Origin of the sequence: Pseudomonas sp. C 49-2 (genome assembly GCF_003970195.1) — a bacterium.
Lineage (GTDB): Bacteria > Pseudomonadota > Gammaproteobacteria > Pseudomonadales > Pseudomonadaceae > Aquipseudomonas > Aquipseudomonas canadensis.
On the sequence record NZ_RXYG01000009.1, the window covers coordinates 1 to 57671 of the forward strand.

General features: G+C 59.3%; 49 protein-coding genes, 4 tRNA genes and 1 pseudogene (1 of these 54 running past the window's edge). 27 read left to right on the forward strand and 27 right to left on the reverse strand.

Annotation, left to right across the window (positions count from 1 at the left end):
* From EJ576_RS29890 to EJ576_RS18295, 3 genes and pseudogenes are all read left to right on the forward strand, one after another.
* A pseudogene (locus EJ576_RS29890) lies at window positions 1-390 on the forward strand (hypothetical protein); the annotation flags it as partial.
* A gap of 140 nt (window positions 391-530) precedes the next feature.
* A complete protein-coding gene (locus EJ576_RS18290) occupies window positions 531-2177 on the forward strand; it encodes an MFS transporter (protein ID WP_028616961.1) in 1647 nt (548 codons plus the stop codon).
* Window positions 2174-3319 carry an HlyD family secretion protein gene (locus EJ576_RS18295; RefSeq protein WP_122729244.1) on the forward strand — a complete coding sequence of 382 codons (1146 nt, stop codon included), beginning with the start codon at window positions 2174-2176 and terminating at the stop codon, window positions 3317-3319. Before EJ576_RS18290 ends, EJ576_RS18295 begins: the two co-directional genes overlap by 4 nt.
* Here the strand turns inward: EJ576_RS18295 and EJ576_RS18300 are convergent.
* From EJ576_RS18300 to EJ576_RS18345, 10 genes are all read right to left on the reverse strand, one after another.
* Window positions 3299-4174, reverse strand: a complete 876-nt coding sequence (locus EJ576_RS18300; RefSeq protein ID WP_126570921.1) for an aldose 1-epimerase — start codon at window positions 4172-4174, stop codon at window positions 3299-3301. The genes EJ576_RS18295 and EJ576_RS18300 overlap by 21 nt on opposite strands.
* A gap of 2 nt (window positions 4175-4176) precedes the next feature.
* Window positions 4177-5457 (reverse strand): TRAP transporter large permease, encoded by a 1281-nt coding sequence (locus tag EJ576_RS18305; RefSeq protein WP_122729242.1) that lies wholly within the window; start codon window positions 5455-5457, stop codon window positions 4177-4179.
* 1 nt (window position 5458) lies between these two features.
* On the reverse strand, window positions 5459-5986 hold the full coding sequence (locus EJ576_RS18310; protein WP_028616957.1) for a TRAP transporter small permease: 528 nt from the start codon (window positions 5984-5986) through the stop codon (window positions 5459-5461).
* A gap of 64 nt (window positions 5987-6050) precedes the next feature.
* A complete protein-coding gene (locus EJ576_RS18315; protein WP_028616956.1) occupies window positions 6051-7013 on the reverse strand; it encodes a TRAP transporter substrate-binding protein in 963 nt (320 codons plus the stop codon).
* Window positions 7014-7064: 51 nt separating this feature from the next.
* Complete coding sequence (locus EJ576_RS18320) at window positions 7065-7940, reverse strand: SMP-30/gluconolactonase/LRE family protein (protein ID WP_123475487.1); 876 nt, start codon at window positions 7938-7940, stop codon at window positions 7065-7067.
* Between the two features lie 2 nt (window positions 7941-7942).
* Window positions 7943-8767, reverse strand: coding sequence for an NAD(P)-dependent oxidoreductase (locus tag EJ576_RS18325; protein ID WP_123475489.1), 825 nt, complete (start codon window positions 8765-8767; stop codon window positions 7943-7945).
* Window positions 8768-9035: 268 nt separating this feature from the next.
* Window positions 9036-10298 carry an OprD family porin gene (locus EJ576_RS18330; protein ID WP_126570821.1) on the reverse strand — a complete coding sequence of 421 codons (1263 nt, stop codon included), beginning with the start codon at window positions 10296-10298 and terminating at the stop codon, window positions 9036-9038.
* 141 nt (window positions 10299-10439) lie between these two features.
* Window positions 10440-11297: a copper homeostasis membrane protein CopD gene (gene copD / locus EJ576_RS18335; RefSeq protein ID WP_126570822.1), complete on the reverse strand. Its 858-nt coding sequence runs from the start codon at window positions 11295-11297 to the stop codon at window positions 10440-10442.
* 3 nt (window positions 11298-11300) lie between these two features.
* A complete protein-coding gene (copC, locus tag EJ576_RS18340; RefSeq protein WP_016977999.1) occupies window positions 11301-11666 on the reverse strand; it encodes a copper homeostasis periplasmic binding protein CopC in 366 nt (121 codons plus the stop codon).
* 18 nt (window positions 11667-11684) lie between these two features.
* A complete protein-coding gene (locus EJ576_RS18345; RefSeq protein WP_122729230.1) occupies window positions 11685-12128 on the reverse strand; it encodes a GNAT family N-acetyltransferase in 444 nt (147 codons plus the stop codon).
* A gap of 143 nt (window positions 12129-12271) precedes the next feature.
* Between EJ576_RS18345 and EJ576_RS18350 the strand changes: the two genes are divergently transcribed.
* Window positions 12272-12892 (forward strand): TetR/AcrR family transcriptional regulator, encoded by a 621-nt coding sequence (locus EJ576_RS18350; RefSeq protein ID WP_010209389.1) that lies wholly within the window; start codon window positions 12272-12274, stop codon window positions 12890-12892.
* Window positions 12893-13019: 127 nt separating this feature from the next.
* Complete coding sequence (locus EJ576_RS18355) at window positions 13020-14171, forward strand: DDE-type integrase/transposase/recombinase (protein WP_126570823.1); 1152 nt, start codon at window positions 13020-13022, stop codon at window positions 14169-14171.
* Window positions 14172-14254: 83 nt separating this feature from the next.
* Here the strand turns inward: EJ576_RS18355 and preA are convergent, their stop codons facing one another.
* The 3 genes from preA to hydA all read right to left on the reverse strand — a co-directional run bounded on the left by preA (window position 14255) and on the right by hydA (window position 18498).
* Window positions 14255-15529, reverse strand: coding sequence for an NAD-dependent dihydropyrimidine dehydrogenase subunit PreA (gene preA, locus EJ576_RS18360; protein WP_122729228.1), 1275 nt, complete (start codon window positions 15527-15529; stop codon window positions 14255-14257).
* The gene (locus EJ576_RS18365) at window positions 15529-16896 is read right to left on the reverse strand and encodes an NAD(P)-dependent oxidoreductase (protein WP_126570824.1); all 1368 of its coding nucleotides are present in this window, start codon (window positions 16894-16896) and stop codon (window positions 15529-15531) included. The genes preA and EJ576_RS18365 overlap by 1 nt, the downstream gene beginning before the upstream one ends.
* 162 nt (window positions 16897-17058) lie before the next feature.
* Window positions 17059-18498 (reverse strand): dihydropyrimidinase, encoded by a 1440-nt coding sequence (gene hydA / locus EJ576_RS18370; RefSeq protein ID WP_126570825.1) that lies wholly within the window; start codon window positions 18496-18498, stop codon window positions 17059-17061.
* 592 nt (window positions 18499-19090) lie between these two features.
* On the opposite strand from hydA, the gene EJ576_RS18375 reads away from it, so the two are divergent.
* Window positions 19091-20578, forward strand: a complete 1488-nt coding sequence (locus tag EJ576_RS18375) for an NCS1 family nucleobase:cation symporter-1 (protein ID WP_126570826.1) — start codon at window positions 19091-19093, stop codon at window positions 20576-20578.
* Between the two features lie 179 nt (window positions 20579-20757).
* Window positions 20758-22026 (forward strand): Zn-dependent hydrolase, encoded by a 1269-nt coding sequence (locus EJ576_RS18380; protein WP_126570827.1) that lies wholly within the window; start codon window positions 20758-20760, stop codon window positions 22024-22026.
* 74 nt (window positions 22027-22100) lie between these two features.
* On the opposite strand, the gene EJ576_RS18385 is transcribed toward EJ576_RS18380, so the two are convergent.
* Complete coding sequence (locus tag EJ576_RS18385; RefSeq protein WP_126570828.1) at window positions 22101-22322, reverse strand: DUF6124 family protein; 222 nt, start codon at window positions 22320-22322, stop codon at window positions 22101-22103.
* A gap of 360 nt (window positions 22323-22682) precedes the next feature.
* Here EJ576_RS18385 and EJ576_RS18390 point away from each other — a divergent pair, with 360 nt between their 5' ends.
* Window positions 22683-24467 (forward strand): P-loop ATPase, Sll1717 family, encoded by a 1785-nt coding sequence (locus EJ576_RS18390; protein ID WP_256656619.1) that lies wholly within the window; start codon window positions 22683-22685, stop codon window positions 24465-24467.
* 71 nt (window positions 24468-24538) lie between these two features.
* On the opposite strand, the gene EJ576_RS18395 is transcribed toward EJ576_RS18390, so the two are convergent.
* Genes EJ576_RS18395 through EJ576_RS18405 form a run of 3 tightly spaced genes read right to left on the reverse strand, consistent with a single transcriptional unit; the run spans window position 24539 to window position 30321 of the window.
* Window positions 24539-25957 (reverse strand): efflux transporter outer membrane subunit, encoded by a 1419-nt coding sequence (locus tag EJ576_RS18395; RefSeq protein ID WP_126570829.1) that lies wholly within the window; start codon window positions 25955-25957, stop codon window positions 24539-24541.
* Window positions 25941-27110, reverse strand: coding sequence for an efflux RND transporter periplasmic adaptor subunit (locus EJ576_RS18400; protein WP_122729218.1), 1170 nt, complete (start codon window positions 27108-27110; stop codon window positions 25941-25943). The genes EJ576_RS18395 and EJ576_RS18400 overlap by 17 nt, the downstream gene beginning before the upstream one ends.
* Window positions 27100-30321 (reverse strand): efflux RND transporter permease subunit, encoded by a 3222-nt coding sequence (locus EJ576_RS18405; RefSeq protein WP_126570830.1) that lies wholly within the window; start codon window positions 30319-30321, stop codon window positions 27100-27102. The genes EJ576_RS18400 and EJ576_RS18405 overlap by 11 nt, the downstream gene beginning before the upstream one ends.
* A gap of 198 nt (window positions 30322-30519) precedes the next feature.
* Here EJ576_RS18405 and EJ576_RS18410 point away from each other — a divergent pair, with 198 nt between their 5' ends.
* Window positions 30520-30930 (forward strand): hypothetical protein, encoded by a 411-nt coding sequence (locus tag EJ576_RS18410; protein WP_016978010.1) that lies wholly within the window; start codon window positions 30520-30522, stop codon window positions 30928-30930.
* Here the strand turns inward: EJ576_RS18410 and EJ576_RS29800 are convergent.
* On the reverse strand, window positions 30927-31088 hold the full coding sequence (locus EJ576_RS29800) for a hypothetical protein (RefSeq protein ID WP_016978011.1): 162 nt from the start codon (window positions 31086-31088) through the stop codon (window positions 30927-30929). The two genes, EJ576_RS18410 and EJ576_RS29800, sit on opposite strands and share 4 nt — an antisense overlap.
* Before the next feature lie 209 nt (window positions 31089-31297).
* On the opposite strand from EJ576_RS29800, the gene EJ576_RS18415 reads away from it, so the two are divergent.
* Window positions 31298-31960 (forward strand): C39 family peptidase, encoded by a 663-nt coding sequence (locus EJ576_RS18415; protein WP_126570831.1) that lies wholly within the window; start codon window positions 31298-31300, stop codon window positions 31958-31960.
* 36 nt (window positions 31961-31996) lie between these two features.
* Here EJ576_RS18415 and pbpG read toward each other — a convergent pair whose 3' ends face one another.
* The 3 genes from pbpG to folD form a co-directional block, all read right to left on the reverse strand.
* Window positions 31997-32920: a D-alanyl-D-alanine endopeptidase gene (pbpG, locus tag EJ576_RS18420; RefSeq protein ID WP_126570832.1), complete on the reverse strand. Its 924-nt coding sequence runs from the start codon at window positions 32918-32920 to the stop codon at window positions 31997-31999.
* Between the two features lie 131 nt (window positions 32921-33051).
* Entirely contained in the window at window positions 33052-35082 is a 2031-nt protein-coding gene (locus EJ576_RS18425; protein WP_126570833.1) for a hypothetical protein, read from the reverse strand.
* Window positions 35083-35175: 93 nt separating this feature from the next.
* Window positions 35176-36030: a bifunctional methylenetetrahydrofolate dehydrogenase/methenyltetrahydrofolate cyclohydrolase FolD gene (gene folD, locus EJ576_RS18430; RefSeq protein ID WP_028616937.1), complete on the reverse strand. Its 855-nt coding sequence runs from the start codon at window positions 36028-36030 to the stop codon at window positions 35176-35178.
* A gap of 279 nt (window positions 36031-36309) precedes the next feature.
* Here folD and EJ576_RS18435 point away from each other — a divergent pair.
* From EJ576_RS18435 to EJ576_RS18480, 10 genes are all read left to right on the forward strand, one after another.
* A tRNA-Arg gene (locus EJ576_RS18435) sits at window positions 36310-36386 on the forward strand.
* Between the two features lie 32 nt (window positions 36387-36418).
* Window positions 36419-36494: transfer RNA gene (locus EJ576_RS18440), tRNA-His, on the forward strand.
* A 56-nt stretch (window positions 36495-36550) separates the two neighbouring features.
* Window positions 36551-36635: transfer RNA gene (locus EJ576_RS18445), tRNA-Leu, on the forward strand.
* A 77-nt stretch (window positions 36636-36712) separates the two neighbouring features.
* Window positions 36713-36788, forward strand: a tRNA-His gene (locus EJ576_RS18450).
* A gap of 401 nt (window positions 36789-37189) precedes the next feature.
* A complete protein-coding gene (gene tig / locus EJ576_RS18455) occupies window positions 37190-38500 on the forward strand; it encodes a trigger factor (protein WP_058423916.1) in 1311 nt (436 codons plus the stop codon).
* 91 nt (window positions 38501-38591) lie between these two features.
* Window positions 38592-39227, forward strand: coding sequence for an ATP-dependent Clp endopeptidase proteolytic subunit ClpP (clpP, locus tag EJ576_RS18460; RefSeq protein ID WP_028616935.1), 636 nt, complete (start codon window positions 38592-38594; stop codon window positions 39225-39227).
* Between the two features lie 112 nt (window positions 39228-39339).
* Window positions 39340-40623, forward strand: a complete 1284-nt coding sequence (gene clpX / locus EJ576_RS18465; protein ID WP_010209414.1) for an ATP-dependent Clp protease ATP-binding subunit ClpX — start codon at window positions 39340-39342, stop codon at window positions 40621-40623.
* Between the two features lie 174 nt (window positions 40624-40797).
* Window positions 40798-43194, forward strand: coding sequence for an endopeptidase La (gene lon / locus EJ576_RS18470; protein ID WP_122729208.1), 2397 nt, complete (start codon window positions 40798-40800; stop codon window positions 43192-43194).
* Between the two features lie 148 nt (window positions 43195-43342).
* Entirely contained in the window at window positions 43343-43615 is a 273-nt protein-coding gene (locus EJ576_RS18475) for an HU family DNA-binding protein (protein ID WP_003174819.1), read from the forward strand.
* Window positions 43616-43845: 230 nt separating this feature from the next.
* Complete coding sequence (locus EJ576_RS18480) at window positions 43846-45720, forward strand: SurA N-terminal domain-containing protein (RefSeq protein ID WP_126570834.1); 1875 nt, start codon at window positions 43846-43848, stop codon at window positions 45718-45720.
* A 48-nt stretch (window positions 45721-45768) separates the two neighbouring features.
* Here the strand turns inward: EJ576_RS18480 and EJ576_RS18485 are convergent, their stop codons facing one another.
* Complete coding sequence (locus EJ576_RS18485) at window positions 45769-46209, reverse strand: helix-turn-helix domain-containing protein (protein ID WP_122729203.1); 441 nt, start codon at window positions 46207-46209, stop codon at window positions 45769-45771.
* A gap of 79 nt (window positions 46210-46288) precedes the next feature.
* Between EJ576_RS18485 and EJ576_RS18490 the strand changes: the two genes are divergently transcribed.
* Both EJ576_RS18490 and EJ576_RS18495 read left to right on the forward strand, forming a co-directional pair.
* Entirely contained in the window at window positions 46289-46783 is a 495-nt protein-coding gene (locus EJ576_RS18490; RefSeq protein WP_122729201.1) for a DUF2938 domain-containing protein, read from the forward strand.
* Window positions 46784-46872: 89 nt separating this feature from the next.
* Window positions 46873-47397, forward strand: coding sequence for a GNAT family N-acetyltransferase (locus EJ576_RS18495; protein WP_122729199.1), 525 nt, complete (start codon window positions 46873-46875; stop codon window positions 47395-47397).
* Here EJ576_RS18495 and EJ576_RS18500 read toward each other — a convergent pair.
* Entirely contained in the window at window positions 47377-48549 is a 1173-nt protein-coding gene (locus tag EJ576_RS18500) for an MFS transporter (RefSeq protein ID WP_122729197.1), read from the reverse strand. The genes EJ576_RS18495 and EJ576_RS18500 overlap by 21 nt on opposite strands.
* Before the next feature lie 119 nt (window positions 48550-48668).
* On the opposite strand from EJ576_RS18500, the gene EJ576_RS18505 reads away from it, so the two are divergent.
* Window positions 48669-49568: a LysR family transcriptional regulator gene (locus tag EJ576_RS18505; protein WP_126570923.1), complete on the forward strand. Its 900-nt coding sequence runs from the start codon at window positions 48669-48671 to the stop codon at window positions 49566-49568.
* Between the two features lie 89 nt (window positions 49569-49657).
* Window positions 49658-50443 carry a DUF2242 domain-containing protein gene (locus EJ576_RS18510; RefSeq protein ID WP_122729193.1) on the forward strand — a complete coding sequence of 262 codons (786 nt, stop codon included), beginning with the start codon at window positions 49658-49660 and terminating at the stop codon, window positions 50441-50443.
* Between the two features lies 1 nt (window position 50444).
* Here the strand turns inward: EJ576_RS18510 and aceE are convergent, their stop codons facing one another.
* Window positions 50445-53105, reverse strand: a complete 2661-nt coding sequence (gene aceE / locus EJ576_RS18515; protein ID WP_126570835.1) for a pyruvate dehydrogenase (acetyl-transferring), homodimeric type — start codon at window positions 53103-53105, stop codon at window positions 50445-50447.
* Between the two features lie 146 nt (window positions 53106-53251).
* On the opposite strand from aceE, the gene EJ576_RS18520 reads away from it, so the two are divergent.
* Entirely contained in the window at window positions 53252-53722 is a 471-nt protein-coding gene (locus tag EJ576_RS18520; RefSeq protein WP_122729189.1) for a MarR family winged helix-turn-helix transcriptional regulator, read from the forward strand.
* Between the two features lie 65 nt (window positions 53723-53787).
* Here EJ576_RS18520 and EJ576_RS18525 read toward each other — a convergent pair whose 3' ends face one another.
* A complete protein-coding gene (locus EJ576_RS18525) occupies window positions 53788-54792 on the reverse strand; it encodes a pyruvate dehydrogenase (RefSeq protein WP_126570836.1) in 1005 nt (334 codons plus the stop codon).
* Window positions 54793-54992: 200 nt separating this feature from the next.
* On the opposite strand from EJ576_RS18525, the gene EJ576_RS30030 reads away from it, so the two are divergent.
* Window positions 54993-55118: a hypothetical protein gene (locus EJ576_RS30030; RefSeq protein WP_256656620.1), complete on the forward strand. Its 126-nt coding sequence runs from the start codon at window positions 54993-54995 to the stop codon at window positions 55116-55118.
* A gap of 8 nt (window positions 55119-55126) precedes the next feature.
* On the opposite strand, the gene EJ576_RS18530 is transcribed toward EJ576_RS30030, so the two are convergent.
* Both EJ576_RS18530 and EJ576_RS18535 read right to left on the reverse strand, forming a co-directional pair.
* On the reverse strand, window positions 55127-56155 hold the full coding sequence (locus tag EJ576_RS18530) for an AraC family transcriptional regulator (protein WP_126570837.1): 1029 nt from the start codon (window positions 56153-56155) through the stop codon (window positions 55127-55129).
* Complete coding sequence (locus EJ576_RS18535) at window positions 56152-57282, reverse strand: carbon-nitrogen hydrolase family protein (protein ID WP_122729183.1); 1131 nt, start codon at window positions 57280-57282, stop codon at window positions 56152-56154. Before EJ576_RS18535 ends, EJ576_RS18530 begins: the two co-directional genes overlap by 4 nt.
* Before the next feature lie 211 nt (window positions 57283-57493).
* On the opposite strand from EJ576_RS18535, the gene EJ576_RS18540 reads away from it, so the two are divergent.
* A protein-coding gene (locus EJ576_RS18540; protein WP_122729181.1) for an NADPH-dependent 2,4-dienoyl-CoA reductase crosses the window boundary here: on the forward strand, window positions 57494-57671 show its beginning. Its footprint extends 1862 nt past the window's final position; 178 of the gene's 2040 nt are visible here — the first part of the coding sequence; it begins with the start codon at window positions 57494-57496; its stop codon lies off the right edge, out of view.

Genomic DNA, 57671 nt, shown 5'->3' on the forward strand with positions numbered 1-57671 from the left:
GATTCAAGCCTGCGTTCGGCCAGCGTGTTTGACGGGGCGCCTAAGATCAAGAGCGACTCGCTTCGCATCGTGGATACGCTTTTCGTTTTCTGTAGGAGCCGACTTGCCGGCGAAAAACGTGAGAGCGCCGCGTTCATTCTGGTTTCCCGCGTCATCGTTGAAGACCATCGCCGGCAAGCCGGCTCCTACAGTACCGCGTTTGCCTTTGCCTTTGCTTCACACCACTCAAGCCGGCTGTCAGGCCGCTGTGCTCTTGCTTTTGATTTTGATCTTAGGCGGCCCCCCAAATCACTGTCGGATTACGGGCACACCGAGCCTAGGCGAGGTGCCGAGTGTTGGGGCAAGAGCGTTTTGCTTACTTTTGCGCTTTTCAAAAGTGAGCCGCTGTAAGAGCGGAACCATAAGCGGCCGTGACCGCAGCAACGGATATGTACCCCCCCCCCACATGACAAGATGAACTCCCCTCAGGTTTACTACTCTCTGAGTAAGCTTTTACCGACTCCCCCGGGTCGGTCCATCTAGGTCACCGAATGAACAAATACACCCCCCACACCTGGGAACCCCACGAGCGCCCAAGCCTCCCAGGTTCACCGTCCACCCCGCTGCACCCCACGCACAAGCGTTGGCTGTTCGCGCTGGTCGGCGTGCTGGTGGCAATCACCGGGGGCCTGGGTAACGCGCTGGTCATCGCCAACCTGCAATACCTGCAAGGCGCCCTCGGCGCGACCACCGCCGAAATGGCCTGGCTCCCCGCCGCCTACGTCATGACCAACGTCTGCATGAACCTGCTGCTGGTGAAGTTCCGCCAACAGTTCGGCCTGCGCGCCTTCACCGAAGTGTTCCTGGTGCTGTACGCGCTGGTCACCTTCGGCCACTTGTTCGTCAACGACCTCAACTCGGCCATCGCCGTGCGCGCAGCCCATGGGATGGTCGGCGCGGCGCTGAGTTCGTTGGGCTTGTACTACATGATCCAGGCGTTCCCGGCCAAGTGGCGCTTAAAGGCGCTGGTGCTGGGCTTGGGCACCGCGCAGCTGGCTTTACCCTTGGCACGCCTGTTCTCCGAAGACCTGCTGCAAATCGCCGAATGGCGCGGCCTGTACCTGTTCGAGCTGGGCATGGCGCTGATCTGCCTCGGTTGCGTCTTCCTACTTAAACTCCCGCCCGGCGACCGCTTCAAGACCTTTGAAAAACTCGACTTCCTCACCTTCGCGATCCTCGCCACCGGCGTCGCCTTGCTTTGCGCGGTGCTGTCCCTGGGCCGCATCGACTGGTGGCTGGAAGCGCCCTGGATCGGCATTGCCTCGGCCTGTTCCCTGGTGCTGATCATGGCCGGCCTGGCCATCGAGCATAACCGTGCGAACCCGATGCTGATGACCCGCTGGCTGGGCAGTGGTGTGATGATCCGCCTGGCGCTGGCAGTGATCCTGATTCGCATGGTGCTGTCCGAGCAGTCCACCGGCGCGGTGGGGTTCATGCAGATGTTGAACATGAGCTACCAGCAGATGCACACCCTGTACGTGGTGATGCTCGCCGGGGCGATTGCCGGGCTTGTGGTCAGTGCGTTGACCATCAACCCGGCGCACCTGTTGATGCCGCTGGTGATTTCCCTGGCGCTGATGGCTACCGGCTCGGTGATGGACAGTTTTTCCAGTAATCTAACCCGCCCACAGAACCTGTACATCAGCCAGTTCCTGCTAGGCTTCGGCGGCACGTTCTTCCTCGGCCCGACCATGGTGTTGGGCACCAAGAACGTGCTGACCAACCCGCGCAACCTGGTGAGTTTTTCGGTGATGTTCGGCATCTGCCAGAACCTCGGCGGCCTGATTGGCGCGGCGTTGCTGGGGACGTTCCAGATCGTGCGCGAGAAGTATCACTCCAGCATGATCGTCGAACACCTGACCTTGCTCGACCCGCGTGTGGCCGCGCGGGTGCAGAGCGGCGGCTCGGCCTACGGCGGTATTGTCGCTGACCCCGAGCTGCGCAACCTGATGGGCATTCGCAGCCTGGCCACGGCGGCGACCCGTGAGGCGAACGTGATGGCCTACAACGATGTCTTCATGTTGATCGCGATCATCGCGATACTCACCATGATCTGGATCTTTATCCGCAGTCTGTGGCTGATGAGTACCACTCGAGCAGCAGCCACTCCCGTTCAACCCAGCGGCGCACCTTCATGACCGAACCTTCGACCACCACGACCACTGCCATCGCCTCCACCCCGGAGGGCAGCACCCCACCCGGCGCGGTGCCCACCGAGCTGCGCCCGTTACGGGTGCGGATCATCTCGTCCCTGGGCTTTGCCGCAATCGCCATCGTCGGCGTGCTGATTGTGCTGTACGCCTGGCAATTGCCGCCGTTCAGCAGCGCGGTGGAAACCACCGAGAACGCGCTGGTGCGCGGGCAGGTCACGATTATCGGGCCGCAGCTCAGCGGCTATGTGTTCGAGGTGCCGGTGCAGGATTTCCAGCACGTGAAGGCCGGCGACCTGCTGGTGCGCCTCGACGACCGCATCTACAAGCAGCGCCTGGACCAGGCGCTGGCGCAGTTGGCGGTGCAGCAGGCGTCGTTGGCGAATGTGGTGCAACAGCGCAACAGCGCCGAAGCCACCATCAAGTTGCGTCAGGCAGCCTTGGCGGACAGCCAGGCGCAGGCGCGCAAGAGCACGGCCGATTTGCGCCGCAACGAAGAGCTGATCAGCGATGGCTCGGTGTCCAAGCGCGAGCTGGACGTGACCCGCGCCGCCAACGCACAGACCATCGCCGCTGTGGCGCAAGCCCAGGCCAGCCTGGAAATCGCCCGGCAGGACCTCCAGACGGTGATCGTCAACCGTGGTTCCCTGGAAGCAGCCGTGGCCAGTGCCGAGGCGGCAGTGGAGTTGGCGCGCATTGACTTGTCCAACACCCGCATCACCGCGCCTCGCGACGGCCAGTTGGGGCAGATCGGCGTGCGGCTTGGGGCCTACGTCAACTCCGGCGCACAGTTGATGGCGCTGGTGCCGCCGCAGTTGTGGGTGATCGCCAACATGAAGGAAACCCAGATGGACAACGTGCAGGTCGGCCAGCCGGTGACTTTCACGGTGGATGCGCTGAACCACCGCAAATTCCGCGGCACGGTGCAGCATATTTCCCCGGCCACGGGCTCGGAGTTCAGCCTGTTGCAGGCGGACAATGCCACCGGCAACTTCGTCAAGATCGCCCAGCGCGTGCCGGTGCGGATCATGGTGGACCCGGACCAGGCCGAGAGTGAACGGTTGCGACCGGGGTTGTCGGTGGTCGTCAGTATTGATACGGCGGGGCGGTTAAACAACAGCCCGCCTTGAGAGGGGTTGATACTTGAGGGTAAAGGCCAGCTCCGCGGACTGGCCTTGCTCCAACAGCTTCAGCCCAGGCCGCCCTGGCAGGTGATGGGCATTCACCGGGTGACTCACCGGCTCAATGCAAAAAAATCCCAGCCCCGGCGGGCAGTAGAGGAGGAAGTAATCACTCCCCGTGGCCTGGCATTCCAGGGTGTAACCCAGCTCCGGTTGCTCGATCAGGCAATGGCCGTCCCAGTCGCCAAAACCGTTGTCGACCAGGCCGTCAGGCAGGCTTTTCAACTGCTGGAAATCCCAAGCGGTGGGCACCGGCGCCAGCTCTGTCGGTAACTTGGCGGCGTCGCTCATCCACACCTGTGACGCCTTGGCCTGCAACCGCGTACTCGCCGTGCGCGGCAGATACGGATGCAATCCCAGCCCATGCCACGCGGGCTTTTCCGCCAGATGCGTCACGCGCAAAGTGATGCTCAGCTCACCGTTCTCCAACCGAAACCGCTGCTCGGCGCGATAGGCAAACGGCACGTCGCACACCACTTCCAGCACAACTTCATCCGCTGCTTGGCTGACCACCTGCCATGCCTGTTGCCAGGCCGAACCGTGAATCGGCAGCGGGTCGGTCAAGCTATTGGGCGCCAGCGCCAGCCAGCCGTCGGGGTTGTCGAAGCCCCCTTCGGCAATCCGGTTGGACCAGGGCGCCAAGGGATAGCACCCCAGCTTGCCTGGCAACCCGGTGTTGATCGCGTGCGCATCGCTGGGCCGCAACAGCGGCTGGCCGGTGGCGAGCACCGTCCAGTTGACGATGCTGCCTCCCGTGGCCGGCGCGAGGGTAAGGTGGGTCTGGTTGTCTTGCAGTTCAATCAGCATCAGAGCACCACGCTTGGCAGCCACAACGACAGCGCAGGAACGTAAGTCACGGCCATCAGTACCAGAAACAGCACGGCATAAAACGGCAGCAGCGCCTTCACGGTTTTCTCGATACTGACCTTGCCCACCGCCGCGCCGACGAACAGCACCGCGCCCACCGGCGGCGTGATCAGGCCGATACCGAGGTTGACCAGCATGATCATGCCGAAGTGCACCGGATCGACGCCGATACCCAGCACCACCGGCAGCAGGATCGGCGTGAGGATCAAGATCAGCGGCGCCATGTCCATCACCGTGCCGAGCAACAGCAGCATGGCGTTGATGCACATCAGGATCACGTAGCGGTTGTCCGACAGGGTCAGGAACATCGTGGTGATTTTTGCCGGGATCTGCATCAGGGTCATGATGTAGCCGAAGCTGGCGGCGAAGGCGATCAGGATCATCACGATGGAAATGGTGCGCACCGTGCGGTGCATCAGCTTGGGCAACTCGCTCCATTTGTAGTCGCGGTAGATGAACATGGTCACGAAAAACGCCCACAGCACCGCAATCGCTGCGGATTCGGTGGCGGTGAAAATCCCCGAGAGGATGCCGCCCAGGATGATCACCATGGCCATCAGGCCCCAGAGCGCATCGGCGCAGATTTTCAGCGCCTGCTTGAGCGGAATGACTTCACCCTTGGGGTAGTTGCGCTTTTTCGCGAAGATCAGGCACAGCACCATCAGGCACGCGCTCATCAGCAAGCCAGGCACCACACCGGCCATGAACAACGAGGCAATCGACACCGTACCGCCGGCCGCCAGGGAGTAGAGCACCGAGTTATGGCTGGGCGGGGTTAAAAGAGCCTGCACCGAACCGCTGACGGTCACGGCCGTGGCGAATTCCCGGGGGTAGCCACGGCGTTCCATTTCCGGAATGAGCACCGAGCCGACCGAGGCGGTGTCCGCCACCGACGAGCCGGAAATTGCGCCAAAAAACGTCGAGGCCATGATGTTCACCAACGACAGGCCGCCGCGTACAAAACCCACCAGTACGCCGGCAAATGCCACCAACCGCCGCGACATGCCGCCCTCGGCCATGATCGCCCCGGCCAGCACAAAGAACGGAATCGCCATCAGCGAAAACTTGTTCACCCCGCCGGCCACCTGAATCATCAGGGCCTGGAACGGGATGTCGATCCACCACGCGCCGATCAGCGCCGACAACCCCAGGGCGTACGCCACAGGCATGCCGATCAGGATCAAGGCGATAAAGCTGCCCAACAGAATCAATGCGTCCATATCAAGCGGCCCCTTCGCTTTCTTCAACCAGGTCGAAGCGCACGACCCGACGGTTGCTCTGGTCACCGAGCAAGAGTTTTTCCACGACAAAGATCAGGGTCAGCAGCCCGCCGATCGGGATCGGCATATAGGTGATGCCCACACGCAGGGTAGGGATGGCACTCATGAACTGGTTCCAGGTGGACAGGCACAGTTTGGTGCCCCAAATGGCCATGAACAGGCAGATGGTGCCCATCAGCAATTGCGAGACGACGCCGATGATCTGGCGCTGACGGGGCGGCAGGCGGTCAGTGACCATGGCCACCGACATATGCGCGCCGGCGCGGTAACTGGCGGCGGCGCCGATAAAGGTGAACACCAGCATCAACAGGATGGCGGTGGGCTCCGGCCAACTGGAGCCGGTGCCGAGGACGTAGCGGGCGAAGATGCCCCAAGGGATGATCAGCGCGACCCCCAATACCGAGAGGCCGGCGACCCAGATGCAGGTCATGTAGATGCGGTCGTTGATGCGCAGCAGTAAATTCTTCATGGCGTTCACCGTAACCGGGCGCGTCGATGCCGACCGCGCCGGGCCTTGCTAGAGAAGGAGGGCGTTACTGAACGGCGTCGATACGCTTGATGATGTCGGCGTAGGCCGCGCCGTACTTGGCGCGAACCGGCGCGGTGGCGTCATAGAAGGGTTTTTTGTCGACGGTGATGAACTCGACACCGGCGGCCTTGAGCTTGGTTTCACTGCTGGCGGACTTGGCGTCCCACAACACGCGCTCGTCAGCCTGGGCGGCCTTGGCGGCTTTTTTCACCATGTCCTGCTGCGCGGGGGTGAGCTTGTTCCAGGTGATTTTCGACATCACGATGGGCTCGGGCAAAATCAGGTGCTCGGTGAGGGTGTAGTACTTGGCGTTCTGGAAATGGTTGTGTTCCAGCAGGGTCGGCGGGTTGTTTTCCGCGCCGTCGATTACGCCGGTCTGCAGGGCGCTGAAGATTTCGCCGGTGTCCATGGCGATGCCGTTGGCCCCCATTTCATTGAAGGCTTCGATGAACAAGGGGTTACCTTGTACGCGGATTTTCATGCCCTTGAGGTCTTCGATCTTGCGCACCGGTTTCTTGGTGTAGAGGTTGCGCGTGCCGCCGTCCATCCAGGCCAGGGCGACCAGGCCGAATTCGGAATCGGTGATCTTGGCGAGGATCTCGTCGCCGATCTCGCCGTCGATGACCTTGCGCATGTGCGCCTGGTCGCGGAACACGAACGGCAGGTTGAACACGTTCACGTCCGGCACCACCGGGCCGACAATGCCGAGGCTGACGCGCGTCATCTGGATAGCGCCGACCTGAGCCTGTTCGACCACTTCTTTTTCGGACCCGAGGACACCGCCCGGGAAATACTTGAAGGTCAGTTCGCCATTGCTTTCCTTGGTCAGGGCCTTGCCCATGTTCTCTTCGGCAACGACGGTGGGGTAGCCGGCGGGATGGATATCGGCGAATTTGATTTCCAGCGCGTGGGCGGCGCTGCTGAGGGTGAAGAATGCAGCGGCGAGCAAGGTGCGTTTGAAGTCCATGGGGGTTCATTCCTGTCTTGTTATTGTTGTATTCAAGGCACAGCGATGCAGCTAGAGGGTGAAGGTGGGCTCCGGCAATCCGACTACGCCGGGGTTAAGGGCGAACACGCCGCCGGACAGTGACTGTTCACTCTGGTCATCGCGGATCGAGGTGACAAACAGGGTGTCCAGGCGACTGCCGCCAAAGGCGCACATGGTGGGTTTTTTCACCGGTACGGTGAGGGAGCGATCGAGGCGACCCTCCGGGGTAAAACGGTGGATCAGCCCGGCGTCGTTGGCGCAGATCCAGTAGCAGCCATCGGCATCCACGGCTGCGCCGTCAGGGCGGCCGAGGTGCTTGTGCATGTCCACGAACACGCGGCGGTTGGACGGCGTGCCAGTGTCAATGTCGTAGTCGAACGCCCAGATTTGCTGCACCAGCGGGTGTGAGTCCGAGGCGTACATCGTGCGGCCGTCAGGGCTGAAGGCCAGTCCGTTCAACGTGATGAAACCGTTCAACTGCGCATGGGGCGCCGCACCTGCTGCGTAGCGATAGAGGGTGCCCTCGGCCGCATTCAAACCCATGTTCAACACCATGCTGCCGGCCCAGAAACGGCCCTGGCGATCACACCGGCCGTCGTTCAGGCGCATGTCCTGGCGTGGGTGCTCGACAGCCGCCAGAGGCGTTGTATCAAGGCTGCCGTCGTTGTGCGCGGTGAGCTGGAAGAACCCGGTTTCCATCCCGGCGACCCAGTTGCCCGCCTCGGTGCGGGCGATGCAGGCAAGCATCTGCGGGGCTGTCCAGGCGGCAACATGACCCGTGGCGGCGCTCCAGCGTTGCAGGCCGCCCTTGGGGATATCCACCCAGTAAAGGGCGTTTTCCTCGGGCACCCACACGGGGCATTCGCCTACGGCATTGCGGGCATCGACGATCAATTCAGCGGTCATGGTCAGTCCCCGAAAGGGCCGGCCGCGCAGAACGCGCCGCCCTGGTAGACCTTGGCCGGGTCATCGGCGGCCACTGGTGGCTGGGTTTCGACCTGGGCGCGAAACACTTCGGAGCTGTCTTTGGGGGCAAAGCCCAAGTGGGCGGCGTAGCGGTTGTCCCACCAGGTGTCGAGGTTATCCGACATACCGTAGACCACCGTGTGGCCGACGTTGGGGGTGTACAGCGCGCGCTCGAGCAATTGAGTCAGGTCATCGAAACTCAGCCAGGTGTGCATCATGCGGCGGTTCTGTGGTTCCGGGAACGACGAGCCGATACGGATGCTCACGGTCTCGATGCCGTAGCGGTCAAAGTAGAAACTGGCCATGTCTTCGCCGTAGGACTTGGACAGGCCGTAGTAGCTATCCGGGCGGCGCGGGGAGTGAGCGTCGAGTTTTTCACCTTGTTTATAGAAGCCGATCACGTGATTGGAACTGGCGAAAATCACGCGCTTCACACCGTGGCGGCGCGCAGCTTCATAGATATGGAAAATGCCGCTGATGTTCGCGCCGAGCACTTCTTCGAACGAGCGCTCCACCGAGACGCCGCCGAAGTGCAGGATCGCGTCGACGCCTTCCACCAAGTGGTGCACGGCTTGTTTGTCGGCGAGGTCACAGGGTTGCACCTCTTCGGACGCGTCGGCAGCCGGGGCCATGTTGGCGATGTCCGACAGGCGCAGTACCTGGGCGTAAGGGCGCAGGCGCTCGCGCAAGACTTTACCCAGGCCGCCAGCGGCCCCGGTGAGCAGCAGGCGATTGAATGGAACGGGCGTGGTTGTGGTGGTGGTCATGAGGGTTCCATTGTTGTTGTAGGTTGTCGTATGACTATGCCGAAGTATCGTTAGGGATTCTTGTGCTTGTCAACGCCCTTCTGTAGTGAACGGGTTTGTCTGTGGTGAGCGGGCTTGCCCCGCGCTGGGGGCGCAGCCGCCCCAATCCAGACAGCCCCTTCTGTCTGATACAACGAGGTGTTTTTTTGGGGGGCGGCTTCGCCCCCCAGCGCGGGGCAAGCCCGCTCACCACAACAAGCCCGCTCACCACAAAGTCATTCAGTGGCCTTTAGAGCAGTGAAATCGGATAGCTGATAAACAGCCGATTTTCATCAAACTCGTTATTGCTGAAATCCCGACGCATGGTCGAATTGCGCCAGCGCACATTCAGGTCCTTCAGCGCACCGCTTTGCACCGTGTAAGCCAGTTCCGACTCGCGCCCCCATTCCTTGCCATCGGTGATGGCCCCGGTGTGTACGTTACTGCCGCTGATATAGCGGTTCATCATGGTCAATCCCGGAATGCCCAGCACCACGAAGTTGAAATCATGACGCACCTGCCAGGACTTTTCCTTGGCGTTATCGTAGCTGGCGTTGTAGCTGTCGTTGGCCAGGGTGCCGCCACTGGTGCCGTTGACGCGCATCCACACGCTATCCCCGGTGAGTTTCTGCAGGCCCACATAGAAGGTGTTGCCGTTGTACTTGGCCGAGAGCAGGGCGAAGGCGGTCTTGTTGTCGAGGTCGCCGGCCAGGGCGCTGCCATCTTCCTTGCCGGTGAAAAACCCGAGGTTGGCGCCCAGGGTCCAGTCGCCCACGGGTTGGCTGTGGGTCAGGTTGAAATACTGCTGCTGGTAGATGTCGGTGAGTTCGGCGTACCACACACCCACTTGGGTACGTTTGTCGTTGAAGCTGTACTCGCCGCCGCCGAAGTTGAAGCGGTCAGAGGTGAACGCGGCTTTGCCGTTCATGAACATGTCTTCCATGCTCGCGTCGTTGCGCGGGCTGTTGCCGCGGAACTGGCCGCCGTAGAGGGTCAGGCCGGCGATTTCATTGGACGTGACCTGGCCGCCACGGAACGTTTGGGGCAGGGAGCGGCCGTCGTCGGAGCGCAGGATCGGCAGCACCGGCATCCATTCGCCGACCTTTAATTCGGTCTTCGATAACTTGGTTTTCAGTGCCACGCCGAGGCGGCCAAAGTTGTCGGCCGGGCGGCCGTCGCTGTGAATCGGCAGCAACTGCGTACCGCCAGTGCCTTTACCTCCATCAAGTTTTTGCGAATACAGGCCCAGCACGTCAATCCCAAAGCCCACGGTGCCTGTGGTGTAGCCGGACTTAGCGTCGAGAATGAAGTTCTGCGTCCACTCTTCGGCTTTGCCCTGGGGGTTTGTCGGGTTAGTGAAGTTGCGGTTGAAGTAGGCGTTGCGCAGGTTAAGCGTGGCCTTGGCGTCGTCGACGAAGCCTTCGGCCGAAGCGGCGAGGGGCAGGGTGAAAGCCAGGCTGCCGAGACCGATAAAACCGCGGCGAATGGAGGAATTGCGGGCGAGTGAACTCACAGTGAAGCTCCCTTTCTTTTGTTGTTTTTATTTTTTGTTATACGTTGTCGTACAACATTGGAGCGAATATTTGCGAGGTTTTCCGGGATTGTCAATCAGAAGTTATACGATGACCTGCTCGGGCCGGAGGCGGGAAGTTATTCAGCCCGCCATCACCATGGGAGGCAAGGTGCCAAGAAGGGAAACGGCGGCCACCGCTGCAACACCCAGCAGCCACTCCAGCATCACACTGGACTTCAAACTGCCCAGGCGTTGTTCACAGCGCTCGATACGCAGCCGGTTCAGCAGCGCCAACGCCAGCATGCCCAGCACCAGAAATACTTTGATCAACAGAATCAGCGCGAATCCGTTGAACAACGGCGTGGGCCAGAATTGCCCGGTGAGTACGCGCACGTTGATCAAGCCAGTCACCAGCAACCCGGCGACCAGCCCATAACCCACGCCGCTGAACCGCCTTAGGATCGGCTCCAGTACCAGGGTTGGCGATTGCCTGAGGATCAACACCAGCAACAGCAAGCCGCCGAGCCAGGCCCCGACGCACACCAGGTGCACCACCTGATTGAGGATCAGCAACTGGCCGCTGAGCCCATCGAGCATGGCGCCATGGCCCACCGGCGCCAAGGTCGCCAGCAGCAGCGCAATGACCGGCAGGCGCAGCATCCGCCAGGGTTTGGCCAGCACGATCACCAGCAACAGGTTCAGCAACAGGTGCCACACCCACACCTGGCCAAAAAAGGTCTTGCCCAGCACCAACTGCACGGTGGCCGGTTGCAGCGCCGCGTCCCAGCTGCCCGCCATGCTGGCGGTAATCAACAGCAGCCAGGTCACGCCAGAGAATAACGCCAGCCAGGCCAGCCCGCGGGTGATGCGCTCAAGTTGCCGGTCCAGCGCCGGTTGCGCTTCAGCGCCGAGCAGCCAGGGCCTGAATGCACAGGCCCCGAACATCAGCAGCACGACGATGAAATGCAGGAAACGGCACAGCACCAGCAGCGGTGCCATGGGTTATTGGCCGACCTTGAAGCTGTATTCACCGTTGCTCTTATGAGTGTCGACCGAGACCGCGTTCCACACCACTTTGTAGTTACCGGCCGCCAAGGGTGCGGCCGGAGTGACGACCAGGACTTTTTTGTCGGCGTCCGGTGTTTCCAGGCCCTTGATGGCGACTTCGGTGCCGTCCTTGCTCAGGGACACCTTGGTGAAGGTGGCCTCGACGCCTTCGCTGAAGGTCAGGCGCAGGTCTTTAGGCGCGGTGACGCTGCTGTCGGCCGCCGGTTCAGCGCTCTTGAGGTGCGCGTGGGCAAATGCAGCGGAGGCGCCCAGCAGGGAGGCGAGCAGGGCGACGGTGGTGAGGCTTTTCTTGATCAACATTGTTCAATACCTTCAGGGTCAGGGAGTCGGTAGAGCCATGTGCAGCAAGGGAAAGGGCTTGCCTTCGCCATCCAGCGGCGAGCGCGCAACCTGGATAAAACCATAATGCAGGTAGAAACCCACGGCCTGGGGGTTTTGTTCGTTCACGTCCACCGTGAGGGCGTCGTGACGGGCGCGGGCGTGGTCCAGCAATTGGCGGCCGATGCCCTGGCCACGGCGGTCGGGCTCGATAAACAGCATTTCCACGTTGTGCCCGCCAGTGCCGATGAAGCCGGCGATGCCGTTCTGGTCTTCATACACCCACACATCGAGTGCGGGCATGGGCAGGTAGGTGTCGCGCACCAGGGGTAGCAGACGTTGAATGTCATCCTCGGGGAGGAAGTCATGGGTGGCCCGCACCGAGCGCTCCCAGAGTGCGCCCAGCACGGGGTCGTCGGTGGCCACGCGAGGTCGAATAGTCATTGCAATGATCCTTCATGGGGACCGCGATCCTAACCAATCCGATTTCCAGGGGAAAGGTTCGCGTCAGAAGTTTCATTATGGCCTGTCGCCGCGATCTAGAGCCGATGGTAGTCTTTAAGCCAAGTTGTTGTCAGGGAGCCCTTATGGGCAATCACAAGATCGGAATTCGTCGGGTCAACGTCGAGAAAATCCTGCTGGCGGCGGAGAAAATCTTCGCCGAAAAAGGCTACGGCAGCACTGCCATGGCGGATATCGCCGAAGAAGTGCAATTGCCGCGCTCCAACCTGCATTACTACTTCACCACCAAGAGCGAGCTGTACAGCGCGGTACTGTTCGACCTGCTGGAAGTGTGGAAGCAGGATGCCCTGAGTTTCGAGACCTTCGACGATCCACGGGTGGTGCTCAGCAGCTACATCCGCGCCAAGATGCAGCGCTCGCGCACGCGGCCATATGGTTCAAAAGTCTGGGCCAATGAAATCATCCACGGCGCGCCGACGCTCGGTGAGGCGCTGGATGAGAGTCTGTACGACTGGGCCAAGATGAAGGAAGCGAAAATTCGCCAGTGGGTGGAAGACAAACGCATCCTGCCGGTGGAGCCGTCGAGCCTGCTATACATGATCTGGGCCTCGACCCAGCACTATGCCGACTTTGATCATCAGGTGAAGATCTTGAATGAGCACCAGCCGTTGTCGGATATGCAGTTCGAGAAGGCGATTCAGACGGTGACGAGTGTGATTTTGCGGGGGATTGGGTTGGAGCCTTGATATCGGTGAGCTGATCCCATTTTTGTGGTGAGCGGGCTTGCCCCGGTACAAACCGGGGACATCGTTTACATATCTAACCGGGGACATGGTTTACAGGTTAATACGCATGATCAGGAGGTAACTGATCATGCCCTGGAACCAAGAGTCTCCTATGGATCAACGAATCAAGCTGGTCATCGACTGGCTGTCTGGCGATTTCACCAAGAGCCAGTTAGCTCGGCGTTTTGGCGTCAGTCGACCGACTGTAGATAAATGGATCTCCCGTCACGTTGAAGGCGATTTAAAGTCGTTGGCAGAGGTGTCTCGACGGCCTCACACCAGCCCAAATAAGACTGATGATGAGATTTTGGCTCGCATAGTGGCGATGAAAGAAGCCCACAATAAATGGGGGCCGAAGAAGCTTGTCGAGCTATTACGAATCGATGACCCGTCTGTCGCCTGGCCATCGCCAAGCACGGCTGGCCAATGGCTTGACAGGCTTGGGCTGGTCAATAAACGGCGTTTCAAGCGACGGCACAGTAGCGTTCACAGGGTAATGCGAGAAGCCAACGAACCCAACAAGACGTGGTGCGCTGACTACAAGGGGCAGTTCAAGATGCTCAATGCCCAGATGTGCTATCCCCTGACCGTTACGGACCATGCTTCACGGTTGATTTTGGCATGTAGAGCCCACTCCAAAATCATGACCCAGCCTGTCAAACAAGCATTCGAGAGGCTTTTTCAGGAGTACGGGATGCCGGAAGTCATTCGCTCTGACAACGGCGTTCCCTTTGCTTCTCCAGGCCTGGCAAGAATGTCCACGCTGGCAGTTTGGTGGATCCGCCTGGGTATATATCCCGAACGAACCATGCCGGGACGACCTGCCCAAAATGGCCGCCATGAAAGGATGCATCGCAGTTTGAAGCTTGAACTGCCACTGGGGGAAAACCTGATCGAGCAGCAGCTTTTACTGGAGCACTTTCGACATGAATTCAATTACATACGCCCCCACGAGGCGCTCGGTATGAAACGTCCAGGAGATCTGTACGTACCGTCTACTCGAGCTTATCCAGGATGCCTGCCGGATGTGGAATATGCAGCGGAAATGGAAGTACGAAGCGTCAGACAGAACGGCTCGATCATGTGGAAAGGAAAGTTGGTGTTTGTTAGCGAAGCGCTGTCAGGAGAACGGATCGGGCTCAAAGAGGTTGAAGATGATGTTTGGGATCTGTACCTGTGTGACTATCCCCTGGGGAGGCTTGGACGAGGCATGAATCGCGTCCAAGCTTCAAATGTGTAAACGATGTCCCCGGTTTCAGATGTAAAGGATGTCTACGGTTCTACACCCGCGCGAGGCAAGCTCGCTCACCACAATATTTCGGGTTACACAGCCTCCCTGTATGGATTCCTCGGATCCTGCGTCCAATTCAAAAACGGCTTGCCCGTGTCCATCGGCACCATCTCGATACAGTCCGCCACCGGGCAGGTGATCTGGCACAGGTTGCAGCCCACGCACTCGTCATCGATCACTTCGTATTTATGCGTGCCATCCGTCTGTTTCAAACTGGAGATGGCCTGGTGCGAGGTGTCCTCACAGGCAATATGGCAACGCCCACAGCCAATGCACGCCTCCTGATCGATCTTCGCAATCACCTGATAGTTGATGTCCAGGTATTTCCAATCCGTCGTATTTCCCACCGCCCGCCCGGAAAAATCCTGCAGGCTTTTGTATCCTTGACTGTCCATCCATCGTGACAGCCCGTCCTTCATCTCCTCCACAATCCGAAACCCATGCAGCATCGCCGCCGTGCACACCTGCACCGCACCGCAGCCCAGGGCGACAAACTCCGCCGCGTCACGCCAATTGCCGATGCCGCCAATGCCGCAGATCGGCAGGCCCTGGGTCTGCGGGTCGCGGGCGATTTCGGCGACCATGTTCAGCGCGATCGGCTTGACCGCCGAGCCGCAATAACCGCCGTGGGTGCTTTGCGTGCCGACGACGGGCAGCGCGACCATGCGTTCCAGGTCGACGCTGGTGATGGAGTTGATGGTGTTGATCAGCGACACCGCATCCGCGCCGCCGCGATACGCTGCCCGCGCCGCCACGCGGATGTCGGTGATATTCGGCGTGAGCTTGACGATCACCGGCAGCGAGCAATACGTCTTGCACCAGCGCGTCACCTGTTCCACGTATTCCGGTACCTGGCCCACCGCCGCGCCCATGCCGCGCTCCGGCATGCCGTGGGGGCAACCGAAGTTCAGTTCGATGCCATCGCAACCTGTGGCTTCCACCAGCGGCAGGATGTTTTTCCAGGATTCCTCGACGCACGGCACCATCAGCGACACGATCAGCGCGCGGTCGGGCCAATCCTTTTTCACCTGGGTGATTTCCCGCAGGTTGATCTCCAGCGAGCGGTCGGTGATCAGCTCGATATTGTTGATGCCCAGCACTTCACGGTTGGCGCCGTAGTGCGCCGAGTAGCGCGACGACACGTTGACCGCCGCCGGGTCCTCGCCCAGGGTTTTCCACACCACGCCGCCCCAGCCGGCTTCGAAGGCGCGCACCACGTTGTAGGCCTTGTCGGTGGGCGGCGCGGAGGCCAGCCAGAATGGATTGGGGGCTTTGATACCGGCAAATACAATCGAGAGATCGGCCATTACGCAGCCTCCACATTCAGCATGAGTTGGGCATGGATGGCCTCGGCGGCCAGCTTGCCGTGTTGCACGGCTTGCACGGTGAGGTCCTGGCCGAGGCTGACGCAATCGCCGCCCGCGTACACCCCGGGAATGCTGGTGCGCAACTGTTCATCGACAAAGATCCGTTCACCGACACGCTGCAGTTGCTGGGCCAGCGGATCGTGCAGTGCCTCGCTGTCGAAGCCCTGGCCGATGGCCTTGAAGATCGCATCGGCCGCCAGTTCGAAGGTTTCGCCGGTCGAGTGCAAACGGCCGTTTTCCATGCGTGTGCGCAGGAAGCGCATGCCACGCACACGGCCCTGATCGTCCAACAGCACTGCCTCCGGCTGGGCCCAGGTCAGCAGGCGGACCTGGTTGGCCTTGGCGATGTCCTGTTCGTGATGAGTGGCGCCCATGTCCGTCAAGCCACGCCGGTAAACGAGGTTCACATCGCGGGCACCGAGACGGGCCATCTGCACGGCCATGTCGATGGCGGTATTGCCGGCGCCAAGCACGATGCAGCGGTCGGCCAGGGGCAGTTGGGTGAGGTCATCGGCCTGGCGCAGCTCACGGATGTAGTCGGTGGCGGCGAGCAGGCCGGGGGCGTCCTCGTGGGGCAGGCCGAGTTGTTTGCTGGCGGCGAGCCCGAGGCCGAGGAACACTGAGTCGAATTGCTGGTGCAGTTCACTGAGCGTGAGGTTGTCGCCCAGGCGCTGGCCGTGGCGAATCTCGATGCCACCTATCTGCAGCAGGAAATCCAGCTCCTTCTGCGCGAAGTCATCCACCAGCTTGTACTTGGCGATCCCGTATTCATTCAGGCCGCCGGCCTTTTCCCGGGCTTCGAAGATCACCACGTCATGGCCGTGCAAGGCGCTGCGGTGAGCGCAGGCCAAACCAGCGGGCCCGGCGCCGACCACGGCGATGCGCTTGCCGGTAGAGGCGGCGCGGTGGAAGGGGTGTTCGGTGAACTGTGCATTGTCGACGGCATAGCGTTGCAACAAACCAATCAACACCGGGGCGCATTCTTCAGCGTTGTTACGCACGCAAGCTTGCTGGCAGAGGATCTCGGTGGGGCAGACCCGGGCGCAACTGCCGCCGAGGATGTTGGCCGAGAGGATTTTCTGCGCGGCGCCTTGTACGTTTTCGGTGTGGATATTGCGGATGAACGATGGGATGTCGATTTCGCTGGGGCATGCGTTTACGCACGGCGCGTCGTAGCAATACAGGCAGCGCGAGGCTTCAAGCTGGGCTTGCCGGGCGTTGAGCGGTGGCGCCAGGTCGGTGAAATGGCTGGCGAGCGTCGGTCCATCCTCGGCGGGATGGGGGAGGTGGGTCAGGGTCTGGATCACGGTGTTGGCCTCACGGTTATTGAGGTACTGCCTCTGATGGGCATTGGTTTTTGTGTTGCCTTTGCTGGCCTTTTCGCAGGCAAGCCAGCTCCCACATGGGATCGGGTTCACATCGTTCAAATGTGGGAGCTGGCTTGCCTGCGAAAAGGCCGAAGGCCGCTTTTAGCGTTTCACAGCAGTAGGCCTGGAACGCTCCGCCCGCTTGCTCAACTGCTCGAACACCGGCGGATAGGTCGGCCGCTCCACATATCGCCCGGCACCCCGCTCGGCGCGCAGGTCGCCATCGGCCCACACAAGCTTGCCCTGGCTGATGGTGTGGCTCGGCACGCCGCGCACGGTCTTGCCTTCGAAGATGTTGAAGTCGACCTGCTGATGGTGGGTCTTGGCGGAAATGGTTCGCGTACCTTCGGGGTCCCACAACACCAGGTCGGCATCCGCACCCACGCGGATCGCGCCCTTGCGCGGGTAAAGGTTGAAGATCTTCGCGGTGTTGGTGGAGGTCAGCGCGACAAACTCCTGCATCGACAGGCGCCCAGTGTTGACCCCTTCATCCCACAGCAGCGCCATGCGGTCTTCGATCCCGGCGGTACCGTTGGGGATCTTGCTGAAGTCGTCCCGGCCAGCGGCTTTTTGCTCGGCGCAGAAGCAGCAGTGGTCGGTGGCGGTGGTGTGCAGGTTGCCGGATTGCAGGCCATGCCACAGCGCTTCCTGATGCCCGCGTGGACGGAAAGGCGGGCTCATCACGTAGCCAGCGGCGGTTTGCCAGTCCGGATGCTGGTAGACGCTGTCGTCCAGCAACAAGTGGCCGGCCAGCACTTCGCCGTAGACCGGCTGGCCTTTGCTACGGGCGTAGGTGATTTCATCCAACGCTTCCTTGGTGGACACATGGACCAGGTAAAGCGGCGTGCCGATGGTCTCGGCGATGCGGATGGCGCGGCTGGCCGCTTCGCCCTCCACCTGGGACGGACGCGACAGCGGGTGCGCTTCCGGCCCGGTGATGCCCTGGGCCATCAGCTTGCGTTGCAGGTGGTACACCAGCTCGCCGTTTTCCGCGTGCACGGTGGGCACCGCGCCCAGTTCCAGGCAGCGTTCGAAACTGGCGACGAGGGTGTCGTCCGCCGCCATGATCGCGTTCTTGTAGGCCATGAAGTGCTTGAAGCTGTTGATGCCGTGGTGGCTGACTAACTCGGCCATTTCCTCGCGCACCTGTTCGCTCCACCAGGTGATCGCCACGTGGAAGCCGTAGTCCGCAGCGGATTTCTCCGCCCAGCCGCGCCACTGGTGAAACGCTTCCAGCAGTGATTGCTGCGGGTTGGGAATCACAAAGTCGATGATCGACGTGGTGCCGCCCGCCAGGCCTGCCGCGGTGCCACTGAAAAAGTCTTCACTGGCCACGGTGCCCATGAAGGGCAGTTGCATATGGGTATGGGGATCGATGCCGCCGGGCATCAGGTATTGGCCGCTGCCATCGAGTATCTCAGTGCCGGCGGGAATATCCAGATTCGTACCAATAGCCCGGATTAGACCGCCTGCGCATAACACATCGGCGCGGTAACTTTCATCATGGGTAATAACGGTGGCGCCACGGATCAACAGCGACATGTCGAATTCCTCACAGGCTTGACCGGCTTGTGCCAGTTCTAAGTGTTGTAATGCTGCTTGCCGATGGCGTGATTAATTCCTGTCATCGGTGACAGGAATAGAAACTAGCCCGAGTTTTTAGATTGGGCAAGAAGATTTTTCATAAGCTTATATTTATATTAACTAGTTGATTAATAAGGGTAAAAATAGAAAATCACCAAAATGTAGCGCGCGCTCACCATTTTGACGCACTTGACAGGTTCTTAAATTGAGCAACATTTCTTATTGCAAATCAGACGCTTGAGACTTGCCTCTTGACGGGGCAGGGAAATAAAAATAATTGTGTTGCACCAGATTGAGTCCTGACAGTTCGGGCAACTTTCACGTTATCTAGCCTGAGTAACGTGGCAAGTACCGAAGGCTCACTCGGAAAGCTGATAAACATCAGCGAGTTATATAAGCGGTGCGGGTGTGGTAACGGTTGTCGGCACGGATATTGAGTGCAGTGGCGGCTGGCCGGGCCCGTGATGTCATGTTGTTTACGAGGTACTCCGGCCACCGGCACACACCGTGCAGGTGAGCAAAAATAATTCGAAAAAACCGTGGAGCGGCCATGCAACAGAACAGATCGCAAGTCATTGAACGCAACGGCCTGTACGAACTCGACGCCGGCCCCGACGTCCTCGACAGCCCGCGCTACAACCACGACATGGCACCGACCAAGGTGCACGAACGCACCTGGAACAAGTGGCACATCACCGCGCTGTGGGTCGGCATGTCGATCTGCGTGCCGACTTACACCTTGGGCGGGGTGCTCACCGCGTATTTCGGCTTATCGGTGGGCGAGGCGCTGATAGCGATCCTGCTGGCGAACATCGTGGTGCTGATCCCGCTCACGCTTAACGCCTTCCCCGGCACCAAGTACGGCATTCCGTTTCCGGTGCTGCTGCGCTCGTCGTTCGGCATCCTGGGTTCCAACGTGCCGTGCCTGATCCGCGCGCTGGTGGCCTGTGGTTGGTTTGGTATCCAGACGATGTTTGGTGGGCTGGCGATCCACCTGTTCCTCGGCTCGATTTTCGAGGGTTGGAAGTCCCTCGGCGGCACTGGTGAAGTGATCGGCTTCATGATTTTCTGGTGCCTGAACCTGTGGGTGGTGCTGCGTGGCGCCGAGTCGATCAAGCGCCTGGAAACCCTGTCGGCGCCGTTGCTGGTGGCGGTGGGCATTGGCTTGCTGGTGTGGGCGATGCCCAATGTGTCGATCAGTGAGTTGATGGCGATCCCACCGAAACGCCCGGAAGGCGCGAGCCTCACCGGTTACTTCATGGCCGGCCTCACCGCGATGGTGGGCTTCTGGGCCACCCTATCGCTGAATATCCCGGACTTCAGCCGCTACGCCAAAAGCCAGAAGGACCAGATCCTCGGGCAGATCTTCGGCCTGCCGCTGACCATGTTCCTGTTCGCCGCCCTCGGCGTGATCATGACCGCCGCCTCGGTGAAACTGGTGGGCGTCAGCGTGTCAGACCCGGTGACCCTGATCGGGCATATCCAGAGCCCGGTGTGGGTGGCTGTGGCGATGGCATTGATCATCGTCGCGACCTTGTCTACCAACACGGCGGCGAACATTGTGTCGCCCACCAATGACTTCCAGAACATCGCGCCCAAGCTGATCAACCGCACCACGGCAGTGATCCTGACCGGCCTGGTGGGGCTGGCGCTGATGGGCCATGAGCTGCTGAAAAAGCTCGGCCTGATCGTGTCCGACGTGAGCCTGGAAACTGTGTATTCGAACTGGTTGCTGGGCTATTCAAGCCTGCTGGGGCCCATTGCCGGGATCATGGTGGTGGACTACTTCATCACCCGCAAACAGCAGCTTGATCTGGCCGGCCTGTACCGCGACGACATCTACCCAGCGTGGAACTGGAGTGGATTCATCGCGTTTGGCGTTCCAGTGGTGCTGACCTTGCTGTCGCTGGGCAGTGATGCGTTCAGCTGGTTCTACAGCTATGGCTGGTTTACCGGTTCGGCGTTGGGCGGCTTGTTGTATTACGGCCTGAATGCCAAGCGCGGGGCCAGCCCGGTCGCGGTGAAAACACCACTGTAGATAATTTGAAATGCAATCCACATGTGGGAGCGGGCTTGCTCGCGAATGCGGTCTTTCAGGCGACATTTGCAGCGACTGACACGGCCTCTTCGCGAGCAAGCCCGCTCCCGCATGTATGACCGCATTCCATTGATGGAATTGAGTCAATCCATAAGAAATGTAGCTTGAGGAGATCACCCATGAACGCTGCCCTCGACGTCCTGCAAATCAACCGCGACCGCCTATGGCAGTCGCTGATGGACCTGGCCAAACTCGGCGCCACACCCAAGGGCGGCGTCTGTCGCCTGGCCCTTACCGACCTGGATCGCAAGGCCCGCGACCTGTTCGTGCAGTGGTGCGAAGAGGCCGGCTGCACCGTGACCGTGGATGGCATCGGCAACATTTTCGCCCGTCGTCCGGGGCGCGATCCGAACCTGCCACCGGTGATGACTGGCAGCCACATCGACACCCAGCCCACCGGCGGCAAGTTCGATGGTTGCTTCGGTGTGCTGGCCGGTGTGGAAGTACTGCGCACGCTCAATGACCTGAACGTGGAAACCGAGGCGCCGCTGGAAGTGGTGGTATGGACCAACGAGGAAGGCTCGCGCTTCCCGCCGTGCATGATGGGCTCCGGCGTGTTCGCCGAGAAATTCACCCTGGCGGACACACTGGCCAAGGTCGATGTGGACGGCGTCAGTGTCGGCGATGCATTGAATGCGATTGGCTACGCGGGCTCACGGCCGGTCAGTGGGCATAAGGTGGGTGCGTATTTCGAAGCACACATCGAGCAAGGCCCGATTCTTGAGGACGAGAAGAAAACCATCGGTGTGGTGCTTGGCGCACTGGGGCAGAAGTGGTTTGACCTGAAGCTGCGTGGGGTTGAAGCGCATGCAGGGCCAACGCCAATGCACCTGCGCAAGGATGCCCTGGTGGGCGCGGCGGCCGTAGTGGCGGCGGTGAATGCGGCGGCGCTGGGTCATCAGCCTCACGCGTGTGGCACGGTGGGTTGCCTGCAGGCGTATCCCGGCTCGCGCAACGTAATTCCGGGTGAGGTGCGCATGACGTTGGACTTCCGCCACTTGGAACCGGCGCGATTGGATTCGATGATTGCCCAAGTGCGCCAGGTCATTGAAGACACCTGTGCCAAACACGGGCTGAGTTTCGAAATGGAACCCACGGCTGACTTCCCGCCGTTGTACTTCGACAAAGGCTGCGTGGATGCGGTACGCGATGCCGCTAATAGCCTGGGCTTGTCGAACATGGACATCGTCAGCGGGGCAGGGCATGACGCGATTTTTGTCGCTGAGCTGGGGCCGGCGGGGATGATTTTTGTGCCCTGTGAAGGTGGCATTAGCCACAACGAAATCGAGAATGCCGCGCCGGATGATCTGGCGGCGGGGTGTGCGGTGTTGCTCAGGGCAATGGTCGCCGCGTCGGCGGCAATCGCCAGCGGCAAGCTTGCCGCCTGAAATGCGGAGCTTCAGTTACTTACTTACTGATCCACCGCTATCGCAGGCAAGCCCATTTTGAAAGGGTTCACACATCAAAAATGTGGGAGCCGGGCTTGCCCGCGATGAGTCCCTGACGGACGACGCTGTACACTGCGTTGCGGATCGTCGACTTCAAAAGCCAGGTTCGCGGCGATGGCATTGATGGATTCAAGATCCTGATAGGCATTGACCAGCAGGGTTTCGTTGTCGAGGTCGGGCCGGAGGGTGAAGAGGAGGTTTGAATTGGAAGGGAGATTGAGACTGTCTTTAATCATGACGTTCTCCTAGGTAAATAAAGCTGTCGCCCTGTCTTCTCACGGACTTAGGTGGCAGCCGTACGCGGGGTGAGAACCAAGCTCCTAGATAGCCCGGCCACGCGTAAGCGTGCCCGCGGACAGCCGCCATAACATCAAGCCCAAAAATGCGCCTGCACTGTATACGGTGGGCGCCTGCGCGCCTAGGTAAGTCAACGGATTCTCACGTCCGGTCGCTGAATTGGCAACGACTGGCGAAGATTAGTCAGAGGATTTCCGAGAGGTAAGCCTAAAAGGTTGTCGGAAAAAACGCTCTACCTACTCTGGAATGTTTATTCTAAATAGTTATTGCAGATGTAATTTTTGAAGGCAGAAAATTATATGCTGCCTTGGCATGTAGCTGTAAATTTTTTGAAACATTTGCGTACGCAGGAAATGATTTCGAAAAATGGCGTTCTCGGTGTCTCGGGCTATAGTGGCTTATCGCCTTATGGGCAGGGGGTAGTGATGGACGAGAAGAAAATAAAAATATCTCGAAATCTTAGAGTTGGCGCGTTAGACGCTGAAGCTGATACAGAGTTATTAAGCCGTTGTTTTGTTGATAATGGACATTTGCGCCAGCTATTAGATGTCGATTCCCCTGAGTCGATTGTTCTAGGAAGGACAGGGTCTGGAAAAAGCGCACTCCTTTATAAGGTTGCTTCTACCGCTCAGAAATATGTAAAACTTGATCCCAATGATATTTCAATTAGGTTTTTAGAATATTCTGATATTATTCAATTTTTTGATGCTTTAGGTATTAATCTAGATCTGTTTTACCGGTTGTTGTGGAGGCATGTATTAACTGTTGAGTTATTAAAGCTTCGGTATGACATTAAGTCAGAGTGTGATAGTCGAGGCTTTGTTGAGAGCTTGTTGAACTCTTTTAGTCGGGATCTTGCAAAGAGGAAGGCGATAGAGTATTTCAATGAGTGGGGTAATAAGTTTTGGCTGGATACGGAAGAGCACTTAAAAGAAATAACGAAAAAATTAGAGTCTGATACAAAGGCTTCTATTGGTGCTGCATATTCCGGGCTTAGTTTGACTTATGCTGGAGTTGAAAGACTTAGCGAAGGAGAAAAGGTAGAGATTCGGCAACGGGCTAGCCAGGTTGTTAGTGGTCTTCAGATTAAAAAGTTGAATGAAGTTTTAGATCTGCTTTCTGAGTATTCATTTTCTGACCCTCAAAAAAAGTTTTATTTGCTTATTGATCAGCTCGACGAAGAATGGGCAGCTACTGAAACCAGAGTTCGTTTTATTAGGGCGTTAATAGAAGAAATAAAGACGTTTCGAAAAATTAGACAGATCAAGATAATTGCTGCACTCCGGAAAGATCTACTTGATCTTGTTTTTGATATGACTCGAGACTCTGGCTTTCAGGAGGAAAAGTATGAGTCATACATTTTGAATTTGACGTGGTCGCCGGAAGAGCTGACCAAACTGGTAGAGCTTAGGATTAACGAGGTCTTCAAGAGTCAATACACCAAAGCATTAGTGACGTTTGATGACGTTTTTCCTAAACCCCGTAGAGGTGGCGGACAGACGTCGATGGATTTTATTATAGAACGTACTCTTCGTCGTCCAAGAGATGTATTGCAGTTTGTTAATGAGAGTTTTTTAATTGCTTCCGAGCGAGAGCGTATTTCTTGGCGAGCTCTACTGGCTGCAGAGGCACAATACTCTGGCAAGAGACTTAAATCTTTGAAGGAAGAGTGGGGGGAAATATATCCAAACTTTGATGATACAGTTGAAGTTATTCGAGGTGTTAAGGCGACTTTTACAAAGTCTATGATTAAAGAGTCAAAGCTGGAAGACGTCATGATGTCCTTGGATGATGGAAAGATTGTTGATCCATGTGTTGTCATGGTTAAGAAATACTATGGCGCTAGTGGTGCTAAAGAGTCTGATGTTCTAATAAGTCTATTGTCCTGTTTGTATCGAGTCGGTGCTATTGGGATAAAGGCTAGTGCGGGGGAAACCTATATTTGGTCCTATGTTGACCAGACGTCTGCAACTAGGGGCGAAATTAAACGCGCGGAGCATCTTAAAGTTCATAAAATGCTTCATCGTGCACTAGATATTATTGCAGATCAGCATGAAATTTATGAGGCCGAAGCTCTAGACTAATAATTTACCCTCTATGGCCTCCCTGTTTCCTTGTTCGGGAGGCCTCTTCACATTTCATTACTCCATATTTATCAAATGCCAGGTTGCCAGCCACCACCGAGGGCAGTCACCAGCCCGACACTCGCCTGCAACTGCCGCGTCTGCACCGCCTGCAATGTCCGCTGCGCCTGTAACGCCGCCGTCTGCGCCGTCACCACATCCAGATAACTTACGGCCCCCGCCTGATAGCTGTTCATCGCCAGTGCTTGCGTGTGCTGCGCTGCATCCGCTGCCGCTTGTTCATCCTGTGCTTCCTGCTGCAGATCCCGCAGTTGCGCCAGGTTGTCCTCGACTTCGCGCACGGCTTTCAGCACCTGGCTGCGGTACTGCGCCGACGCCTCTTCAAACTCGGCCTTGGCCTGGCGTTCGTTGGCGCTTAGACGACCGCCATCGAAGATCGGCAAATTGACCAACGGCCCCAATGCCCAATAGCGATTGCCCGCGGACAGCAGGTTGCCGACCCCCTGAGTCTGCCCGCCAATCAACCCCGTCAAACTGAAATCCGGATACCACGCCGCCTTGGCCACGCCGATGTTGGCGTTGGCGGCAAATACTCGTCGCTCGGCCGCTGCAATATCCGGACGACGTTGCAGCAGGTGGCTAGGCAATTGCGAGGGTATCCCCGGCAAGGCGATCAATTGCGTGCTCGGCGGTAATGAAAAATCGCTGGCTGCCACACCCACCAGTTCTGCTATGGCGTGCTCGGTCAGATTGCGCTGCCCGCGCACTTCATCCCATTGCGCCTTGGCCTCGGCCAGTTGATTCTGCGCGCGGGTAAGGTCCAGCTCCGACGCAATCTGCCCCTCATACCGGCTACGGGTCAGCTGCAACGCCTGGCTGAAATCCTCCAGTGAGCTGTTGAGAATCCGCGCCTGCGCATCCAACCCGTTGAGCTGCACGTACAACGTCGCCAACTGATGTTGCAGGCTCAAGCGCGCCACCGCCAAATCATCGCCGGACGCCTGTGCCTGGGCATCACCGGCCGCCACCTGGTTGCGGATTTTGCCCCACAGGTCCAGGTCGTAGCTCAGTGAAAACCCTGCGGTATTGCTGTTGTAGACCGACGGCTGCGTATCGCCTCGCAGTGGCCGCGAGTCCGATTGGCGCTGGCGCAACGGCTGCGCACTGGCGGTGATCTGCGGGAACAACCCCGCATGCAACTGGCTGGCATAGGCCTGGGACGCGTCGAAGTGCGCCAGTGCCGCCGCCAAATCCGGGTTGGCCTTGAGCAGTTGCTGTTGCAGGTCATTCAGGCGCGAATCGTGGTAGAGCGTCCACCACTCAGGCGCCAGTTGATCGGACGGTTGCGCGCTGTGCCAGGGGCCATCGCTGGTCTGTTCGCGGTAGCCGGCCGGCAAATCAACGCTCGGCACTTTGTAGGTCGGCGCCATCGAGCAGCCCTGCAACGCCAGCAGCATCAGCGCTGCCAGGGGTTTAAGCCTTAGGCGCATGCGCACCTCCGGCAGCATCGGCCAGTTGTACCGGGTCGCCTTCACGCAGGGCGTCCGGCGGGTTGTCGACCACGCGGTCGGCGGGTTTCAGGCCTTGGTCGATGACCAGGCGTTCGCCCAGGTCGAGGCCGATGTGAATGTCCTGCAGGTGCACGTGATTCTGCGCATCCAACACCGCCACTTGCGTGCCTTGGGCGCGGAAGATCAATGCGCTGGCGGGGATGCTCACGCCATGGGTATCCGCCGGAATCGGCAGGGTGGCTTCGGCGTAATCACCGGGCAGTAATTCGCCGTTGGGGTTGTCGGCCACGAACTGCGCGAGCAAGGTGCCCGAACGGCGGTCGATGGCGGTGGAATCACCGATCAGGTGCGCCTTGAAGTGTTCGCCGGGGTGCTCGGGCACGGTCAGCTCGGCTTCGAGGCCTGGGTGGATGACCGCCGCGTAGTTCTGCGGCACAGGCACATACAGGCGCAGTTGGTGGGTGTCGGCGATGTTGAACAGTTCCGGATCACTGTCGGTGTCGGCCTTGATCAACTGGCCGATATCGGTGTTGCGCGCGGTGATGGTGCCGGCGAATGGCGCGCGGATCGTCTTGTAGCTTTCCAGCGCGGACAGCCGCGCATAGTCGGCAGCGGCGGCTTCGGCGTTGGCTTTTGCGGCAGCGGCATTGGAGGTTTTTTCATCGGCCTCCTGGCGCGATACCGAATGGCTGGCGAGCAGGTTTTGCCAGCGGGTGGCGGTGGTTTCGGCCAGGCGTGCGTTGGCCTGTTCCTGTACCAGCCGGGCGTGGGTTTGCGCCAGTTGCTGGTCCAGGTCGGGGCTGTCGATCTCGGCGAGGATTTGCCCGGCTTTGACCTGGGTGCCGATGTCGGCTTTCCAGTCCTTCAAGTAGCCGCTGACACGGGCGTGAATCGGCGCCTTGCTCCAGGCTTCCAAGTGCGCCGGCAAGCGCAGGGTATCGCCGGCGACATTCTGCTGCGGTTGGAACACCATCACCTGCGGGATGGCGGCGGTTTCGGTCCAGGCGGTGACCGATTGTTCGTGCAGCGTGCGGGCATGCAGGCCGTTGGCGACCAACAGGGCGGCCAGGGTCAGGCCGCCGACACCCATGAGCATCAGACGCTTGCGCGAGGGTTTGTGATCAGACGACATGAGGCGTTTCTCCAGCAGTGGCGCGAGTAGGGTGACGGCCGTGGACCAGGCTGAAGACCACGGGGACAAACAACAGGGTGGCGGTGGTGGCGAGGATCAAGCCACCGATCACCGCACGGCCGAGCGGGGCGTTCTGCTCCTCGGAAATCGCCAGGGGCAACATGCCGATGATCATCGCCAGGGCGGTCATGCACACCGGGCGGAAGCGCGTGTAGCCGGCTTCCAGCGCGGCCTTCAGTGCATCACCATGTTCGGCCAGGCGTTCGCGGCAGAAACTCACCACCAGGATCGAGTTGGCCGTGGCCACGCCCATGCACAGGATCGCGCCGGTCAAGGCGGGCACCGACAACGAGGTGCCGCTGAGGAACAGCATCCACACGATCCCTGCCAGCGCCGCAGGCAAGGCGGTGATGATCACGAACGGATCGACCCAAGACTGGAAGTTGACCACGATCAGCAGGTAGATCAGCACTACCGCACCGAGCAGGCCAAGGCTCAAGCCGCTGAACGCTTCATGCAGCGCATCGATCTGTCCGTGCAGGCTGATCACTGCGCCTTTGGGGCGCATGGAGGCGGTGTCATCCAGCACTTTCTGCACATCACGGGCCACGCCGCCGAGATCGCGGCCTTGCACGTTGGCGTACAGGTCCAGGGTCGGTTCGATGTTGTAGTGGGTCACCACCGCCGGGCTTTGCACGCGGGAGATAGTGGCCACGCCGCCGAGGATCTGCGACTGGCCGTCGGCGCCGGTCACCGGCAGCGCTTCCAGCGAAGGCAGGCTGTCGAGGCGGTATTGCGGGGTGGCGGCGACGATGGAGTAGGACACGCCGTTGGCCGGGTTGAGCCAGAAGGTCGGTGCCACTTGGGAACTGCCGGCGAGGGAGGCGACCATGCTGTTGGTCACGTCCCGCTCGGTGATGCCCAGGCCATTGGCGCGCAGGCGGTCGACGTTGACCTGCAAGGACGGGTAGCCGGTGGACTGCTGGATGCGCAGGTCGGCGATGCCCGGTACGTGTTGCAGGCGCCGTTCCAGTTCCACCGCATAGGCGCGGTTTTCTTCATCGCTGCGCCCGGAGATTTTCACGTCCAGAGGGGCCGGGGCGCCGAAGTTGAGGATCTGGCTGCTGATGTCTGCCGGCAGGAATGCGAAATGGCTGCCGGGGAAACTTTCTGGCAGGGCTTCACGCAATTTCTTTACGTAGTCGGCGGTGGGCGCGTGGTCTTTTTTCAGCGTGACCTGGATATCGCCGTCCTGCGGGCCGATGGTGCCGCTGCTGCTGTAGGCCATGTCGATACCGCTGAGCGGGATGCCGATGTTGTCGACGATGGTGTCGAGTTCTTCGGCGGGAATCACTTCACGAATCCGCGCTTCGATACGGTCGAAGGCGGCGGCGCTTTCTTCGATGCGCGTGCCCAGTGGCAGGCGCACGTGCAGGGCCAAGGCGCCCGCGTCGGTGGCCGGGAAGAAGTCCTGGCCAAGGCTTGGCAGCAGCAGGAACGACGCCAGCACACAGGCCAGGAAACCGACGATAAAACGCTTGCGATTGCCCAGTGCCAAGGTCAGCAGGCCGTGATAAGTGTCGCGGATGTTCGAGAAATGCCGCTCGAAACCCTGTTGGAAATTCAGCACCGATTGCAGCACGGCATTGCGCTGTTTCTGATGCTGCTCACCCTCGTGATGATTGATGAATTCATCTTCTGGGTGGTGCCCTGCACCTTGCTCCGGGGTGTGCGGCTTGAGCAGGAACATTGCCAGCGTCGGCACCAGCGTACGCGACAGAATGAAAGAGCTGGCCATGGCAAAGATCACCGCCAGGGCCATCGGCCGGAACAGATAACCGGCGATGCCTTGCAGCAAGAACATCGGCACGAAAACGATGCAAATACACAGCAGCGAGACGAACGCCGGGCCGACGATCTGTGCGGCGCCGTCGAGAATCGCGGTCTTCACCGCCTTGCCTTGTTCCAGGTGCCAGTTGATGTTTTCGATGGTCACCGTGGCGTCGTCCACCAGGATCCCCACCGCCAACGCCAGCCCGCCGAGGGTCATCACGTTGAGGGTTTGCCCGCTGACCGCCAGCAGCGCGATGGCCGACAGCACGGCCAGGGGAATCGAGGCGGCAATAATGATCGTGGAACGCCAACTGCCGAGGAACAGCAGGATCATCGCACTGGTCAGTAGCGCGGCGATGATGCCTTCCTGGGCCACGCTGCCCACTGACTGTTTCACGAACACCGAGGCATCCCCCAGCAGCGAGGTCTTCAGCGACGGCGGCAGGGTTTCGTTGATGCGCGGCAGCATCTGGCGGATGCCGTCGATGATCGACAGGGTGGAGATGCTGCCGTTTTTCAATGCTGGCATGAGGACTGCGCGGTGGCCGTCGACGCGTACGATGTTGGTCTGCGGCGGCGAGCCGTCACGCACGTGGGCGACCTGGCCGATGGTGATCAAGGCTCCGTCGACCGTTTTGATCGGCAGGTCATTCAGCTCGTCGATGGCTTTGGGGCTGTTGTTGAGCAAGATGGTGTATTCGTTGGGACCGAGTTTGGCGGTGCCCACCGGGATGATCTGGTTCTGCAGCGCCAAGGCATTGCCGACGTCCTGGGCCGATAAACCTTTGGCGGCCAGCGCCTGCGGGTCGAGGTCCAGGGTGATCTGGCGTTGCTTGCCGCCCATCGGTGTGGGCATGGCCAGGCCGGGCAGGGCGCTCAGGGGCAGGCGAATGTTGTTCTGCACCAGGTCGCGGATCTTGGCTTCCGAGAGGCTGGGGCTGGAGAACGCCATCTGCAAAATCGGCACCGTGGAGGCGCTGTAGTTGAGGATCAGCGGCGGCGTGATGCCCGGTGGCATCTGCTTTAGCACGGTTTGTGATACCGCCGTCACCTGGGCGTTGGCGGTGCGGATATCCACGCCGGGTTGGAAGAAAATTTTGACAATGCCCATGCCGGGCAAGGATTGCGACTCGATATGCTCGATGTCGTTAACCGTGGTGCTCAGGGAGCGTTCATAGGTGTAGATCACCCGGCCGGCCATGGCGTCCGGCGACAGACCGTTGTACTGCCAGACTACGGCGACCACGGGAATACCAATGTCCGGAAAAACGTCAGTGGGGGTACGCAGGGCCGCCATCGGCCCGATGATGCAGATGAATATGGCCAACACGATAAACGTGTACGGCTTTTGCAGTGCGGTCTTTACCAGCCCGAGCATGCGTGAAACCTCCGGAGGGAGCAGGATTGCAAACCCCGGCAGTCTTGCCCGACCCACCTAACACGCACCTTTCAGCCAGGTGAAGGAACATTTAGGTAAGGGCTGAAGATCGTTTCATCTGTATTCATTTGTTCTACAAAGGGTGGCTCCCCAAGCTTGTAACCCATCGGACACATCGTCCTTCTTTGGAGCCCTGCCATGTCACTCAAACCCTTGTTATTGATCCCGGCCCTCGGTGCTGTGCTGTTGTTGTCGGCGTGCGCCGGCCCGATTCCCAAGGCCGACCCGAGCGAAGCGTGGATCGGTTTGAAAGAAGAAGCCCCTAACGACCTGATGGCCGAACGCGTGGACGGCAAGCGCGTGGATGACGGACGTTTCTTCGAGGTGACGCCGGGGGATCATCGCCTGGATGTGACGCTGTTTGAGGAGGAGCCAGGCGACGACAACCAGCAGGACTGCCAGGGTCGGGTCGAATACAAGGATTTCAAGGCGGGTGAGCACTACACCCTGGTGGAGTCGAGCTTGGGCACCACCGTGCGCGCATCCTTGATGGATGGTCACGGCAAGGAGGTCGCGGCGACTCAGGACTTCAATTGCATGCCTGGCTAGGCGTGATGTACCGCGACCTTATGGGGTTTGGCGGGTGCAGCGGGTTTGACGTGGGGGTGATGGTGCCGACGGGTGATGCGTAACACCCCCCACAACATGGCGCCGGCTACCGCCAGCCAACCGCATATCAACAGGACAATCGTTGTTGCAAGGCTCATTCCGGCCTCCTTTCGCCCCCAGGGGGCACACACAGTCTTCTCAATGGACAGTCTAGCTAGCTGACGGTTGCCTGCTATTGACCAATGGTCGTGTCTGTCCAACTTCTTTGCTCTATCCGCGTCCTTTACTAAGCCTGCGGGCTATACCCGCGTGGCAGAGCGTCCTATGATCAGGGCCCTTACCGGCAGTTGATCAAGAGAGTAGAAAATTGCGGTTACGGTCGAACCTGAAAACATCCTTGTTCCTCGCGTGTGCCTTGGGCCTTGCGGCGTGTTCCTCCACTCCGTCGAGACTGGCGGGCCTGCCGGAGCGCGTCGAGCTCAATGGCGTGCCGACCTTTCGCAGCGAGGCTTATCAGAGTGGTCCTACGTCTTTAGCCAGCATGCTGTCGCAACAAGGCATTGTCATGACACCGGGGCTATTGGATAAACCGCTGCATTTGCCGGGCGGCGAAGCGGACCTTGAGCGCAACATGCAGGTGCTGGCGCGCGAGTACGGGCTGATGGTGTACCCGCTGGACGCCAAGCTGACAGCGGTGCTGGCACAGGTGGCAGCGGGTTATCCAGTGATGGCGCGGATCGGTGGCGGGCTGTGGTCGGACGCGCACTACGTGGTCGTAGTGGGGTTCAATCAGCAGAAAAGTACGGTGTTGTTGCGCTCTGGCATGGATCGACGTTTGTTGATGAGCTTCAGCGACTTTGAGTCCAAATGGAAAAGCGCCGGCAGTTGGGCAATCCTCACTCAGCGCCCGAGCCAGTTGCCGGCGAATGTAGATGCACAACGTTGGCGCGACTCGGCGAATGCGACGGCCCAGGCCGGGCAGGAGCGGGCGGCGGCGCAGGCACTGAAGGTGTTGGCGGAACGCAAATAAAAAACGGCGCTATCGAAGCGCCGTTTTTTATATCGTTTAGCGACGGGCTTCCGCAGCGTTAGGACGATTCTTCAGGTTCTTGTCGGCCTTGTAGCGCAACGCCACATCCGGCACCGAACCGCTCTTGCCGGTCTCGACCCAATTGCGGATACGGCTGGCATCGGCAAAGTGGGTGAATTTACCGAAGGCATCCAGGATCACCAACGATACCGGGCGGTTGCCCATGCTGGTCACCAGCACCAGGCAGTGGCCGGCCTGGTTGGTGAAACCGGTCTTGGTCAGCTTGATGTCCCAATTGGCGCGGTTGATCAGGTGGTCAGTGTTGGAGAAGCCCAGGGTGTAGTTGGGCTTGCGGAACGACACGGTCTTTTCCTTGGTGGTGCTCAATTGGCTCAGCAGCGGGTAGTGACGCGCGGCGGCCAGCAGTTTGCTCAGGTCGCGGGCAGTGGACACGTTGTGGATCGAAAGGCCAGTGGGTTCTACATAATGAGTGCTGGTCATGCCCAACGCCTTGGCCTTGGCGTTCATCGCGGCGATGAAGGCTGCATAGCCACCCGGGTAGTGGTGGGCCAGGCTCGCGGCGGCGCGGTTTTCCGAGGACATCAGAGCAATCAGCAGCATTTCCTTGCGCGGCATCTGGCTGCCGATCTTCACGCGCGAGAACACGCCTTTCATTTCCGGCGTGTCGGTGATGTTGATATCGATGTACTCATCCATATTCTGCTTGGCTTCGAGCACGATCAGGCCAGTCATTAATTTGCTCACCGAAGCGATGGGCACCACCACATCCGGGTTGCTGGAATAAATGACCTTGTTGGTCTGCAGGTCGACCAACATGGCGCTGCCAGAAGCGATTTGCAGCTTGGACGTATCACGCGGGGTCTGGGTGGTTTCGGCGGCGTGCGCGAAGGTGCCTGTGAAAGCAAAAAATAGGCTGACAATAGAAAGACGAATTTTCACGCGGATGAACTCGCTAAAAGTAAGGAAATACCGTTCTGGAACGGGTTGTATGACAAATGCCGTTACATTTTAGGAGTATGGATCAGAAAGCGATAGAGGCCTTTAAATAAAGGCCGTAAGCCGATGATTGGTTAGGGTTGTACCGATTTTGAACCCACCTTGGGGGGCTCAAGTAACAGAAGCGTTCCAAGGTCATTTTTTGCATTGACCGGATAGTGCGAGATGAGCGCCGCGTCATCGATCTTCGCCAGGGTTTGCGAAGAGGGGCCTATTCCTAGGTAAATGCACGGTAGAGGGGTCGCGAGTGCCCCAGCCATGAGCGCGTCGAGGTCGCTCTGCAGCAAGGTTTCGATCATGCCGGGCCCAGGCAAAGGCGAGGAGGTTTGCAGTTGCGCATGATAGATAGCCTGTCGTTGTGCCAGGATCAAGCAGTTACGCCCCTTGTAGGTTGCGCGTAGAAACGCCAGTTCGTTCGCTACCACAGAGTCCCTGGGCGTGTGGAAGTCGGAGAGCGTGTCGATGCCAGTTGTTACAAGGTTGCGACTCGAAAAGGCCAGGGTCACCGTGCCGAGGCTCACGAAGACAAGAAACGGGACAGCCAGCACGTTGGATAGGGCAGATGTAGAGCGTTTGCGGATTGATCGCAGGATCAAGTCTGTCAGCACCGCACCTGTTACCAGTGCGGGCCATAGCACCATCATCAGGCAGAAAATGTGTGAACGCCCCTGGTAGTAGGTGAACAGTCCAAGTCCCATCAGGGAGGTGCAGAAGAGCAAGTCATACACCGGCTTGTCGCTATGTCGCCGCCATGCCGAAAGCGCTGTGACGGCCGCCGCTGCATAAACAAGCAGAATGACTTGCCAGGGATGGAAGGTGAGGGGCATTGGCAGCATCATGAAACCCGCTCCGTAGAACAGTTTCTGGGACGCAAGGGCTTCCTGAATGCCGAGTGGGGCGCCAGCCTTGATTCGCAGGGTAATCATCAGGATACACAGGCTCAGCACTGCAAAAAGTGAAAAGCCGAGCGCGGGTAGCAGACTTTTCCATTTCGGGCGCTGACTAAAAAGAGGTTTCACCAAAAGCGTTGCGCCTATGGAAATCAGCACTGGAATTCCAGAATCTATGTTCCAGAAAACCGCGATACCTGAGGCTATTCCCAGCGCGCCAAGGCGCATGCGTGAAGGGCGGGAGCAGTAGTGTGCGAACAGGAGCAGCGACACGGCAGGGCAAATAAAGCGAATAGGGTAGTACTGCAGATAGATTTCCTGCGCGAATCCGTTCAGGTACAGAAACAGGCTTGTAGGTATCAGCAGGCACAGGAACGTCAATATCCTCAGGCCGTGGTTGCGTACGTGAAGGTGCAAGATCACGGCGAGGCAGACAAGGCCGACGAGCTGGAGCACTGCAAAAAAAGTGCTGACGGAGAAGACACTCACTCCGACAAGTTTGAAAAATGGGGCGATCAGTTCCGGGAATAAACCATATTGCGAAGGTAATTCGCTGAGTAACGTTTTGCCTGCGACGACTTGGGTCAGCGCATAGGTGGCGGCGTCATAGCTGACAGACCATTGGCTTGCGAGGGTGACCGTGTCAATGGAAGCCAACCTGTAAGGGACTATCTGGAAGATGAGGGTCGCTATACAAGCCAGCGCAATGGTAAGCGCCATCGACGAGCGGCTTGGCTTGCCCCCGGTCCAATTCTGTACCAGCACGGCTATCGAGAGGATTACGGACAGCGCCAGCATGATCGTCCGGCTGGTACCCGACACGCTCTTGGGGAAGAACATCACGCTGGTGAAGTCCGAGGCGATGAATGGGCCTGCCAATGCGAGGGATAGCAGGGCTAGCGTCAGGCCCGCGAGCCAGGGTGGCGGGTTGAAGCCTCGCAGGAACCTGAGCGCGGCAACCAGGCCAATTGGAGCCAGTGCGGCGAGAATTATGAAAACCGCGCGTTCAACTGGCTCGGGATTCAACTGAGAGGGGGTTGTTATGCGCTCGGCTGCAAAAACCGGCACCTGAACATTGCTTCCTATTTGGAAGTAGATTGCCAGCAGACTCAGCCCAACGGCAGCAAGCGTGACGAATGCGGCGAAAATAATCAGGGTAAGCCCTTGGCCGGGGATAGCATCGTGCCTTGCCTGCGTAACGCTGTTCTTGGTCATTATCAACGCGCCGGGGTCAAGCGAATCGGGAGGGGAAGGCAACTGGCCAATAAAAAGCCCTGCCGATGGCAGGGCTCTTTGTTGGAGCGCTTGTTAGCTGTGCAGGGTTTCTGCAGCGTATAACGTGTTTTCCAACAGGCAAGCACGCGTCATCGGGCCGACGCCGCCTGGCACTGGCGTGATCCAGCCGGCGCGGGGCAGGGCGGTTTCGTACACCACATCGCCCACCAGCTTGCCGTCGTCCTGACGGTTGATGCCCACGTCGATGACGATGGCGCCTTCCTTGATCCACTCGCCTTTGACCAGCCCCGGCTTGCCGGCAGCGACCACGACCAGGTCGGCGCGGCCGACGTGGCCGGCGAGGTCTTTGGTGAAGCGGTGGGTGACGGTCACGGTGCAGCCGGCCAACAACAGTTCCATGGCCATCGGGCGGCCAACGATGTTGGAGGCGCCGACGACCACGGCGTCGAGGCCGTACAGGTCGACACCGGTGCTTTCCAGCAGGGTCATGATGCCTTTCGGCGTGCACGGACGCAGCAGCGGGATACGCTGGGCCAGGCGGCCGACGTTATAAGGGTGGAAACCGTCGACGTCTTTGTCGGGGCGAATGCGCTCCAGTAGTTTTGAGGCGTCCAGATGCTCGGGCAATGGCAGTTGCAGCAGGATGCCATCGATCTTCGGGTCGTCGTTGAGGCTGTCGATCAGGTCGGTAAGGGCCTGCTGGGTGGTCTCGGAAGGCAAGTCGTAGGCCTTGGAAATAAAGCCGACCTCTTCACAGTCTTTACGCTTGTGCGAGACATAAACCTGAGAGGCAGGATCGCTGCCGACCAGGATCACCGCGAGGCCAGGCGTGCGCAGGCCCTGCTGGCTACGCTCGGTGACTCGTTTGGCGATCTGCTGGCGCAGGCTGGCGGCGATTGATTTGCCGTCGATAAGTTGTGCAGTCATTACGCGTGATTAACCATCGAGAGGGGGAAGAAAAGTGCGCGCATTCTCGCATGCCAAGACGTGAGGGCAAAGGCGCTTGGTCTGCAAATTGCCCTAACCCCTTAAATAAAATGAATTTTTTTCAAAAAAGATTTGACGGGTTTCGAGGGCGTCTATACTATTCGTCGCACTTGTCGGGCACAGCCTAGCACTGGTTAAGAAGGTCGAGCAGAATAGCGTGTTGTTCTGCAAGGCTGGAAGCACTTAGTTTGTAATCCTCCAAGAGTACAGATTAATCAGGCGCCCGTAGCTCAGCTGGATAGAGCATCCGCCTTCTAAGCGGATGGTCGCAGGTTCGAGTCCTGCCGGGTGCGCCATTAGGCAGCTTTGGCACAAGTAGCGCTATATGGTGGGCGTAGCTCAGTTGGTAGAGCACGGGATTGTGACTCCCGTTGTCGAGGGTTCGATCCCCTTCGTCCACCCCATATTTTAAAAGGCGCCAGATTAATCGTCTGGCGCCTTTGCTTTAAGAGCTTCAAGCGCGGATGTGGTGGAATTGGTAGACACACTGGATTTAGGTTCCAGCGCCGCGAGGCGTAAGAGTTCGAGTCTCTTCATCCGCACCAAATAAAGCTTGGCCCCGTCGAAAGGCAGGGCAGGGCTCAACAAAGAAGTGGTTTGGTTTCTTTGTTAACGCAATATGGTGGGCGTAGCTCAGTTGGTAGAGCACGGGATTGTGACTCCCGTTGTCGAGGGTTCGATCCCCTTCGTCCACCCCATATTCGAAAGGCGCCAGATTTAACAGTCTGGCGCCTTTTTTGGTTTTAGCGGTTCGAAATATCCAGCGCCTGCAGGTAATGGGGTGCGACGGCGTGGCGTTTCATCGTATTTGTGTATCTCGATGATGCTGCGCTGCCAGCCAGTCCTGTTTGCGGGGTTGGCCGTCAGGGCGATGGATGACGACTTCTTCTATATATAGAAGGGGCGGCGCAGAGCCCTGGCGTGATGGGTTGTATTTGTCACCGGGGCGAAGTGCATCCGTGCCTTCGTACCGATAAATTGCCGGCTGTTTTCGGGCGTATTTGCAGTAGGGTGACTTCTTGAGTTTGACCCACTAGAATGCATGCCCTTGATTGGGGTCGGAAATGGCCGGCTAACGTCTGTGCAACGAGGAATATCCATGCAAGTTTCTGTTGAAAATACTACTGCTATCGAGCGTCGCCTGAGCATCACCGTGCCGGCCGAGCGTATCGAGACTGCGGTCAACAAGCGTCTGCAGCAGACTGCCCAGAAGGCCAAGATCGCTGGTTTCCGTCCAGGCAAAGTGCCAATGAGCGAAATCAAGCGCCGTTTTGGTGCCGATGCGCGCCAGGAAGCTGTCGGTGACGTGATCCAGGCTTCTTTCTATGAAGCTGTTGTTGAGCACAAGCTGAACCCAGCAGGTTCGCCGTCGATCGAGCCTAAGTCCCTGGAAGCTGGCAAGGACCTGGAATACGTTGCCGTATTCGAAGTGTTCCCTGAATTTGAAGTGGCCGGTTTCGACGGTATTGCCATCGAGCGTCTGAGCGCCGAAGTGGCTGATTCGGACCTGGACAACATGCTGGAAATCCTGCGCAAGCAGAACACCCGTTTCGAAGTGGCCGACCGTGCTGCCCAGAACGAAGACCAACTGAACATCGATTTCGTTGGCAAGGTTGACGGCGAAGTCTTCGCTGGCGGCTCCGCCAAGGGTACTCAGCTGGTGCTGGGTTCCAACCGCATGATCCCTGGTTTCGAAGATGGCCTGGTTGGCGCCAAAGCCGGCGAAGAGCGCGTTCTGAACCTGACTTTCCCTGCTGACTACCAGAACCTGGACCTGGCTGGCAAAGCCGCCGAGTTCACCGTGACCGTCAACAGTGTTTCCGAGCCTAAGCTGCCAGAGCTGAACGAAGAGTTCTTCGCTCAATTCGGCATCAAGGAAACCGGCATCGAGGGCTTCCGCACCGAAGTTCGCAAGAACATGGAGCGCGAACTGCGTCAGGCCATCAAGTCCAAGGTCAAGAACCAGGTCATGGACGGTCTGCTGGCCGCCAACCCGATCGAAGTGCCCAAGGCCCTGCTGTCCAACGAAGTGGATCGCCTGCGCGTACAAGCTGTTCAGCAGTTTGGTGGCAACATCAAGCCTGACCAACTGCCAGCCGAGCTGTTCGAAGAACAAGCCAAGCGCCGCGTCGTGCTGGGTCTGATCGTGGCTGAAGTGGTCAAGCAGTTCGACCTCAAGCCTGACGAAGATCGCGTTCGCGAAATGATCCAGGAAATGGCTTCGGCCTACCAGGAGCCTGAGCAGGTCGTGGCTTGGTACTACAAGAACGATCAGCAACTGAACGAAGTGCGTTCGGTTGTGCTGGAAGAACAAGTTGTGGATACTGTTCTGCAGAAGGCTAAGGTGACCGATAAAGCGGTCTCTTACGAAGAAGCAGTCAAACCGGCGGAAGCAGCACAAGCCGACTGATTGTCCAACTCGTTGGAAATACAACCATAAGCCAGCCTCGCGCTGGCTTATGCGTTTTCAAGACATGACTATTTGGGAGTAACTGCAGAGCATGTTCCGTAATTCCTATATTCAGCAGAACTCTGATATCCAGGCCGCTGGCGGCCTGGTCCCGATGGTTGTCGAGCAGTCCGCTCGTGGCGAACGCGCCTACGACATCTACTCGCGCCTGCTCAAGGAGCGAGTGATCTTTCTGGTGGGCCCGGTAGAGGACTACATGGCCAACCTGATCTGTGCGCAGCTGCTGTTCCTTGAAGCGGAAAACCCGGACAAGGACATCCATCTCTACATCAACTCCCCAGGCGGCTCGGTCACTGCAGGCATGTCGATTTACGACACCATGCAGTTCATCAAGCCGAACGTGTCGACCACCTGCATTGGCCAAGCCTGCAGCATGGGCGCATTCCTGCTGACCGCCGGTGCAGAAGGCAAGCGTTTCTGCCTGCCGAACTCGCGTGTGATGATTCACCAGCCACTGGGCGGTTTCCAGGGCCAGGCGTCGGACATCGAAATCCACGCCAAGGAAATCCTGTTTATTCGCGAGCGCCTCAATACGTTGATGGCCAAGCACAGCGGGCACACCTTGGAAGAAATCGAGCGCGATACCAACCGCGACAACTTCATGAGTGCCGAAGCTGCGAAAGCATACGGGTTGATCGACGACGTGATCAGCCAGCGCCCCGCTTAATATAAGCTGCTCAAAATAGGGCTGGTCGGCATGTCCGACCACTGGCGGGCTTGAAAAAGCCCGCATAAGCCTTCATCTTGTGTTGCAAGCCTATCGGATTTGGATCGAACGAATGACTGACACCCGCAACGGCGAGGACAACGGCAAGCTGCTCTATTGCTCCTTCTGTGGCAAAAGCCAGCATGAAGTGCGCAAATTGATTGCCGGCCCCTCGGTCTTTATCTGCGACGAGTGCGTCGACCTGTGCAATGACATCATCCGTGAGGAGGTGCAGGAAGCCCAGGCCGAAAGCAGCGCGCATAAATTGCCTTCGCCCAAAGAAATCAGCGGCATCCTTGACCAGTACGTGATTGGTCAAGAGCGTGCAAAGAAGGTTCTGGCCGTAGCGGTGTACAACCACTACAAGCGCTTGAACCAGCGTGACAAGAAAGGCGACGAAGTTGAACTCGGCAAGAGCAACATCTTGCTGATCGGTCCTACAGGCTCGGGTAAGACCCTGCTTGCAGAAACCCTCGCTCGCCTGCTGAACGTTCCGTTCACCATCGCCGACGCTACCACCCTCACCGAGGCTGGCTACGTGGGTGAAGATGTCGAGAACATCATTCAGAAACTGCTCCAGAAGTGCGACTACGACGTAGAGAAAGCCCAGATGGGTATTGTCTACATCGACGAAATCGACAAGATTTCCCGCAAGTCGGACAACCCGTCGATCACCCGGGACGTTTCCGGTGAAGGCGTGCAGCAGGCCCTGTTGAAACTGATCGAAGGCACGGTCGCTTCCGTACCGCCACAAGGTGGTCGCAAGCATCCGCAGCAGGAATTCCTTCAGGTTGATACGCGTAACATCCTGTTTATCTGTGGTGGTGCGTTCTCCGGTCTGGAAAAAGTCATCCAGCAGCGTTCGACCCGCGGCGGCATCGGCTTCAGTGCCGAAGTGCGCAGCAAGGAAGAAGGCAAGAAGGTTGGCGAGTCCCTGCGTGAAGTCGAGCCTGACGATCTGGTCAAGTTCGGTCTGATCCCGGAATTCGTGGGCCGTCTGCCGGTCCTGGCCACGTTGGACGAGCTGGATGAGGCTGCTTTGATTCAGATCCTCACCGAGCCGAAAAACGCCCTGACCAAGCAATACGCCAAGCTGTTCGAGATGGAAGGTGTCGACCTCGAGTTCCGCACCGACGCCCTCAAATCGGTGGCCAAGCGGGCACTGGAGCGCAAGACCGGTGCACGTGGCCTGCGTTCGATTCTTGAAGGCGTGCTGCTCGACACCATGTACGAAATCCCCTCGCAGTCCGAGGTGAGTAAAGTGGTGATCGACGAAAGCGTTATAGAAGGTAAGTCCAAGCCACTGTATATCTACGAAAACAGTGAGCCGGCTGCCAAGGCTGCGCCCGACGCGTAAGCGTTTCGCAGTTTCGGTATAAACAAGGGGCCTCCAGGGGCCCCTTTGTTTTTACGGCGTTTTTTACCCCAAAGCGTTTACTGCGTTTAACTGCTGGCAATAAGCTTGTTTTTTTTGCATGCAGCCCCCATCTTGGTTTCAAGCTTATTTTTCATCTGTCATAGAGGCGAAATCATGAAGACCACCATCGAATTGCCTCTCCTGCCGTTGCGTGATGTCGTCGTCTATCCGCACATGGTTATCCCGCTGTTCGTGGGGCGCGAGAAGTCTATCGAAGCCCTCGAGGCCGCGATGACGGGCGACAAGCAAATCCTGCTGTTGGCCCAGAAGAATCCTGCTGACGATGATCCAGGCGAAGACGCCCTGTATCGTGTCGGCACCATTGCTACCGTACTGCAACTGCTCAAGCTGCCTGATGGCACCGTCAAGGTGCTGGTGGAAGGTGAGCAGCGTGGTGCGGTCGAGCGCTTTATGGAGGTGGACGGCCACCTGCGCGCCGAAGTGGCGCTGATCGACGAAGTCGAGGCCCCTGAGCGCGAATCCGAAGTGTTTGTACGCAGCCTGCTTTCGCAATTCGAGCAGTATGTGCAGTTGGGCAAGAAAGTCCCGGCTGAAGTCCTGTCTTCCCTCAACAGCATCGATGAGCCAAGTCGCCTGGTCGACACCATGGCCGCGCACATGGCGCTGAAGATCGAGCAGAAGCAGGACATCCTCGAAATCATCGACCTGTCGGCGCGTGTCGAGCACGTGCTGGCGCTGCTGGATGCCGAAATCGACCTGTTGCAGGTTGAGAAGCGCATCCGTGGTCGCGTGAAGAAACAAATGGAGCGCAGCCAGCGCGAGTACTACCTGAATGAGCAGATGAAGGCCATTCAGAAAGAACTCGGCGACAGCGAGGAAGGCCACAACGAAATCGAAGAGCTGAAAAAGCGCATCGACGCCGCCGGTCTGCCGAAAGACGCCCTGACCAAAGCCACTGCCGAGTTGAACAAGCTCAAGCAGATGTCGCCGATGTCGGCCGAAGCCACTGTGGTGCGCTCCTACATCGACTGGCTGGTACAGGTGCCGTGGAAGGCCCAGACCAAAGTGCGCCTGGACCTGGCACGCGCTGAGGACATCCTTGACGCCGACCACTATGGTCTTGAAGAAGTCAAAGAACGCATCCTCGAATACCTCGCCGTGCAAAAGCGCGTGAAGAAGATTCGTGGTCCGGTGTTGTGCCTGGTGGGTCCGCCTGGCGTGGGTAAAACCTCCCTGGCTGAGTCGATTGCCAACGCCACCAACCGCAAATTCGTGCGCATGGCCCTCGGTGGTGTGCGTGATGAAGCGGAAATCCGTGGTCATCGCCGCACTTACATCGGTTCGATGCCAGGAAGATTGATTCAAAAGATGACAAAGGTGGGCGTGCGCAACCCGCTGTTCCTGCTCGATGAAATCGACAAAATGGGCAGCGACATGCGTGGCGATCCGGCCTCTGCCTTGCTGGAAGTGCTCGACCCCGAGCAGAACCACAATTTCAACGACCATTACCTGGAGGTCGACTACGACCTGTCCGACGTAATGTTCCTGTGCACCTCCAACTCCATGAACATCCCGCCGGCGCTGCTGGACCGGATGGAAGTGATTCGTCTGCCGGGTTACACCGAAGACGAGAAGATCAACATCGCCGTCAAATACCTCGCGCCCAAGCAGATTTCGGCCAACGGCCTGAAGAAGGGCGAGATCGAATTTGAGGTCGAGGCGATCCGCGATATCGTGCGCTACTACACCCGCGAGGCCGGTGTACGGGGCTTGGAGCGCCAGATCGCGAAAATCTGCCGTAAGGCGGTCAAAGAGCATGCACTGGAAAAACGCTTCTCGGTGAAGGTCACGGCCGATTCCCTGGAGCACTTCCTGGGCGTGAAGAAATTCCGCTATGGCCTGGCCGAGCAGCAGGATCAGGTAGGGCAGGTGACTGGCCTGGCGTGGACTCAGGTGGGCGGTGAATTGCTGACCATCGAAGCCGCGGTGATCCCTGGCAAAGGCCAACTGATCAAGACGGGTTCCTTGGGTGACGTGATGGTTGAATCCATCACTGCCGCGCAGACCGTGGTGCGCAGCCGCGCCAAGAGCCTGGGGATCCCCCTGGACTTCCATGAGAAGCACGACACCCATATCCACATGCCGGAAGGGGCGACCCCGAAAGACGGCCCTAGCGCTGGCGTAGGTATGTGTACGGCCTTGGTGTCGGCATTGACTGGCATTCCAGTGCGCGCCGATGTCGCCATGACGGGGGAAATCACCCTGCGTGGCCAGGTATTGGCCATCGGTGGTCTGAAAGAGAAATTGCTTGCTGCACACCGCGGTGGTATCAAGACGGTGATCATTCCTGAAGAGAATGTTCGCGACTTGAAGGAAATTCCAGACAATATCAAGCAAGATCTGCAGATTAAACCGGTTAAATGGATTGACGAGGTCCTGCAAATTGCGCTGCAATACGCGCCGGAGCCCTTGCCGGATGTGGCTCCAGAGATAGTTTCCAAGGACGAAAAACGTGAGTCTGATTCCAAGGAAAGAATTAGCACGCATTAATGTGTTAAAGCCTGGGGGCTTCCTTGACAGCTTTTTAGAGCCCTTGTTATAAAGCGGCTCTTAAGTGTCTGTAGGCCATTCAGCACTGGTTTTTGCTTTCACCAAAAAACTTAGAATCATACTCAATAGATATATAAGGGGACTTAGAGTGAACAAGTCGGAACTGATTGATGCTATCGCTGCATCCGCTGATATCCCGAAAGCTGCTGCTGGCCGTGCGCTGGATGCAGTAATCGAATCCGTCACTGGCGCTCTGAAGGCCGGCGACTCCGTGGTACTGGTAGGCTTCGGTACTTTCTCTGTGACTGACCGCCCAGCTCGCACTGGCCGTAACCCACAGACTGGCAAAGCACTGCAGATCGCTGCTGCCAAGAAACCAGGTTTCAAAGCCGGTAAAGCCCTGAAAGAAGCCGTTAACTAAGCTTCGATACAGCCTTTACCTACCCAGGTCGAACCCAGGTTCAACCTGGGAGCGGAGCGGCAGCAGACCCGTGTATGCATCGGGTCGCCAAGCCGGGGGGAGAACCAAAGCCCTCGTCCGCTCCGCCAGTTGCGAGAAGGCGCATCCTTGGATGCGCCTTTCTTATATCCGTACTCTACCCACGCTCCACGGTTGCCAATTTCTGAAGTTCAACCGTTTCTGGGGGACGCATGCTGCAAAATATCAGGGACAATTCACAAGGCTGGATTGCCAAGACCATTATCGGGATCATCGTCGCATTGATGGCGTTCACCGGTATCGAGGCCATTTTCCAGGCTTCGGGTAACAGTAAGCAGGACGTGGCCAAGGTCAACGGTGAAGAAATCACCCAGACCGAGCTGAGCCAGGCCGTCGACATGCAACGTCGCCAGCTGATGCAACAGCTGGGCAAGGATTTCGATGCTTCCCTGCTGGACGAAAAACTGCTGCGCGAAGCGGCCCTCAAGGGCCTGATCGATCGCAAGCTGCTGCTGCAAGGCGCCGCCGATTCCAAGTTTGGCTTCTCTGAAGCCGCGCTTGACCAAGTGATCCTGCAGACGCCGGAATTCCAGGTGGACGGCAAGTTCAGCGCCGAACGCTTTGACCAGGTGATCCGTCAACTCGGCTACAGCCGTATGCAATTCCGTCAGATGCTGACCCAGGAAATGCTGATCGGCCAGGTTCGCGCAGGTATTGCCGGCAGCGGTTTCGTCACCGATTCCGAAGTGCTGGCATTTGCGCGTCTGGAAAAACAGACCCGCGACTTCGCCACCGTCAACATCAAGGCCAACCCTGCCGCGGTGAAACTCACCGACGATGAGGTCAAGGCTTACTACGACCAGCACGCCAAAGAGTTCATGACTCCGGACCAGGTGGTCATCGATTATCTGGAACTGAAGAAGTCTTCCTTCTTCGACCAGGTCAGCGTGAAGGACGAGGAGCTGCAGGCGGCCTACCAGAAAGAAACCGCCAACCTCGCTGAACAGCGTCATGCCGCGCACATTCTGATTGAAGTCAACGACAAGGTCACCGACGCGCAAGCCAAGGCCAAGATCGAGGAAATCCAGGCACGCCTGGCCAAGGGTGAGAAGTTCGAAGCCCTGGCCAAGGAGTTCTCCCAGGATCCGGGTTCGGCCAACAGTGGCGGCGACCTCGGCTTTGCCGGCCCAGGCGTCTACGACCCGGACTTCGAAACCGCCTTGTACGCGTTGAACAAAGACCAGGTCTCGGCACCGGTGCGCAGCACCTTCGGTTGGCATCTGATCAAGCTGTTGGGCGTTGAGGCACCGCAAGTGCCGACGTTTGCCAGCCTGAAAGACAAGCTGACCAAAGAGCTGAAAACCCAACAGGTTGAGCAGCGTTTTGTTGAAGCGACCAAGCAATTGGAAGATGCGGCATTCGAAGCCTCCGACCTGGCCCAGCCGGCGTCCGACCTGAAGCTGACCGTTCACACCTCCGCGCCGTTTGGCCGTGACGGTGGCGAAGGTGTTGCGGCCAACCGTGCCGTGGTTACTGCTGCGTTCAGCCCGGAGGTGTTGGATGAAGGTGCCAACAGCACCGCCATCGAGCTGGACCCGGAAACCATCATCGTGCTGCGTGCCAAAGAGCACCTGAAGCCTGCGCAATTGCCGCTGGAAAGCGTCAATGCGGCGATTCGCACGCAGATGGCCAAGGAGCGCGCCAGCGCGGCTGCCAAGGCTCATGCTGACGAGCTGATCGCCAGCCTGCGTGATGGCAAGACCCCGCTGAACCAGCCGGTCGACGGCCAGGCGTGGAAGGTCACTGAAGCGGCTACCCGTAGCCAGGAAGCGATCGACCCTGCCGTGCTGCAAGCCCTGTTCCGCATGCCCAAGCCTGCGGCCAAGGACAAGCCGACCTTCACCACTGTGAGCCTGGCGGATGGTAGCCTGGTGATCGTGCGCTTGAACGGCGTCAACGAAGCCGCGGCGCCAACGGACGAAGAAAAGGCGCAATACCGCCGCTTCCTCGCCTCCCGTGTCGGTCAGCAGGACTTCGCGGCGTACCGCAAGCAGTTGGAAACCAAGGCTGACATCAAGAAGTTCTGATGTCGGTTTGAACAAGAAGCCCCCGGCCTGAAAAGACCGGGGGCTTTTTTATGGGCGCTGGAGTGGGCTGCTCGCTTGTGAGGCCCCCGTCGTCCTGCTCCTTTTCAGTCTGCCTGCGGCGACTTTTAGCAGACGCTGGAAGTTCGGGCATTGGCCATGGTCAGTCGCGGGGCACTCTGCAGCGTGGCGCAACCCGAGGCTCATCGCTTTCAGGCGCTTGATGGTCGCGTCTATGCTGTCGGCCTTGTCCAGCAACAGCTGCCTGTCCACCTGCAATGGGCCCTCGAAGGGGAGCATGCTGCGGATCTCGTCCAGGGACAGGCCGCCAGCTTGCCCAAGGGCAATCAGCGCCAACTGATCGAGCACATCGGGTTTGAAGTGCCGTCGTTCACCGGGCGCGCTGGTCGCGGCGATCAACCCGGTCTTTTCATAGAACCGCACGGTGGAAGAGGGTAGTCCGGTACGTCGGGCCACTTCTGAGATATCCATTATGCATCCCTTGACTTGAAGTTGACTTCAACTTCTATCCTGCCTGTGAACGAGAGTCTCATCAATCAGAGGGCAGGCAATGTTGTCGATGGCAGAAGGCGTCAGGTTGGTATTGGTCGGAGTGGGTGCGACCGTCGTGATGGACGCGTGGTCGCTGCTCCTGAAAACCTTGGGAGTTGCGACGCTGGACTACGCCATGGTGGGTCGATGGGCGGGCCACCTTGGTCGTGGCACGTTCGCCCATGCCAGTATCGGCAAGGCGACGCCGGTACGTGGGGAAGCCTCCTTGGGGTGGGTGATTCACTATGCCGTCGGCATCGCCTTTGCGGCGCTGCTGGTGGGCCTCTACGGCGTGCAATGGTTGCATGTGCCTACGGGATGGCCTGCGCTGATAGTGGGCACGGTCACGGTGGTGATTCCTTACTTCGTCCTGCAGCCGGCCATGGGCGCGGGTGTGGCGGCGTCTCGCACGGCCACGCCTTGGAGAAATCGCCTGCGAAGCTTGGTGTCTCATGGCGTGTTTGGTGGCGGTTTGTACCTTTCGGCTGCGACGCTTGCGCAAACAGTGGGGTAGGTAAGGCAGCAGTACTGTGCGATGAGGACTTGTAACCAGTTGTGTTTAACAGGGATGCTGGAGGGCCACTGACGAAGGAGTGTTCAAACATGTGGACTCAAGGAAGCGACAGTTTGGCGATCCGCCGTGCCAGCGCGAAGGACGCTGTGGCCGTATTGCAGGTGTTCGACGAGGTGATTGCCTGGTTTGTCGCCATCGGCAACCATGGCCAATGGGGCACTGAGCCCTGGTCGACGTCGCCCCGGCGCGTCGTGCAGGTGACTGAAGCTTGCGCATTGCCCGGCGCTTGGGTCGTGGAAGGCCCTGACGGGCGCATTCACGCAGCATTGGTCCTGGGTGAGCCTATGCCCTATGTGCCTGCGGCAACTGAGCCGGAGGTGTACGTGCGTCTGCTGATCGCCGCACGCGATAGCGGTGTACGTGGCCTGGGCCGGCGTCTCATGGCTTTCGCCGATGAGCGCGCCCGTGCCTTGGGAGTGCAGCGTTTGCGGGTAGATTGCTACGGTGGTGGGAGCGGCGATCTGGTACGGTTTTATGAGTCTTGTGGGTATGAGCGCCTCTCAACGTTCGACGTGGAGGGGTGGCCGGGCCAGTTATTGGGGCGCAGTCTTTAGCGCACCGGCAAAGGCCAGCAACATCAGCAGCATGACCGCCCAGGCAAATGCGCCGACGCCCCAACCCTGCAGCAACACCCCGCCTGCCACGCCGCCGCCCGCTATGCCCAGGTTCCAGAAGGTCACCAGCATCGATTGCGCGGCATCGGCCGATTTGCCCGCCGATTGGGCCAGTGCCGTTTGCAGCAATGCGGGCAACCCGCCGAACGCCAGGCCCCATAACGCCACGGCGACGTAGATGACCGCTGGCAGGTTGATCCAGAACGCCAGCGCCAAGGCAATCAGGCCAAACATCGCGCAACTGATCAGCAGCAGCACGCGCAGCCATCGATCAATCAGCACGCCAGCCAGCCATATGCTCAATAACGCCGCAAGGCCGAACACCAGCAGCACCTGGTCGATATCGGCAGCCATTCCTGCTGGCGCCAGCAGCGGTGCGATGTAGGTGTAGAGAATGTTATGGGCCAGTACGTAGGTGAACGTCACCCATAGCACCGGACGAATGCCCGGCAACTTCAGCACTTGATGCAATCCCAAGCGTTTTCCTGCCGGTTCGCCTGCGAAGTCTGGGAGTTGCCAGCGCGCCCATGCCAACAGCACCAGCGTCAGTCCGGTCATGATCGCAAAGCTCAGGCGCCAGCCAACGGCGGCCCCGAGGAAGGTGCCTGCGGGTACACCCAGCGACAGCGCCAGCGGTGCGCCAAGCATGGCCACTGCAATTGCCCGGCCTTGCAGGTGTGGCGCAACCATCCGGCTGGCATAACCGGCCAGCAGCGCCCACAGCAGGCCGGCAAATACACCGGCAAAAAAGCGCGCCACCAGGGTCAGCCCGTAGTGACTGGAAACGGCGGTCACGCTGTTGACCAAGGCGAAGCCGCCGATGGCCAGCAGTAGCAAGGGGCGACGTCGCCAGCCTCGGGTCAACAGCGTCAGTGGAATGGCCGCCAGCAGTGACCCCAGTGCGTACAGCGTGACCATTTGACCGACCAGTGCGGGCGATACGGCCAGTCCTTCGCCTATTTGCGGTAGGAGCCCGGCGGGCATGGCTTCGGTGAGGATAGTGATGAAGCCGGCGCTGGCCAGGGCAAGCAGACCGCCCAGCGGCAGTGTTTCGGGTCGGGCGTTTACGGGGGAATCGGTGAGGGCAGTCATCGTGCTCTGTCCATGCAAGAGGGCAAGGCGCCAGAGTAGGGGGCTGTGTCTGGCGGAAAAACAGGCTAAGGTTCCGAACTTATCGGACTTGAATGTCCGCAATCATCGAGGACCCTTTCATGGACAGCCTGGGCAGCCTTTCCGTATTCGTGCAGGTCGCGGAGACCCGCAGCTTCACCGCCGCCGGGCGGGTGCTGGGCGTATCGTCTTCGGCCATCGGCAAAAGCATCGCGCGGATGGAAGAGCGCCTGGGTGTGCGGTTGTTTCACCGCAGCACCCGCAGCATCACCTTGACCAGCGAAGGCGCGCTGTTCCTTGAGCGCTCGCGACGCATCCTGGCCGAGGTCGAAGCCGCCGAGCGAGAGTTGAGCGAAGCCAGCGCCACCCCTCGGGGCAAGTTGCGTATCAGCCTGCCGCAAGTGCGTGGCTTGCTGATGCCGGTGCTCAGCGATTTCATGCGCGCCTACCCGGACATCGAGCTGGATGTGGATTTTTCCGACCGCATGGTGGACGTGATCGAGGAAGGGTTCGACGCGGTGATTCGCACCGGCAAGCCAGAAGATTCGCGGCTGATGGCCCGTCACCTGGGGCATTACCAGTTGGTGCTGGTGGGCACGCCGGGCTATTTTCGCGAATATGGCACTCCGCTACAGCCGCAGCACTTGCGCGAGCATGCCTGCCTGCGCCACAAGTTCTGCGCGACCGGCAAGCTGGAACCTTGGCCATTGCGGCTTGCACCGGGTGCCGCCGAGCCCATCTTGCGTGCGCCGTTGGTAAGTACCACCATCGAGTCCCTCAACCACGTGGTGCACGAAGGCTTGGGCATTGCCTGCTTGCCGGACTACATGGTCAACCAAGCCGTGCGCGAGGGACGCCTGCAAAGGGTGCTGGATGATTATCTGGAGCACCGCGGCAGTTTCTGGATGCTCTGGCCATCCAGTCGCCACGCTTCGGCCAAACTGCGCGTGTTTATTGATCATATATGTGCCGGGCTGTTTCCTACGGGCAGTGTCGTGTAAGGCAGTGACGTTTTACCGACAGGAATGCGCGCGCCAAGGCCGTGTTCTGTTGCACAATACCGCCCGGACCGTTTTCCTCAGGATTTTCAATGTCGACATCATTTCACTTGCGTAGCCTCGGGCTGGCGCTGGTGCTGGCGGGCGCCGCGGGCTGCTCGTCACCCAAGACCGCCATTTATGAACATGAGAATTTCGACGACTCCGGCACGTTTTCCAGGGATTACCCGGTCACGGACGTCGCAGCGTGTGAAGCCGCGCGGCGTGCCTTGCTGAGCCAGGGCTACATCATCACCAGCAGCGACCCGAAACTGGTGGTGGGCAACAAGAGCTTCCAGCAGACCGGTGAGACCCACTTGCAGATCAGCTTCAATGTGGTGTGTGCCGATGATGGCAAAGGCACCCACCATTCGACGATGTTCGCCAACGCCTTGCAGGATCGCTACGCGCTGAAGAAGGTCAACAACTCCGCGAGCCTGGGTGTGGGCGTGCTGGGCTCGGTGTCGATGCCGATCGGCTCCACCGATGACTCCATGGTGAAAGTGGCGAGCGAGACCGTGTCCGCGCCGAAGTTCTACGAGCGTTACTTTGCGCTGGTGGATGTGTTCCTGCCGCAAGAGGTGAAGAAGGCCGAGAACATTCCTGAGAAGCCCAAGGCTGAGCTTGGCGTGCCGGAGCCTAAGGCCGCACCCGTCGCCGAGCCCGTCGCCGAGAAAGTCGAGCCGCCGAAGGAAGAGCCCACTGTGTCACAGCCGGTGGCACCTCCTGTCGAGGCTGCGCCGATTGCACCGCAGGCCGAGCCTGCACCTGCGCCAACCAATCCCGAGCTGCCACCGCCGACAGAAGCCATTCCGCCGCTGCCGACGCCTGCGCAGTAACTCAGACCGCTACGGGATTCGCCTTGTCGACGTTGATCCCGTAGCGGCTGATGGCTTCACTGACTTTTTCACGCCCTATGACGCCGTCATCCGCCAATGCCTTCAAGGCCGCCAGTACGATGAAGTGCCGGTCCACTTCAAAGAACGCCCGCAGGGTTTCACGGGTATCCGATTGCCCGAAGCCGTCCGTGCCCAGCGCTACAAAACGCCGACCGGGAATGAAGGCGCGGATCTGATCGGCGAAGAGCTTCATGTAGTCGGTCGCCACCACCACCGGCCCGGTTTGCCCGGCCAGGCATTGCTCCACATAGCTCATTCGTGGCTCGCTATCCGGGTGTAGCAGGTTCCAGCGCTCCACCTCTTGCCCCTCACGGCGCAATTCGGTGAGGCTGGTTGCGCTCCATACATTGCTGCGCACGCCGAAGTCCTTTTCCAGCAGGTCAGCCGCAGCCATCACCTCGCGCAGGATTGAGCCACTGCCCATCAGTTGCACCTGCGCCTGGTTGCTTCCACTCAGCCGGTACATCCCCTTGAGAATGCCGTCTTCCACCCCTTCTGGCATTGCCGGGTGCGGGTAGTTTTCGTTGAGCAGGGTGATGTAGTAGTAGATGTCCTCCTGTTGCACATACATGCGCCGCATGCCCTCGTGAATGATCACTGCCAACTCGTAGGCAAACGTCGGGTCGTAGGACACGCAGCACGGGATAACCGACGACAGGATGTGACTGTGCCCATCGTCGTGCTGCAAGCCTTCACCCATCAGCGTGGTGCGTCCGGCCGTAGCGCCCAGCAGGAAACCACGCGCACGCGCATCGCCTGCCGCCCAGGCGAGGTCGCCGACCCGCTGGAAGCCGAACATCGAATAGAAAATATAGAACGGCACCGTCATCAGGCCGTGGTTGCTGTAGGACGTACTGGCCGCAATCCAGGAGGAAATGGCGCCGGACTCATTCAGGCCTTCCTGCATGATCTGCCCGTCTTTGCTTTCCTTGTAGTAGCTCAGTTGCCCTGCATCCTGTGGGGTATAGAGCTGGCCGACGGCGGAGTGGATACCGATCTGACGGAACAGGCTTTCCATACCAAAGGTGCGTGACTCGTCTGGCACGATGGGCACGATCAGTTTGCCCAGATGCGGATCTTTGAGCAGGGTGCCGAGGATACGCACAAAGGCCATGGTGGTGGAGATCGAGCGCTCGCCCGTGTCCTTGAGCTGGGTAGAAAAGGCGCTCAGCTCAGGGATTTGCAACGATTCGACCGCGCTGTGTCGTGCTGGTACATAGCCGCCCAAGGCCTGGCGGCGTGCAGCGAAGTAGCGGGCTTCTTCACTGTCAGCGGCAGGTTTGATGTACGGAATGTCGGCAAGCTGGTCGTCGGCCACTTCCAGGCCGAAGCGGTCGCGGAAAGCTCTTACTGCCTCTGCGCCCATCTTCTTGAGCTGGTGGTTGATGTTCTGGCCTTCACCGGCTTCACCCATGCCAAAACCCTTGACGGTTTTCGCCAGGATCACAGTGGGCTGGCCAGTGTGGCGTACGGCAGCGGCGTAGGCGTTGTAGACCTTGTCCGGGTCGTGCCCGCCTCGTGAGAGTTTCCATATTTCGTCGTCGGACATATCTGCAACCAACGCTAGTAATTCCGGGTATTTGCCAAAGAAATGTTCGCGCACGTAAGCGCCGTTCTGTGATTTGTAGTTCTGATAGTCGCCATCCACGCATTCCATCATGCGTTGGCGCAGCAGCCCGGTCGTGTCTTTGTCCAAGAGCGCATCCCAACCACCGCCCCAGATCACTTTGATCACGTTCCAGCCGGCGGCGCGGTACAGGCTTTCAAACTCTTGGATCACCTTGGCATTGCCGCGCACGGGGCCGTCCAGGCGTTGCAGGTTGCAGTTGACCACGAAGATCAGGTTGTCGAGTTTCTCGCGTCCGGCCAGGGAGATGGCCGCCAGTGATTCCGGTTGGTCCATTTCGCCATCACCGAGGAAGGCCCAGACCTTGCGCCCCTGGTGTTGCTTGAGGCCACGCAATTCCAGGTAGCGCATAAAACGCGCCTGGTAAGCGGCGGTGATGGGCCCGAGCCCCATGGACACGGTGGGAAATTGCCAGAAGTCCGGCATCAGTCGTGGGTGCGGGTAGGATGAGATGCCCTCGCCACCGGCCTCGCGACGGAAGTTGTCGAGTTGCGTTTCGCTGATGCGGCCTTCCAGGTAGGCGCGGCCATAGATGCCGGGGGAGGAGTGGCCCTGGATGTACACCAGGTCGCCGTCAAAGGTATCGGTACGCCCACGGAAGAAGTGATCGAAGCCTACGTCATACAGCACCGCGGCTGACGCATAGGTCGCAATATGCCCGCCGACACCAGAGTGTTTACCTGCGCGGAGCACCATCGCCATGGCATTCCAGCGGATATAGGCGTTGATGCGACGTTCGATGGCCAGGTTGCCGGGGTAGGGCAGTTGCCGGTCCACCGGGAGGGTGTTGACGTAAGGGGTGGTGACCCGCCCGTAGAAGTCGCCATGCCGCGCCACGTCGAAATCCAGCAACTGATCGATCAGGTAGTGCGCGCGCGGGCGGCCTTCGGTGGACAGCACCGATTCGATGGACTCGAGCCATTCGCGGGTTTCCTGTGGATCATCGTCGCGTCTGACTGCGTTGTTCGGGGTCATATGAGGCTCCAGGGTAGGCGGATTTCAAGTGGCGGGCTCCTTGTGGGAGTACCGGCCAAAGTAATTGCAATTGCAACTATATGACCGAATCTAGCGCGAGATGAGCTACTATTGCAACCTTCTTGAAATGTCCCGGATGGTGTTGCATGTCGTCGAAAGAGCCTGATGTATGGTTCCGTTTTGTCAGGGCTCACAGGACGGTCATCCGTGAAATCGAGCGTCGCCTGGCCGAGGCGGACCTGCCGCCGTATGCCTGGTATGACGCTCTGTGGGGCTTGGAAAGCGGCCCCGACGGCACTCGCCGCATGCACGAATTGGCTGATGTGCTGGCCATCGAACGCTACAACCTCACGCGTCTGGTCGACCGCCTGGAAAAAGACGGCCTCGTGGTACGTTCGCGCTCCGACGGGGATGGCCGGGCGGCATTCGCCTCGATCACCGAGGCCGGTCGGGTGCTGCGTAAAAAGATGTGGAAGATCTACGAAAGCACGGTGGATGAGCTGTTCCTGTCACAGATCGAGCCGGGGCAGCGCCAAGGGTTTGCCGATGCGCTGGAGCGCACAGCGGGGCTGGCGATGGAGGCTGGGGTACAGACCCGCAGCCGGCGCAAAACCTGAAATGTGCTGAAGATCTAATGTGGGAGCGAGCAAGCCCGCTCCCACATTTTTAATCGTGTTCCCGTTCATATGAGTGGATACCGGTTCATCGCTATCTGCACTTGCTGCGGATCGATACGCCCTTCATCCGCCAACGCCCGCAGCGCCATCACCACAATCCAATACCGATTCGGCGCCGCCGCCTGCACCGACCCCGCGCCCAGCGCCACAAAGCGTGCATCCACGTGCGCCGCTAACTGATCGACAATCGCCTGCGGATAGCCGGTCACTGCAATCACTGGCGCTGCATTCCCGGCCAGGCAATCGCGCAGGTGGCAACTGCGCTTGGGCCCCCCGGGGTGCAGGCGATTCCAGCGTTCAGCCACTGCACCCTCACGCGCCAGTCGTGTGTAGCTGGGGCAGCTCCACAGTTGCGCGGTGATGTCCCAGTCCTGTTCCAACAGCTGCTTGGCCTGCAGTACCTCTTCAAGCGCCCGGCCTGCGCCGAGCAGTCGCACATCCGCAGGGGTGTCAGGTTGGAGTCGGTACATGCCCTTGAGCGCGGCTTCTCGGTCCTGTTCACTCAGGGGCGCCGCGCTTTCATGATCATGCAGGGCCAGGTAATAGAACCCGGGTTTGCCGTCGACATACAGGCCACGCAACGCCGCCAGTACAATCGCTCGGGCTTCCTCGCCGGAGGCCGGGTCATACGGCGTGCAGCGCGGGTGGGTGGCGAGCCATAACGGCAGGGAAGGCTGCGCGCCCTTGGGCCACCGGGAGGGTTGGTTTTCGATGTCGTTGCACAGGATGCCGCGCTGTTGTGTGGCGTCCGACAACGCACTCAACTGCGCCGACGAGTGCGCGCTGTGCAGGTACAGCAAGGGTTTTTCGGCAGTATTGCGTGCAAACCAACTGGGCCAGTTACCCACACGCCGGGAGTGTGACTGGCCGCGAATCACCCAGGCTTGGCGGCTGAATTCCAGGGTGTTGGCCATGCTCATCACGGTATACAGCGGTGAGCTGTCGACGGTGGCGGTGGTGTTCAATGCGTCGATACAGAGTTGCGCGGCGTGTGCAGTAGTGGCGGACATCGGGAGGTTCACCTGGCGACGAATGCCATTACCCTAAAGGAAATTTGTACATAATTGCAATTGCAATCATTGCAATAGTTCCTCAAAGCCCAGGTGCTAAATCCCGGTAACGCTGCTACGTTTAATCCTTAAGTGCAGGAACGTCATGGCGTAGACATTTTTTCGTCATGACGGCACTTTAGGCTGGCTGTGCAGGTCATTTGTTCACAGCCGCTTTTAACGTCAAGAAGGAGTCCACCATGGACGATTACCAGGAAGAACTGCTTGAGTACCACGCGATCGAGTTGGACCCGCTGGAACCCGCAGACGATGCAACAGAGCTGTAACATCGGCTTCAGGCGGAATGCCGCTGACTGCGGCGAAATTCCCCTGGGGTCTGGTTGTTCCAGCGCCTGAAGGCCCGTTGAAACGCTTGGGCCGAAGCAAAACCGAGCAAGTAGGCGATCTCGCCGAACGCCAGTTCCGTATCGCGGATGTAGGTCATGGCCAGGTCGCGGCGGGTATCGTTGAGAATCGCGCGGAACTGTGTGCCTTCGTCGGCCAGTTTGCGGCGCAGCGTCCAGGTAGGCAGCTTCAAGCGTGCCGCCACTTCTTCCAGGTCGGGTTCCCGGCCGCCATTGAGCATCGGCCCGAGCAACCGGGTAATGCGCTCGCGCAGGCTGCGGGTGCGCGTCAATTGCTCTAACTCTCGCTCACACAGTTGTAACAACAGGTTCCAGGTGCTGGGGCAATGCTGTGGGTTGCGCAGGGCCAGGGTCTGCTGGTTGAGGCGTAATTGGTTGGCCTCGGCGCCGAAGTGGATGTCTCCCAGCATGCTGTAGTGATCGCTGTATTCCGGCGTTTCAAATTCGATGTCGATGCGTTGTGCCTGCACCGGCTGCTGGGCCAGGCTCGACAGTTGATGCAGCCAGCCGGCGATGATCGAGTCCACCACAAAGCGGTTGTAGGCGTTATAGGGGCTGATGGAATAGAAGCGCAGCCAGGCGCCTTCAGCATCTTCGACAAAGCTCGACTGCCCGCGATAATTGGATCCGTACAGCGCTTCGAAGCGGGTGAGTGCACGCGCCGCTTCGCGCACGTTGGGGGCCTGGGCGGCGGTGACGCCCGCCAGTCCGCCTTGGCTCAGGCGGCTGAGTTGGCCCATGCGCAGTCCCAGGCCCGGGTCGCCGGTCAGTTGGATGGCCGCATGGCCCAGGCGCATGTAGCGCGGGATCGACAAACGGGCACCCGCTTCGGCGAGACGTGCCGGGTCGAGGCCGTATTGCAGCAGCAGTGGCTGCGGGTCCAAGCCATGGCTGTGGATGGCGTCGGCCAGGGCGTGCACGAAGCCCACCGACAAATCCCCCAGCCGTACGGGCTTCACAGCCAGACATTCAACAGGCGTGCGCCACGGGCTTCGCCATCGGCGTTGATTTGCCCGTTGCTGCTGAGAAAGCTGTGCCCGGCAGTGCCCAGGTCCCAGAATTGCCCGCGCAGGAACACGCTCATGCCGGCGCTGGCCTGGCTGATGGGTTGCTGGCTGATCAACGTGAGGCGACGCCAGGCTTCGCCCTCACTCAGTTCTTCGGGCTTGAGGCTGATTTCGGTCGGGGTCGACACGCTTTTGAAGCCGCGCCAAGGGCGATCCCAGGTATCCCGACCCAGTACCAAGGCCGGCACTGCGATCAACTGTGCGCCTTGTTCGTTGAGCTTGCGGTAGTTGTCCGGGTACCAGCTGTCGCTGCCCACCAGTACGCCCAAGCGGCCAGCCGGAGTGTCGACCACGCTGACGACATTTTCGTCACCGGGCTCGATAAAGCCACGTTCGTCGTAGATCGGGTAAAGCTGGCGTTGCGGGTTGCCGATCGGCAAGCCATCGGCGGCAAACACCACGCTGGCGTTGTACAAGGCGCCATGGCCAACCCGCAGTTGGCCCTGGCTCACCCTTGGGTTTGGCAGGGTGATGGAGCCGGCGACCAACGTAACGCCGAACTCCTTGGCCAGGCCGCCGAACAGCACTTGGTAGTCCCTCGCCATGCCGTCGGCTTTCATGCGCAGGTAGGCGTCATCGGTGCGGTTGTCACCGGTGGCACTGATCCAGGCGCGGGCGAACAGCAGCGGATTGCTGACCGACAACCAATTCATTGCATCTTTGGCGTGGAGGGCCTGGTACACCTCGTTCTTTTCGCCAGTGAGCATCAACCAGGTACCGATGTGTTCGGGCAGAACCACAATGGTCTTGTCGTTGATCAGCCCTTGGTCGCGGGCTTCTTGCAGGTAGGCCGCGAGCTTCAAGTGCAGGCGTTCCAGGCTCTGGTAGTCGGCCGGGAACAGCTCCGGCTGGATGCCCAGCAAGTTGCCACGGTCGGCTGGCAGGCCTTCGTTGACGGCGAGGGTGATACGCAGGTCCGACAGGTAATGCGCCACGGGGCGCTCCTGGGTCCAGACCAGATACGCGGCGACGGCGGCAACCAGGGCCATGGTGACGGTAAAAGCGAGAAGTTTACGCATGGGGGAACAGACAACAGACCGTGTGCAGGGTTCGCGACTAGGGTAGGGCCCATAAGCCGGCTTGCCAAGGGGCGCTGTGCATTTGGATCAATAACTTGTCAGTTTCGGTCATTGAGCCGTCGTCCACCGCCTCTTAGTCTGTGGGACATAAACCGATGGCAGGCCATTCGAGCCTTCCACGTCCCGTGATGATCCGTTGTGGAGCTTGACCATGACCGCTGCTGCCTACCCGCACCTGCTGGCCCCGTTGGACCTGGGTTTTACCACCTTGCGCAACCGTACCCTGATGGGTTCGATGCACACCGGCCTGGAAGAAAAGCCCGGCGGTTTCGAACGCATGGCGGCTTACTTTGCCGAGCGCGCCCGTGGCGGCGTGGGCTTGATGGTCA

Bases quoted from the DNA above. Each gene is read 5' to 3' on its own strand.
- EJ576_RS18485 (WP_122729203.1), bottom strand. From the start codon at position 46,209: ATGGATATCTCAGAAGTGGCCCGACGTACCGGACTACCCTCTTCCACC.
- EJ576_RS18310 (WP_028616957.1), bottom strand. From the start codon at position 5,986: ATGAAGAATTTACTGCTGCGCATCAACGACCGCATCTACATGACCTGC.
- EJ576_RS18375 (WP_126570826.1), top strand. From the start codon at position 19,091: ATGCAACAGAACAGATCGCAAGTCATTGAACGCAACGGCCTGTACGAA.
- EJ576_RS18500 (WP_122729197.1), bottom strand. From the start codon at position 48,549: ATGACTGCCCTCACCGATTCCCCCGTAAACGCCCGACCCGAAACACTG.
- EJ576_RS18315 (WP_028616956.1), bottom strand. From the start codon at position 7,013: ATGGACTTCAAACGCACCTTGCTCGCCGCTGCATTCTTCACCCTCAGC.
- clpP (WP_028616935.1), top strand. From the start codon at position 38,592: ATGTTCCGTAATTCCTATATTCAGCAGAACTCTGATATCCAGGCCGCT.
- EJ576_RS18505 (WP_126570923.1), top strand. From the start codon at position 48,669: ATGGACAGCCTGGGCAGCCTTTCCGTATTCGTGCAGGTCGCGGAGACC.
- EJ576_RS18400 (WP_122729218.1), bottom strand. From the start codon at position 27,110: ATGTCGTCTGATCACAAACCCTCGCGCAAGCGTCTGATGCTCATGGGT.
- EJ576_RS18350 (WP_010209389.1), top strand. From the start codon at position 12,272: ATGGGCAATCACAAGATCGGAATTCGTCGGGTCAACGTCGAGAAAATC.
- preA (WP_122729228.1), bottom strand. From the start codon at position 15,529: ATGGCCGATCTCTCGATTGTATTTGCCGGTATCAAAGCCCCCAATCCA.
- copC (WP_016977999.1), bottom strand. From the start codon at position 11,666: ATGTTGATCAAGAAAAGCCTCACCACCGTCGCCCTGCTCGCCTCCCTG.
- EJ576_RS18345 (WP_122729230.1), bottom strand. From the start codon at position 12,128: ATGACTATTCGACCTCGCGTGGCCACCGACGACCCCGTGCTGGGCGCA.
- EJ576_RS18305 (WP_122729242.1), bottom strand. From the start codon at position 5,457: ATGGACGCATTGATTCTGTTGGGCAGCTTTATCGCCTTGATCCTGATC.
- EJ576_RS18395 (WP_126570829.1), bottom strand. From the start codon at position 25,957: ATGCGCCTAAGGCTTAAACCCCTGGCAGCGCTGATGCTGCTGGCGTTG.
- EJ576_RS18390 (WP_256656619.1), top strand. From the start codon at position 22,683: ATGCTGCCTTGGCATGTAGCTGTAAATTTTTTGAAACATTTGCGTACG.
- EJ576_RS18385 (WP_126570828.1), bottom strand. From the start codon at position 22,322: ATGATTAAAGACAGTCTCAATCTCCCTTCCAATTCAAACCTCCTCTTC.
- tig (WP_058423916.1), top strand. From the start codon at position 37,190: ATGCAAGTTTCTGTTGAAAATACTACTGCTATCGAGCGTCGCCTGAGC.
- EJ576_RS18525 (WP_126570836.1), bottom strand. From the start codon at position 54,792: ATGTCCGCCACTACTGCACACGCCGCGCAACTCTGTATCGACGCATTG.
- folD (WP_028616937.1), bottom strand. From the start codon at position 36,030: ATGACTGCACAACTTATCGACGGCAAATCAATCGCCGCCAGCCTGCGC.
- EJ576_RS18380 (WP_126570827.1), top strand. From the start codon at position 20,758: ATGAACGCTGCCCTCGACGTCCTGCAAATCAACCGCGACCGCCTATGG.
- EJ576_RS18320 (WP_123475487.1), bottom strand. From the start codon at position 7,940: ATGACCGCTGAATTGATCGTCGATGCCCGCAATGCCGTAGGCGAATGC.
- EJ576_RS29800 (WP_016978011.1), bottom strand. From the start codon at position 31,088: ATGAGCCTTGCAACAACGATTGTCCTGTTGATATGCGGTTGGCTGGCG.
- copD (WP_126570822.1), bottom strand. From the start codon at position 11,297: ATGGCACCGCTGCTGGTGCTGTGCCGTTTCCTGCATTTCATCGTCGTG.
- EJ576_RS18325 (WP_123475489.1), bottom strand. From the start codon at position 8,767: ATGACCACCACCACAACCACGCCCGTTCCATTCAATCGCCTGCTGCTC.
- EJ576_RS18490 (WP_122729201.1), top strand. From the start codon at position 46,289: ATGTTGTCGATGGCAGAAGGCGTCAGGTTGGTATTGGTCGGAGTGGGT.
- aceE (WP_126570835.1), bottom strand. From the start codon at position 53,105: ATGACCCCGAACAACGCAGTCAGACGCGACGATGATCCACAGGAAACC.
- EJ576_RS18405 (WP_126570830.1), bottom strand. From the start codon at position 30,321: ATGCTCGGGCTGGTAAAGACCGCACTGCAAAAGCCGTACACGTTTATC.
- EJ576_RS18510 (WP_122729193.1), top strand. From the start codon at position 49,658: ATGTCGACATCATTTCACTTGCGTAGCCTCGGGCTGGCGCTGGTGCTG.
- EJ576_RS18480 (WP_126570834.1), top strand. From the start codon at position 43,846: ATGCTGCAAAATATCAGGGACAATTCACAAGGCTGGATTGCCAAGACC.
- EJ576_RS18495 (WP_122729199.1), top strand. From the start codon at position 46,873: ATGTGGACTCAAGGAAGCGACAGTTTGGCGATCCGCCGTGCCAGCGCG.
- lon (WP_122729208.1), top strand. From the start codon at position 40,798: ATGAAGACCACCATCGAATTGCCTCTCCTGCCGTTGCGTGATGTCGTC.
- EJ576_RS18520 (WP_122729189.1), top strand. From the start codon at position 53,252: ATGTCGTCGAAAGAGCCTGATGTATGGTTCCGTTTTGTCAGGGCTCAC.
- EJ576_RS18290 (WP_028616961.1), top strand. From the start codon at position 531: ATGAACAAATACACCCCCCACACCTGGGAACCCCACGAGCGCCCAAGC.
- EJ576_RS18295 (WP_122729244.1), top strand. From the start codon at position 2,174: ATGACCGAACCTTCGACCACCACGACCACTGCCATCGCCTCCACCCCG.
- EJ576_RS18425 (WP_126570833.1), bottom strand. From the start codon at position 35,082: ATGACCAAGAACAGCGTTACGCAGGCAAGGCACGATGCTATCCCCGGC.
- EJ576_RS18355 (WP_126570823.1), top strand. From the start codon at position 13,020: ATGCCCTGGAACCAAGAGTCTCCTATGGATCAACGAATCAAGCTGGTC.
- clpX (WP_010209414.1), top strand. From the start codon at position 39,340: ATGACTGACACCCGCAACGGCGAGGACAACGGCAAGCTGCTCTATTGC.
- hydA (WP_126570825.1), bottom strand. From the start codon at position 18,498: ATGTCGCTGTTGATCCGTGGCGCCACCGTTATTACCCATGATGAAAGT.
- EJ576_RS18410 (WP_016978010.1), top strand. From the start codon at position 30,520: ATGTCACTCAAACCCTTGTTATTGATCCCGGCCCTCGGTGCTGTGCTG.
- EJ576_RS18535 (WP_122729183.1), bottom strand. From the start codon at position 57,282: ATGCGTAAACTTCTCGCTTTTACCGTCACCATGGCCCTGGTTGCCGCC.